General features: G+C 42.3%; 48 protein-coding genes, 3 rRNA genes and 1 riboswitch (2 of these 52 cut by a window edge). Of the genes, 43 read left to right on the top strand and 8 right to left on the bottom strand.

Annotation, left to right across the window (positions count from 1 at the left end; translation table 11 throughout):
* From RCG25_RS24575 to rrf, 6 genes are all read left to right on the top strand, one after another.
* Positions 1–1,307, top strand: the 3' portion of a protein-coding gene (locus RCG25_RS24575; RefSeq protein WP_308081425.1) for an NCS2 family permease. It extends 22 nt beyond the left edge of the window; the window shows 1,307 of its 1,329 coding nt (coding positions 23–1,329); its start codon lies off the left edge, out of view; the stop codon is at positions 1,305–1,307.
* Between the two features lie 304 nt (positions 1,308–1,611).
* Positions 1,612–2,454: a glucose PTS transporter transcription antiterminator GlcT gene (gene glcT, locus RCG25_RS24570; RefSeq protein ID WP_308081424.1), complete on the top strand. Its 843-nt coding sequence runs from the start codon at positions 1,612–1,614 to the stop codon at positions 2,452–2,454.
* 192 nt (positions 2,455–2,646) lie between these two features.
* A complete protein-coding gene (ptsG, locus tag RCG25_RS24565; RefSeq protein ID WP_308081423.1) occupies positions 2,647–4,695 on the top strand; it encodes a glucose-specific PTS transporter subunit IIBC in 2,049 nt (682 codons plus the stop codon).
* Positions 4,696–5,398: 703 nt separating this feature from the next.
* Positions 5,399–6,934: ribosomal RNA gene (locus RCG25_RS24560) — 16S ribosomal RNA — on the top strand.
* Positions 6,935–7,142: 208 nt separating this feature from the next.
* Positions 7,143–10,078, top strand: a 23S ribosomal RNA gene (locus tag RCG25_RS24555).
* An 80-nt stretch (positions 10,079–10,158) separates the two neighbouring features.
* Positions 10,159–10,275, top strand: a 5S ribosomal RNA gene (gene rrf / locus RCG25_RS24550).
* The 16S, 23S and 5S rRNA genes sit together here, the layout of an rRNA operon.
* A 204-nt stretch (positions 10,276–10,479) precedes the next feature.
* Here the strand turns inward: rrf and RCG25_RS24545 are convergent.
* Positions 10,480–11,715, bottom strand: a complete 1,236-nt coding sequence (locus RCG25_RS24545) for a TolB family protein (RefSeq protein ID WP_308081422.1) — start codon at positions 11,713–11,715, stop codon at positions 10,480–10,482.
* Positions 11,716–11,828: 113 nt separating this feature from the next.
* On the opposite strand from RCG25_RS24545, the gene RCG25_RS24540 reads away from it, so the two are divergent.
* The 15 genes from RCG25_RS24540 to purD all read left to right on the top strand — a co-directional run bounded on the left by RCG25_RS24540 (position 11,829) and on the right by purD (position 27,064).
* On the top strand, positions 11,829–12,722 hold the full coding sequence (locus RCG25_RS24540; protein ID WP_308081421.1) for a mechanosensitive ion channel family protein: 894 nt from the start codon (positions 11,829–11,831) through the stop codon (positions 12,720–12,722).
* A gap of 56 nt (positions 12,723–12,778) precedes the next feature.
* On the top strand, positions 12,779–13,321 hold the full coding sequence (locus RCG25_RS24535; protein WP_308081420.1) for a DUF2179 domain-containing protein: 543 nt from the start codon (positions 12,779–12,781) through the stop codon (positions 13,319–13,321).
* On the top strand, positions 13,318–13,512 hold the full coding sequence (locus tag RCG25_RS24530) for an NETI motif-containing protein (protein WP_308081419.1): 195 nt from the start codon (positions 13,318–13,320) through the stop codon (positions 13,510–13,512). Before RCG25_RS24535 ends, RCG25_RS24530 begins: the two co-directional genes overlap by 4 nt.
* Positions 13,513–13,602: 90 nt before the next feature.
* Positions 13,603–13,704, top strand: a riboswitch (purine riboswitch).
* Positions 13,705–13,871: 167 nt separating this feature from the next.
* The gene (gene purE / locus RCG25_RS24525) at positions 13,872–14,354 is read left to right on the top strand and encodes a 5-(carboxyamino)imidazole ribonucleotide mutase (RefSeq protein ID WP_308081418.1); all 483 of its coding nucleotides are present in this window, start codon (positions 13,872–13,874) and stop codon (positions 14,352–14,354) included.
* Positions 14,338–15,492, top strand: coding sequence for a 5-(carboxyamino)imidazole ribonucleotide synthase (gene purK / locus RCG25_RS24520; protein WP_308081417.1), 1,155 nt, complete (start codon positions 14,338–14,340; stop codon positions 15,490–15,492). Before purE ends, purK begins: the two co-directional genes overlap by 17 nt.
* Before the next feature lie 3 nt (positions 15,493–15,495).
* Positions 15,496–16,794 (top strand): adenylosuccinate lyase, encoded by a 1,299-nt coding sequence (gene purB / locus RCG25_RS24515; protein WP_308081416.1) that lies wholly within the window; start codon positions 15,496–15,498, stop codon positions 16,792–16,794.
* Positions 16,795–17,386: 592 nt separating this feature from the next.
* Entirely contained in the window at positions 17,387–18,100 is a 714-nt protein-coding gene (gene purC / locus RCG25_RS24510) for a phosphoribosylaminoimidazolesuccinocarboxamide synthase (protein WP_308081415.1), read from the top strand.
* The gene (gene purS / locus RCG25_RS24505; RefSeq protein ID WP_308081414.1) at positions 18,093–18,347 is read left to right on the top strand and encodes a phosphoribosylformylglycinamidine synthase subunit PurS; all 255 of its coding nucleotides are present in this window, start codon (positions 18,093–18,095) and stop codon (positions 18,345–18,347) included. Before purC ends, purS begins: the two co-directional genes overlap by 8 nt.
* Positions 18,344–19,027 (top strand): phosphoribosylformylglycinamidine synthase subunit PurQ, encoded by a 684-nt coding sequence (gene purQ, locus RCG25_RS24500; protein ID WP_308081413.1) that lies wholly within the window; start codon positions 18,344–18,346, stop codon positions 19,025–19,027. The genes purS and purQ overlap by 4 nt, the downstream gene beginning before the upstream one ends.
* A complete protein-coding gene (gene purL / locus RCG25_RS24495; protein WP_308081412.1) occupies positions 19,011–21,236 on the top strand; it encodes a phosphoribosylformylglycinamidine synthase subunit PurL in 2,226 nt (741 codons plus the stop codon). The genes purQ and purL overlap by 17 nt, the downstream gene beginning before the upstream one ends.
* Positions 21,212–22,615 carry an amidophosphoribosyltransferase gene (gene purF / locus RCG25_RS24490; protein ID WP_308081411.1) on the top strand — a complete coding sequence of 468 codons (1,404 nt, stop codon included), beginning with the start codon at positions 21,212–21,214 and terminating at the stop codon, positions 22,613–22,615. Before purL ends, purF begins: the two co-directional genes overlap by 25 nt.
* 15 nt (positions 22,616–22,630) lie before the next feature.
* A complete protein-coding gene (gene purM, locus RCG25_RS24485; RefSeq protein WP_308081410.1) occupies positions 22,631–23,665 on the top strand; it encodes a phosphoribosylformylglycinamidine cyclo-ligase in 1,035 nt (344 codons plus the stop codon).
* Positions 23,662–24,264 carry a phosphoribosylglycinamide formyltransferase gene (gene purN, locus RCG25_RS24480; protein ID WP_308081409.1) on the top strand — a complete coding sequence of 201 codons (603 nt, stop codon included), beginning with the start codon at positions 23,662–23,664 and terminating at the stop codon, positions 24,262–24,264. The genes purM and purN overlap by 4 nt, the downstream gene beginning before the upstream one ends.
* On the top strand, positions 24,239–25,777 hold the full coding sequence (gene purH, locus RCG25_RS24475; RefSeq protein ID WP_308081407.1) for a bifunctional phosphoribosylaminoimidazolecarboxamide formyltransferase/IMP cyclohydrolase: 1,539 nt from the start codon (positions 24,239–24,241) through the stop codon (positions 25,775–25,777). The genes purN and purH overlap by 26 nt, the downstream gene beginning before the upstream one ends.
* A 15-nt stretch (positions 25,778–25,792) precedes the next feature.
* The gene (gene purD / locus RCG25_RS24470; protein WP_308081406.1) at positions 25,793–27,064 is read left to right on the top strand and encodes a phosphoribosylamine--glycine ligase; all 1,272 of its coding nucleotides are present in this window, start codon (positions 25,793–25,795) and stop codon (positions 27,062–27,064) included.
* On the opposite strand, the gene RCG25_RS26130 is transcribed toward purD, so the two are convergent.
* Together RCG25_RS26130 and RCG25_RS24465 are read right to left on the bottom strand one after the other, a co-directional pair.
* Positions 27,061–27,174, bottom strand: a complete 114-nt coding sequence (locus RCG25_RS26130; RefSeq protein ID WP_374121015.1) for an EYxxD motif small membrane protein — start codon at positions 27,172–27,174, stop codon at positions 27,061–27,063. The genes purD and RCG25_RS26130 overlap by 4 nt on opposite strands.
* 425 nt (positions 27,175–27,599) lie before the next feature.
* On the bottom strand, positions 27,600–27,905 hold the full coding sequence (locus RCG25_RS24465; protein ID WP_308081405.1) for a YgaP family membrane protein: 306 nt from the start codon (positions 27,903–27,905) through the stop codon (positions 27,600–27,602).
* A 167-nt stretch (positions 27,906–28,072) separates the two neighbouring features.
* Between RCG25_RS24465 and RCG25_RS24460 the strand changes: the two genes are divergently transcribed.
* From RCG25_RS24460 to pruA, 8 genes are all read left to right on the top strand, one after another.
* Positions 28,073–29,821 carry an adenine deaminase C-terminal domain-containing protein gene (locus RCG25_RS24460; RefSeq protein ID WP_308081404.1) on the top strand — a complete coding sequence of 583 codons (1,749 nt, stop codon included), beginning with the start codon at positions 28,073–28,075 and terminating at the stop codon, positions 29,819–29,821.
* A gap of 54 nt (positions 29,822–29,875) precedes the next feature.
* On the top strand, positions 29,876–30,934 hold the full coding sequence (locus RCG25_RS24455) for a DUF3048 domain-containing protein (protein ID WP_308081402.1): 1,059 nt from the start codon (positions 29,876–29,878) through the stop codon (positions 30,932–30,934).
* A gap of 27 nt (positions 30,935–30,961) precedes the next feature.
* Positions 30,962–31,276 (top strand): YerC/YecD family TrpR-related protein, encoded by a 315-nt coding sequence (locus RCG25_RS24450; protein WP_308081401.1) that lies wholly within the window; start codon positions 30,962–30,964, stop codon positions 31,274–31,276.
* A gap of 135 nt (positions 31,277–31,411) precedes the next feature.
* A complete protein-coding gene (locus tag RCG25_RS24445) occupies positions 31,412–32,092 on the top strand; it encodes a heptaprenylglyceryl phosphate synthase (RefSeq protein WP_308081400.1) in 681 nt (226 codons plus the stop codon).
* Positions 32,093–32,167: 75 nt separating this feature from the next.
* Entirely contained in the window at positions 32,168–34,435 is a 2,268-nt protein-coding gene (pcrA, locus tag RCG25_RS24440) for a DNA helicase PcrA (RefSeq protein ID WP_308081399.1), read from the top strand.
* A 52-nt stretch (positions 34,436–34,487) separates the two neighbouring features.
* The gene (ligA, locus tag RCG25_RS24435) at positions 34,488–36,494 is read left to right on the top strand and encodes an NAD-dependent DNA ligase LigA (RefSeq protein ID WP_308081398.1); all 2,007 of its coding nucleotides are present in this window, start codon (positions 34,488–34,490) and stop codon (positions 36,492–36,494) included.
* A 14-nt stretch (positions 36,495–36,508) separates the two neighbouring features.
* Positions 36,509–37,669 carry a CamS family sex pheromone protein gene (locus RCG25_RS24430; protein ID WP_308081397.1) on the top strand — a complete coding sequence of 387 codons (1,161 nt, stop codon included), beginning with the start codon at positions 36,509–36,511 and terminating at the stop codon, positions 37,667–37,669.
* Between the two features lie 112 nt (positions 37,670–37,781).
* On the top strand, positions 37,782–39,329 hold the full coding sequence (gene pruA, locus RCG25_RS24425) for an L-glutamate gamma-semialdehyde dehydrogenase (RefSeq protein ID WP_308081396.1): 1,548 nt from the start codon (positions 37,782–37,784) through the stop codon (positions 39,327–39,329).
* Between the two features lie 46 nt (positions 39,330–39,375).
* On the opposite strand, the gene RCG25_RS24420 is transcribed toward pruA, so the two are convergent.
* Positions 39,376–40,188, bottom strand: a complete 813-nt coding sequence (locus tag RCG25_RS24420; RefSeq protein WP_308081395.1) for a DUF8832 domain-containing protein — start codon at positions 40,186–40,188, stop codon at positions 39,376–39,378.
* 500 nt (positions 40,189–40,688) lie between these two features.
* On the opposite strand from RCG25_RS24420, the gene RCG25_RS24415 reads away from it, so the two are divergent.
* The 3 genes from RCG25_RS24415 (at position 40,689) to RCG25_RS24405 (ending at position 42,405) form a co-directional block, all read left to right on the top strand.
* The gene (locus RCG25_RS24415) at positions 40,689–40,916 is read left to right on the top strand and encodes a hypothetical protein (RefSeq protein WP_308081394.1); all 228 of its coding nucleotides are present in this window, start codon (positions 40,689–40,691) and stop codon (positions 40,914–40,916) included.
* A gap of 22 nt (positions 40,917–40,938) precedes the next feature.
* Positions 40,939–41,925: a hypothetical protein gene (locus RCG25_RS24410; protein WP_308081393.1), complete on the top strand. Its 987-nt coding sequence runs from the start codon at positions 40,939–40,941 to the stop codon at positions 41,923–41,925.
* 198 nt (positions 41,926–42,123) lie between these two features.
* Entirely contained in the window at positions 42,124–42,405 is a 282-nt protein-coding gene (locus RCG25_RS24405) for a hypothetical protein (protein ID WP_308081392.1), read from the top strand.
* A 165-nt stretch (positions 42,406–42,570) separates the two neighbouring features.
* Here the strand turns inward: RCG25_RS24405 and RCG25_RS24400 are convergent, their stop codons facing one another.
* Entirely contained in the window at positions 42,571–43,449 is an 879-nt protein-coding gene (locus RCG25_RS24400) for an alpha/beta fold hydrolase (protein ID WP_308081391.1), read from the bottom strand.
* 208 nt (positions 43,450–43,657) lie between these two features.
* Between RCG25_RS24400 and nirB the strand changes: the two genes are divergently transcribed.
* The 6 genes from nirB (at position 43,658) to aceA (ending at position 51,694) form a co-directional block, all read left to right on the top strand.
* Positions 43,658–46,090 (top strand): nitrite reductase large subunit NirB, encoded by a 2,433-nt coding sequence (gene nirB / locus RCG25_RS24395; RefSeq protein ID WP_308081390.1) that lies wholly within the window; start codon positions 43,658–43,660, stop codon positions 46,088–46,090.
* Positions 46,087–46,407 carry a nitrite reductase small subunit NirD gene (nirD, locus tag RCG25_RS24390; protein ID WP_308081389.1) on the top strand — a complete coding sequence of 107 codons (321 nt, stop codon included), beginning with the start codon at positions 46,087–46,089 and terminating at the stop codon, positions 46,405–46,407. Before nirB ends, nirD begins: the two co-directional genes overlap by 4 nt.
* An 80-nt stretch (positions 46,408–46,487) precedes the next feature.
* Positions 46,488–47,942 (top strand): uroporphyrinogen-III C-methyltransferase, encoded by a 1,455-nt coding sequence (gene cobA, locus RCG25_RS24385; protein ID WP_308081388.1) that lies wholly within the window; start codon positions 46,488–46,490, stop codon positions 47,940–47,942.
* Positions 47,943–47,946: 4 nt separating this feature from the next.
* A complete protein-coding gene (locus tag RCG25_RS24380) occupies positions 47,947–48,552 on the top strand; it encodes an NAD(P)-binding protein (protein ID WP_308081387.1) in 606 nt (201 codons plus the stop codon).
* Between the two features lie 212 nt (positions 48,553–48,764).
* Positions 48,765–50,357, top strand: coding sequence for a malate synthase A (gene aceB / locus RCG25_RS24375; protein WP_308081386.1), 1,593 nt, complete (start codon positions 48,765–48,767; stop codon positions 50,355–50,357).
* A gap of 53 nt (positions 50,358–50,410) precedes the next feature.
* On the top strand, positions 50,411–51,694 hold the full coding sequence (gene aceA / locus RCG25_RS24370; RefSeq protein WP_308081385.1) for an isocitrate lyase: 1,284 nt from the start codon (positions 50,411–50,413) through the stop codon (positions 51,692–51,694).
* A gap of 811 nt (positions 51,695–52,505) precedes the next feature.
* Here the strand turns inward: aceA and RCG25_RS24365 are convergent.
* The gene (locus tag RCG25_RS24365) at positions 52,506–53,417 is read right to left on the bottom strand and encodes a nuclease-related domain-containing protein (protein WP_308081384.1); all 912 of its coding nucleotides are present in this window, start codon (positions 53,415–53,417) and stop codon (positions 52,506–52,508) included.
* A gap of 164 nt (positions 53,418–53,581) precedes the next feature.
* Here RCG25_RS24365 and RCG25_RS24360 point away from each other — a divergent pair, with 164 nt between their 5' ends.
* Both RCG25_RS24360 and fosM read left to right on the top strand, forming a co-directional pair.
* Positions 53,582–54,013, top strand: coding sequence for a YueI family protein (locus RCG25_RS24360; protein ID WP_308081383.1), 432 nt, complete (start codon positions 53,582–53,584; stop codon positions 54,011–54,013).
* Positions 54,014–54,095: 82 nt separating this feature from the next.
* Positions 54,096–54,533: a FosM family fosfomycin resistance protein gene (fosM, locus tag RCG25_RS24355; protein WP_308081382.1), complete on the top strand. Its 438-nt coding sequence runs from the start codon at positions 54,096–54,098 to the stop codon at positions 54,531–54,533.
* On the opposite strand, the gene RCG25_RS24350 is transcribed toward fosM, so the two are convergent.
* Positions 54,530–54,997, bottom strand: a complete 468-nt coding sequence (locus RCG25_RS24350) for an OsmC family protein (protein WP_308081381.1) — start codon at positions 54,995–54,997, stop codon at positions 54,530–54,532. The two genes, fosM and RCG25_RS24350, sit on opposite strands and share 4 nt — an antisense overlap.
* A gap of 98 nt (positions 54,998–55,095) precedes the next feature.
* On the opposite strand from RCG25_RS24350, the gene RCG25_RS24345 reads away from it, so the two are divergent.
* Positions 55,096–55,578, top strand: a complete 483-nt coding sequence (locus RCG25_RS24345; protein WP_308081380.1) for a VanZ family protein — start codon at positions 55,096–55,098, stop codon at positions 55,576–55,578.
* 5 nt (positions 55,579–55,583) lie between these two features.
* Here the strand turns inward: RCG25_RS24345 and RCG25_RS24340 are convergent, their stop codons facing one another.
* Entirely contained in the window at positions 55,584–56,246 is a 663-nt protein-coding gene (locus tag RCG25_RS24340; RefSeq protein WP_308081379.1) for a lysozyme family protein, read from the bottom strand.
* A gap of 220 nt (positions 56,247–56,466) precedes the next feature.
* Here RCG25_RS24340 and gatC point away from each other — a divergent pair, with 220 nt between their 5' ends.
* A complete protein-coding gene (gatC, locus tag RCG25_RS24335; RefSeq protein ID WP_308081378.1) occupies positions 56,467–56,760 on the top strand; it encodes an Asp-tRNA(Asn)/Glu-tRNA(Gln) amidotransferase subunit GatC in 294 nt (97 codons plus the stop codon).
* Positions 56,761–56,772: 12 nt separating this feature from the next.
* On the top strand, positions 56,773–57,671 hold the 5' portion of the coding sequence (gene gatA / locus RCG25_RS24330; RefSeq protein WP_308081377.1) for an Asp-tRNA(Asn)/Glu-tRNA(Gln) amidotransferase subunit GatA. Its footprint extends 559 nt past the window's final position; the window shows 899 of its 1,458 coding nt (coding positions 1–899); the start codon lies at positions 56,773–56,775; its stop codon lies off the right edge, out of view.

Genomic DNA, 57,671 nt, shown 5'->3' with positions numbered 1-57,671 from the left:
AAAAATACGGTACAAATTACCGCCGCGAATTTATTGGGGGAATTACGACCTTCTTGGCGATGGCTTATATTTTAGTCGTAAACCCGTTAACTTTATCGCTTGCTTCTATAAAAGACTTTCCAGATGCGTTAAGAATGGATTATGGTGCGGTATTTGTGGCAACAGCCTTAGCATCTGCATTAGGATCCATTATCATGGGGCTCCTTGGTAAGTATCCATTGGCTTTGGCACCTGGTATGGGATTAAATGCTTTCTTTGCTTACACAGTTGTATTAGGAAGCGGGATTCCATGGCAGCATGCACTTGGCGCAGTCCTTATTTCTGGGGTGTTTTTCTTCTTATTAACTCTGACTGGACTTCGTGAAAAAATTATTAATGCGATTCCGATTGATCTAAAGCACGCTGTTGGTGCAGGAATTGGTTTGTTCATCACATTTATCGGCTTACAAAATGCAGGAATTATTGTAAATAACGATGCGACACTTGTAGGGCTCGGCGATTTAACAGCGGGTAATACACTACTTTCAATCTTTGGAATTCTTATTACAGTTATTATGATGACTAGAGGAATTAATGGCGCCGTATTCTTTGGAATGGTGATCACCGTTATAGTTGGAATGATTTTTGATTTAATCAAGGTACCACATCAAGTAGTTGATACGGTGCCAAGCTTAGCGCCGACATTCGGTGCTGCATTCTCTTCCTTCGGTGACAGTTCTTTTTACACAACATCGATGCTTGGAATTATCTTAACTTTCTTGTTTGTAGATTTCTTTGATAACGCAGGAACCCTGGTAGCAGTTGCGAACCAAGCGGGTATTATGAAAGACAATAAGCTGCCTCGTGCAGGCCGTGCGTTGATTTCTGATTCGATTGCAACGAGTGTAGGTGCCGTTCTTGGTACATCAACAACGACTTCATATATCGAATCATCAGCTGGGGTTGCTTCTGGTGCTAGAACAGGGTTTGCTTCTTTAGTCACAGCAGGTATGTTCATCTTATCGCTATTTTTCTTTCCGTTATTATCTGTAGTAACTGCACCTGTAACGGCACCAGCCCTTATCATTGTTGGGGTGTTGATGGTTTCATCTTTAGGAAAAATTGACTGGCAACGTTTTGAGATTGCCGTGCCTGCGTTCTTAACGATGATCGCGATGCCGCTATCATACAGCATTGCAACGGGGATTGCGGTAGGCTTTATCTTTTATCCAATCACCATGATTGTTAAAGGAAGGGTAAAAGAAATCAATCCGATCATGTACTTCTTCTTTGTCATCTTTGTTCTGTATTTTATATTCTTAAAATAAATAAGTTGAAGAGCTGCCACGCTGCAGCTCTTTTTTTGTAGTATAAAAGTATAAACTTCGACTTCGAGAATGGTCCAGCTCCAGCGCCTAGCCCCTCGGGTCAAATAACCTTCGGCAATAAAAGTCAAAAGGCGGACTTTCTTGCCGAAGAACATTTGCCTGTCGGGGCTGACCAAGGCGCTTGCGCATTTCTTGATTACCAGTTATTTGTCACATGGTTGTCGAACTTTGTCGTTGACTTCCTGATTCACCTCTTATAACATGATAATACTAAGATAAACATGGTATGAGGGGAGGGAAGGGTTTGGCAAGTTTATTAATTGATAAAGTGTTAAATAACAATGTCATTATTGCTGAACACCCTTCCTACGAAGAAGTGGTTGTCATTGGAAAGGGCATTGGCTTCAATCGAAAACGCGGTGATTATATTGATACAGATGTAATCGAAAAGCTTTTTGTCCTTGAAAATGAAAAAGAACAGGAAAATTACATTAAACTACTTCCGTTTATCGATAATGAGTTTTTAGAAGTGATTATTTCCGCCATGGATTTAATCAAGCAAAGAACCCATTCGACGCTAAATGAACATATTCATGTGGCATTAACGGACCATCTTATGTTTGCCTTAACAAGGGCTTCTCAAGGAATGGAAATGAAAAACCCGTTCTTAGTGGAAACAAAGGCTCTTTATCGCCACGAGTTTGAAATAGCAAAAGAAGTAGTAGAGTTGATTAAAGAAAAGACCGGGATTGACCTACCAATTGGGGAAGTCGGATTTATCGCCCTCCATATTCATAGTGCTGTGACCAACAGAAACCTCTCCGACGTGAATCAATATTCACAGCTTGTCAGCCGGCTGGTCAAAATGGTCGAAGAGCAGTTTGAAATAGAGATTGATAAAGAAAGCATTGATTATATGAGGCTTGTTCGTCACTTGCGGTTTGCTATTGAGAGAGTAGTCAAAGGGGAAAAAGTAGAGGAACCAGAAAAAATAGCTTCCCTCTTGAAAGAAGAATATCCTGTGTGTTATAATCTCTCATGGAAGCTCATTAAAGTGATGCAGCAAACATTAAAAATGAAGGTTTTTGATGCAGAAGCAGTGTATCTAACGATGCATCTGCAGCGACTTCAACATAAATTTAAATAGCTATTATTTTTTACGTGTTACTGATTCGATCAGGCATGAGTGAAAAGTATTAATTGAATTGAAGGTTTAGGGGTAATCTATACCCATAGCCTGCATTCAATTGAACTTTTACTCATGCCTTTTTTTGTTGGTATTTTTACCAATAATGTAACCGCTTTATGAGCCTAGAAAAATATTTAGGAGGTAACATTTATGTTTAAAAATGCTTTCGGTGTATTGCAAAAAGTTGGTAAAGCTTTAATGTTGCCGGTTGCACTTTTACCGGCTGCTGGGATTTTACTTGCTTTAGGTGCTGCCCTTGTAAATCCAGCCCTATTAGATTTAGCACCATTCTTAGATAACAGTGCTGTAGCGATGGTGGCATCAGTTATGAAAAATGCTGGAGATATTGTCTTTGGTAATCTTCCGCTCCTTTTCGCGGTAGGTGTTGCTATAGGTTTAGCTGGTGGAGAAGGTACAGCCGGACTAGCAGCAATCATTGGTTATTTAATTATGAATGTAACAATGGGTACTGTTTTAGGAATTGACCCTAAAGAAATCAATGGCACAAACTACGTGAGTGTCCTAGGAATTCCAACTCTTCAAACGGGAGTGTTTGGAGGGATTATCGTTGGTATTATTGCCGCGACTTTGTATAATAAGTTCTTTGAAATTGAATTACCATCTTATTTAGGATTCTTTGCTGGTAAACGTTTTGTTCCAATCGTTACGGCAGGAACAGCGATCCTATTGGGATTACTAATGCTCGTTATTTGGCCACCAATCCAATCTGGATTGAATGCATTCTCAAATAACATGGTTAATGCAAACCTGACTCTTTCTGCCTTTGTTTTTGGAGTAATTGAACGTTCGTTAATTCCATTTGGTTTACACCATATTTTCTATTCTCCATTCTGGTTTGAATTTGGCAACTATACAACAAAAGCGGGTCAAGTGGTTCACGGTGACCAGCGTATATTCATGGCGCAGATTTCTGACCATGTGAAAAATCTAACTGCTGGTACATTCATGACAGGTAAATTCCCATTCATGATGTTTGGTTTACCTGCTGCCGCATTAGCGATTTATCATGAAGCAAGACCTGAGAAGAAAGTGTTCGTTGGGGGATTAATGGCATCTGCTGCTTTAACCTCTTTCTTAACTGGTATTACAGAACCAATTGAATTCTCATTCTTATTCGTAGCACCACTTCTATTCGGTATCCACGCGATCTTCGCTGGGTTATCATTTATGGTTATGCATTTATTAGATGTAAAAATCGGTATGACATTCTCCGGTGGTTTAATTGACTACATCCTATTCGGATTAATCAACCCACAAACACACGCTTGGATTGTTATCCCAGTTGGTTTAGTGTTTGCTGTGATTTACTACTTCGGTTTCCGTTTTGCAATTCGTAAGTTTAATTTAAAAACTCCTGGACGTGAATTAGAAGAAGAAGAAGACCAGGTACAAACAGGTAAAGCAGGTTCTGGTGATTTAGCGGCTAACATTTTAGCAGCAATGGGTGGTAAAGAAAACATCTCTCACCTTGATGCATGTATTACACGTCTTCGTGTTTCTGTTAATGATATTAAGGATGTAGATAAAAACCAATTGAAAAAATTAGGTGCGGCAGGAGTACTTGAAGTGGGTAACAATATTCAAGCGATCTTCGGACCACGTTCTGAAACTATTAAAGGTCAAATGAAAGATATTATGGCTGGAAAAAGACCAAGCGCAACTACAGTAAATGTAGAAAAGCAAGAAGTGGCTCCGGTTGCAGCTCCAACGCAAGCCAAAGCTAACGAAGTATTTGTTGCTCCTATTAAAGGGGAAATTAAAGAAATTACTGAAGTTCCTGACCAAGTTTTTGCAGGAAAAATGATGGGTGACGGGTTTGCAATTGTTCCTTCAGAAGGATTAGTGGTATCACCTGTTGATGGAAAGATTGTCAATCTATTCCCTACAAAGCATGCGATTGGAATCTTATCTGACGGCGGACGCGAAATCCTTATCCACGTGGGTATTGATACCGTTAACTTAAAGGGCCAAGGGTTTGAAACATTGGTTTCTGAGAATGACCGTGTTGTAAAGGGACAGCCGCTATTAAAAGTGGATCTAGATTATATTAAAGAACATGCAACATCCACGATTACTCCAATTGTCTTCACAAACCTTGCTGAAGGTGAAAAGATTGTAATCGAAAAACAAGGTCTTGTTGATGTAAAACAAGAAGGTATTATTAAGATCACAAAGTAATGGGAAGCCGGCCGTGAGCCGGCTTTCTTTTTTTTACCAAAGTCTTTGATAAAGGGTGTAGTTTATAAATTGGTGAGTAAAATGAGGGAATTGACGAGTAAAGTTTGAAGGTTGACGAGTAAAATAGAAAATAGACGAGTAAATCATATAATTTGACGAGTAAATCATCGAAAGTGACGAGTAAGAAAGAAAAACATATAAAAAAGGTACTTCAAGAGGTGTATCAATACATAATTTGAAAGGAAGATACTTGAGCCAGGATAAACGCCTGTCTTTTTAGTGTATATATTATAGAAGAAATAAAAAAATAGGCTGTTTTCGCAAAGGTTGTTGCACTTCAGTCGTAATTCCTAAAATTCCTCAACCCGGTATGAAGTCGCCGTTTAATGTGGATATAAATCATACAGAAAGCAATAAGTTTACGAGATGAGCCAAGGAATATAAATATGTTGTTGACGTGTTGGGCGTACGGTGGTATTATATTAAAGCAGTCGTTAATGACGCGTTAACAACATATCGATAATAAAAACTTCGATAAGTTGATTGACATGCGTGAAGCGATATGATATAGTAATAAAGTTGCTTCTGAAAAAGAAGTAACAGAGATTGTTCTTTGAAAACTAAACAAACAAAAACGTCAACAAACAAAAATTATTAGTTTCTTATGAAACTAAGCCAACGTAACAAAATGAGCTAATCAACTTTCTTGGAGAGTTTGATCCTGGCTCAGGACGAACGCTGGCGGCGTGCCTAATACATGCAAGTCGAGCGAACCACTTCGGTGGTTAGCGGCGGACGGGTGAGTAACACGTGGGCAACCTGCCTGTAAGACTGGGATAACACCGGGAAACCGGTGCTAATACCGGATAATCCTTTTCCTCTCATGAGGAAAAGCTGAAAGTCGGTTTCGGCTGACACTTACAGATGGGCCCGCGGCGCATTAGCTAGTTGGTGAGGTAACGGCTCACCAAGGCGACGATGCGTAGCCGACCTGAGAGGGTGATCGGCCACACTGGGACTGAGACACGGCCCAGACTCCTACGGGAGGCAGCAGTAGGGAATCTTCCACAATGGACGAAAGTCTGATGGAGCAACGCCGCGTGAGCGATGAAGGCCTTCGGGTCGTAAAGCTCTGTTGTTAGGGAAGAACAAGTACCGGAGTAACTGCCGGTACCTTGACGGTACCTAACCAGAAAGCCACGGCTAACTACGTGCCAGCAGCCGCGGTAATACGTAGGTGGCAAGCGTTGTCCGGAATTATTGGGCGTAAAGCGCGCGCAGGCGGTCCTTTAAGTCTGATGTGAAAGCACACGGCTCAACCGTGGAGGGTCATTGGAAACTGGGGACTTGAGTGCAGAAGAGGAAGCGGAATTCCACGTGTAGCGGTGAAATGCGTAGAGATGTGGAGGAACACCAGTGGCGAAGGCGGCTTTCTGGTCTGTAACTGACGCTGAGGCGCGAAAGCGTGGGGAGCAAACAGGATTAGATACCCTGGTAGTCCACGCCGTAAACGATGAGTGCTAAGTGTTAGGGGGTTTCCGCCCCTTAGTGCTGCAGCTAACGCATTAAGCACTCCGCCTGGGGAGTACGGCCGCAAGGCTGAAACTCAAAGGAATTGACGGGGGCCCGCACAAGCGGTGGAGCATGTGGTTTAATTCGAAGCAACGCGAAGAACCTTACCAGGTCTTGACATCCTCTGACACTCCTAGAGATAGGACGTTCCCCTTCGGGGGACAGAGTGACAGGTGGTGCATGGTTGTCGTCAGCTCGTGTCGTGAGATGTTGGGTTAAGTCCCGCAACGAGCGCAACCCTTGATCTTAGTTGCCAGCATTCAGTTGGGCACTCTAAGGTGACTGCCGGTGACAAACCGGAGGAAGGTGGGGATGACGTCAAATCATCATGCCCCTTATGACCTGGGCTACACACGTGCTACAATGGATGGTACAAAGGGCTGCAAGACCGCGAGGTTTAGCCAATCCCATAAAACCATTCTCAGTTCGGATTGTAGGCTGCAACTCGCCTACATGAAGCCGGAATCGCTAGTAATCACGGATCAGCATGCCGCGGTGAATACGTTCCCGGGCCTTGTACACACCGCCCGTCACACCACGAGAGTTTGTAACACCCGAAGTCGGTGGGGTAACCGTAAGGAGCCAGCCGCCTAAGGTGGGACAGATGATTGGGGTGAAGTCGTAACAAGGTAGCCGTATCGGAAGGTGCGGCTGGATCACCTCCTTTCTAAGGATATAAGCTGGACGTATGAGCCAGACAAAACATGTTTGTTTGATTGTTTCTTGTTTGTTTAGTTTTGAGAGTGCAATCTCTCAAAGCTTTTTTAATCGTTCTTTGAAAACTAGATAATCGTAATGAAGAAGTCAAGTAAATACATCGAGTAATCGCCATTTTAGTTTTCTCTCTTATTTAATTAAGAGAAACAAACCTTTCAGGTTAAGTTAGAAAGGGCGCACGGTGAATGCCTTGGCACTAGGAGCCGATGAAGGACGGGACTAACACCGATATGCTTCGGGGAGCTGTAAGTAAGCTTTGATCCGGAGATTTCCGAATGGGGGAACCCACTGTTCGTAATGGAACAGTATCTTTACCTGAATACATAGGGTATTGAAGGCATACCCGGGGAACTGAAACATCTAAGTACCCGGAGGAAGAGAAAGCAAACGCGATTCCCTGAGTAGCGGCGAGCGAAACGGGACATAGCCCAAACCAAGAGGCTTGCCTCTTGGGGTTGTAGGACACTCAACATGGAGTTACAAAGGAACGGGGTAGATGAAGCGGCCTGGAAAGGCCCGTCAGAGAAGGTAAAAACCCTGTAGTCGAAACTTCGTTCCCTCCTGAGTGGATCCTGAGTACGGCCGGACACGAGAAATCCGGTCGGAAGCAGGGAGGACCATCTCCCAAGGCTAAATACTCCCTAGTGACCGATAGTGAACCAGTACCGTGAGGGAAAGGTGAAAAGCACCCGGAAGGGGAGTGAAATAGTTCCTGAAACCGTGTGCCTACAAGTAGTTAGAGCCCGTTAATGGGTGATAGCGTGCCTTTTGTAGAATGAACCGGCGAGTTACGATCCCATGCAAGGTTAAGTTGAAGAGACGGAGCCGCAGCGAAAGCGAGTCTGAATAGGGCGATTGAGTATGTGGTCGTAGACCCGAAACCAGGTGATCTACCCATGTCCAGGGTGAAGTCCAGGTAACACTGGATGGAGGCCCGAACCCACGCACGTTGAAAAGTGCGGGGATGAGGTGTGGGTAGCGGAGAAATTCCAATCGAACTTGGAGATAGCTGGTTCTCTCCGAAATAGCTTTAGGGCTAGCCTCACGTAGTTAGAGTCTTGGAGGTAGAGCACTGTTTGGACTAGGGGCCCTCATCGGGTTACCGAATTCAGACAAACTCCGAATGCCAAAGACTTATCCGTGGGAGTCAGACTGCGAGTGATAAGATCCGTAGTCAAAAGGGAAACAGCCCAGACCACCAGCTAAGGTCCCAAAGTTTACGTTAAGTGGAAAAGGATGTGGAGTTGCTTAGACAACCAGGATGTTGGCTTAGAAGCAGCCACCATTTAAAGAGTGCGTAATAGCTCACTGGTCGAGTGACTCTGCGCCGAAAATGTACCGGGGCTAAACGTAACACCGAAGCTGTGGATTGACATCTTAGATGTCAGTGGTAGGAGAGCGTTCTAAGGGCGTTGAAGCTAGACCGTAAGGACTGGTGGAGCGCTTAGAAGTGAGAATGCCGGTATGAGTAGCGAAAGATGAGTGAGAATCTCATCCACCGTATGCCTAAGGTTTCCTGAGGAAGGCTCGTCCGCTCAGGGTTAGTCGGGACCTAAGCCGAGGCCGAAAGGCGTAGGCGATGGACAACAGGTTGATATTCCTGTACCACCTCTTTATCGTTTGAGTGATGGGGGACGCAGGAGGATAGGGTAAGCGCGCTGTTGGATATGCGCGTCTAAGCAGTTAGGCTGGAAAGTAGGAAAATCCGCTTTCCGTAAAGGCTGAGCTGTGATAGCGAGGGAAATTTAGTACCGAAGTTCCTGATTCCACACTGCCAAGAAAAGCCTCTAGCGAGATAAAAGGTGCCCGTACCGCAAACCGACACAGGTAGGCGAGGAGAGAATCCTAAGGTGAGCGAGAGAACTCTCGTTAAGGAACTCGGCAAAATGACCCCGTAACTTCGGGAGAAGGGGTGCTTTTTGAGGTGAATAGCCTCGAAGAGCCGCAGTGAATAGGCCCAGGCGACTGTTTAGCAAAAACACAGGTCTCTGCGAAGCCGCAAGGCGAAGTATAGGGGCTGACGCCTGCCCGGTGCTGGAAGGTTAAGAGGAGGGGTTAGCCTTAAAAGCGAAGCTCTGAATCGAAGCCCCAGTAAACGGCGGCCGTAACTATAACGGTCCTAAGGTAGCGAAATTCCTTGTCGGGTAAGTTCCGACCCGCACGAAAGGCGTAACGATCTGGGCACTGTCTCAACGAGAGACTCGGTGAAATTATAGTACCTGTGAAGATGCAGGTTACCCGCGACAGGACGGAAAGACCCCGTGGAGCTTTACTGTAGCCTGATATTGAATTTTGGTACAGCTTGTACAGGATAGGTAGGAGCCTGAGAAACCGGAGCGCTAGCTTCGGTGGAGGCGTCGGTGGGATACTACCCTGGCTGTATTGAAATTCTAACCCGCACCCCTTATCGGGGTGGGAGACAGTGTCAGGTGGGCAGTTTGACTGGGGCGGTCGCCTCCTAAAGAGTAACGGAGGCGCCCAAAGGTTCCCTCAGAATGGTTGGAAATCATTCGTAGAGTGTAAAGGCACAAGGGAGCTTGACTGCGAGACCTACAAGTCGAGCAGGGACGAAAGTCGGGCTTAGTGATCCGGTGGTTCCGCATGGAAGGGCCATCGCTCAACGGATAAAAGCTACCCCGGGGATAACAGGCTTATCTCCCCAAGAGTCCACATCGACGGGGAGGTTTGGCACCTCGATGTCGGCTCATCGCATCCTGGGGCTGTAGTCGGTCCCAAGGGTTGGGCTGTTCGCCCATTAAAGCGGTACGCGAGCTGGGTTCAGAACGTCGTGAGACAGTTCGGTCCCTATCCGTCGTGGGCGCAGGAAATTTGAGAGGAGCTGTCCTTAGTACGAGAGGACCGGGATGGACGCACCGCTGGTGTACCAGTTGTCTTGCCAAAGGCATCGCTGGGTAGCTATGTGCGGACGGGATAAGTGCTGAAAGCATCTAAGCATGAAGCCCCCCTCAAGATGAGATTTCCCATAGCGTCAAGCTAGTAAGAACCCTGAAAGATGATCAGGTTGATAGGTCAGAGGTGGAAGCGTGGTAACATGTGGAGCTGACTGATACTAATCGTTCGAGGACTTAACCAATTTTTAAAGCGAACTCGTAGTTTACAAACACTTCTTCTGCATTATCTAGTTTTGAGAGAATGATCTCTCTAACAAAATAGTCTGGTAGCTATGGCGAGAAGGTCACACCCGTTCCCATACCGAACACGGAAGTTAAGCTTCTCAGCGCCGATGGTAGTTGGGACGAAAGTCCCTGTGAGAGTAGGACGTTGCCAGGCAAATGAAAAAAGACAATCCTTGTGGGTTGTCTTTTTTCATTTTTGTTAAATTGACGAAAAAAATTACCACTATATGGGTAAAAATACAAAACGCATCAAAAATGGCACAAAAGTCTTTGAAAATGGCACAAAACCACCTAATATTTGCACAAAACCATGCAAAAACTGCACAAATCATGAATAAAACTGTCTTCAATACCGAATCTAGTCCCACCTATCGTATAAATCAAAAACCTCGTCCCAATGCCACTTCTCATAATACCAGCTTGCGACAGTAACATTATTAATCCAAACCTTTTCCTTCACTTTATCTGCCCGAGAAACTAATATTTTTGCTGTCTTCCTATTTGTCCTTACCCAAACCAGTTGATTATGAACGATTTGTGGTGCAAAATCCCCTTCGTTTTTTAAAGGAAAGGTAACCTGGGTCACCTGTGTATCGCTAACCTTATTTAAACTTGGTAATGGGCGCTTAGCAATGTCCACTAGTTCACTTTCCTTAGAGCGTGAGACAATGAGAGTGTGATTGTTTTTCCAAAAAAAATCACGATCCACATAACCATTAGGTGTAAGTATCTCTTTTCGTAATCCCGGAACGAAGACTGTCTTTAATTGTTTATCTTTCTGTGCCTCTCTACCAGATCCGCCTATATAACCGAGCTGATTTTTCCATGGTGACCATCGAAACCAGTTTTCATCATTTAACATTTCATCAACCTTCTTAAAAATCCGCCCATCAAAAGAAAACAAACACAAAGTATTACCATCAGCAGATAACGAAGCGGTTGGGATTAATAAAAAGCTAATCCACTTTTTGTCCGCAGACCATTGAAAGGCGCTCGTACTCACATAGTACTCATCTTCCCCGATAGGTATGGTGTAAATAGGTTTAATCTTCGGCTTGAGCTTATCGAAGGCCACTTCTGAAAGAATCATGTCTGAATGAAGCTCAGCCTTTTTCCTTGATGAAATCAATAATCTTCTACCATCAGGGAACCACGAAACATTCTCTACATTTGCTACAATAGGAGTAGCGAGATAAAGATTAGAAGGATCCGGATTGAAGAGAAATAAAGCATCGTTTACAAGAAAAGCGAGTTGATTGCCTTGTGGTGACCAAGCGAAATTTTTAGATACATTTGTTTTTACTTTAAAGTGCTTTTTCATTTTAATATTATAAAGCCACAAATCTCCATTGAAGAAAGTTTCATCATCCTCTTTTGTCCCATTTAAATAAGCAATCCAATAGCCATCCTGCGACCATTTTGGATATCTTATTAAGTCTCCATTTGTAATCTGCTCTTCCTTATCACCTACTTTAACCCACAAATCATTGTCCTTAATAAAAGCCGCCTGGAAGGCTGCAACAGAGGCACTCGCAAATACATTTGGATGAAAAGCTGTTAAAAAAAGTACGATTATAAGTGTTTTCTTAATCATAGGATCTCCTCAATCAATAGAAAGTGTCTACCTAATATTTAGAGTGCATAAGTTTCTAAAAATTATTTTGCATTCAATTGTAAACACTATGGGTGATAGAAGAAGAAGGTGAAATGATGGATTGGTTGGATTTGCTCCATAAATATAAATTGACGAGTATTATTTTGGCTGCTGTGATTGCATGGATTTGTGTGTATATTATCAATAAACTCGTCCATGATTTTTTTAAGCGTACTCATTTTATTGAGGAACGAAAAGAACAAACGATCGAGAGTATGATCCGATCATTAACAAAGTACACCGCCACTTTAAGCTTTATCTTTTTTGCCATCTCTCAATACGTCAACAATTTTGGCAGAGTTCTTGCAGGGGCTGGAGTAGTCGGGGTGATCGTCGGATTTGGCGCACAAAGCCTGATTAGAGATATCCTTTCTGGAATTTTTTTAATTTATGAGAAGCAACTGCATAAAGGTGATTTTATTACGATTAACAATACCTTCAATGGTACAGTTGAGGAGATAGGACTAAGATTTATTAAACTCCGGGAGTGGAGTGGCAAGCTATTAACCATAAGTAACGGCGAAATAAAGCAAATACATAATTACAATATCAATCAAATGCGTGTCATCGAGAGAGTCGTCATCAGCTATCGAGAAAACCCAGACAAGGTAATGGAGGTCCTGGAACTGGCTTGTGAAAAAATTAATGAAATAAACAAACCCTGCATGAAATTAGACGCGACAGAATGTATCGTTGAGCCATTTAAGGTGTACGGAATGACATCCTTAAATGCTTCCTTCAGAGGAATCGAATACACGATTACCGGTTTGGTGGATGACGCTTTTTACTGGGATGCCGCAAAACAAACTAGGAGAATAATTGCCCAAACACTATACAATCACGAGATACGACTAGCTGAGGACACGATGCTGCTCAAGCAGGCAGAAGACCTGCATACTTCACAAACTCTGGAAAATTCGGGGCTTATTACAACACTTAAGGACTGACCCATAGGAAATTATATGTTAAAGTGGTAGGAAGCAATCGTGGAGGAGGACATCTTGTGTTAGAAAACAGTTTTATCATGGTAGTAATTATTCTGCTCATCAATATTGTCTATGTTTCTTTTTTTACCATAAGGATGATACTAACTTTAAAGGGGCAGCGCTATCTCGCAGCATTTCTTAGTACGATTGAAGTGGTTATTTATGTGCTTGGACTGGGTCTGGTATTAAATAATCTCAATGAAATTCAAAACCTTATAGCCTACGCGGTTGGATATGGTGTCGGTGTCATTGTCGGTATGAAGATTGAAGAAAAGCTGGCTCTCGGCTATATTACTGTTAATGTAATAACAAAGGAATATGATAAAGACCTTCCTAAAATTCTAAGAGAAAAAGGGTATGGCGTCACCAATTGGGAAGCAAATGGACTTGAAGGCGACCGGATGGCGATGCAAATACTCACCCCAAGAAAATTTGAATTAAAACTATATGATGCGATAAAAAGTTTGGATCCGAAGGCATTCATTATTACCTATGAACCGAAATCCATCCATGGTGGTTTCTGGGTCAAATCAGTGAAAAGAGGGAAATTATTTTCATGAGTAAGAAGCAGAAATTTGAGGTCCAGGAAAATGAAAGTATTGAGGATTGCTTGAATAGAATGAAACAGCAAGGTTATGTTCCTGTCCGGCGTACAGAGAAACCCATTTTTCGAGAAGTGAAAAAGGGAAACGAAACTATTTACGAACCAGTCGGCCGTGAAATCGTGTTTGAAGCCCAGTTATCGGAGTAAAACACGAACATTATAGTATTATTTAAAAATAATGTTCGATATTATTGTTGACATACGATTGGGTTGGTTGGTAAGATAAAGCTATCAGATGTAACAATTAATCTTTACCCTCATATATCCATGGGAATATGGCCCATAAGTTTCTACCCAATAACCGTAAATTATTGGACTATGAGGGAAAGTCTATATGTTCGGCAATAAGGGGAAGTCCCCTTACGTTTATTAATGAATTCTTTCTAATGCCCGGGCAAATGGCTTTCTCTTATCGAGAGGCTATTTGTTTCGGGTATTTTCTATTTGTTTGTATTTTACCTTGATGTTCATTCGTGTGGCAAGTTAAGAGAAAAGGGTGAGTAGGAATGAAAGTTGGCATCATCATGGGGAGCAAGTCAGACTGGGAAACAATGAAGCATGCATGTGACATTCTTGATCAGCTTGAAATTGTCTATGAGAAAAAGGTGATTTCAGCGCACCGGACGCCTGATTTGATGTTTACCTATGCTGAAGAAGCAAGAAACAGAGGGCTAAAGGTAATCATAGCGGGAGCAGGTGGTGCAGCACATCTTCCAGGCATGGTAGCGGCAAAGACAACTCTTCCGGTTATCGGTGTTCCCATTCAATCACAAGCCTTAAAAGGATTAGATTCCCTGCTATCCATTGTGCAAATGCCAGGCGGTGTGCCAGTTGCAACGGTGGCCATTGGAAAAGCTGGGGCTATAAATGCAGGACTGTTAGCCGCACAAATTTTAGCAACAGAAGATCAGAAGCTTGCTAATCAATTAGAAGCGAGAAGAGAAGCTATTAAACTAGAAGTCTTAGAAAGTAGTGATCAGCTTGTCTAAAGTGATTTTACCAGGAGCAACTATTGGCATAATTGGTGGAGGTCAGTTGGGAAGAATGATGGCCCTAGCAGCAAAGGCACAGGGCTTTCGAATTGCCGTTTTAGAGCCGACACCAGACTCTCCCTGCGGCCAAGTAGCGGATGTGCAAGTGATTGGTGCATACAATAGCCGAGAGGCCATCAGTAAGTTAGCAGAGATGAGCGATGTCATTACATACGAATTTGAAAATATAGATGCAGATACGTTAGGCTGGTTATGTGAGCATGCCTATGTGCCGCAAGGTCCAACCCTACTTACAATTACACAGGATCGGATCAGGGAAAAACGAGTGATTCAGCAGGCGGGTATCGAGGTTGCCCCCTATGAGGTGATACGGAGCTTGCATGATTTATTGTTAAAAATAGATGCAGTTGGGTACCCGGCGGTCTTAAAAACAGCAAGAGGCGGGTATGATGGGAAGGGGCAGCTTGTCATTCACCATCCGGAAGACGTGTTAGAGGGCAAGGCTCTCTGTGAAAAAGGCCCATGTGTGTTGGAGAAATGGATTCCATTTGAAAAAGAACTATCTGTCATTGTGACACGCAAGCAAAATGGTGAAACAGCCATTTTCCCTGTAGCTGAAAATATTCATGTCGATAATATTTTACATCAAACGATTGTCCCAGCGAGGATTTCAGAGACTGTTGCAGCAGCTGCTGTTCAAAAGGCGGAGGAATTAGCAGATTCTCTTGAATTAGTAGGCACACTGGCAGTAGAAATGTTTTTAACGAATGATGGGACCATATATGTTAATGAGCTGGCACCAAGGCCGCATAATTCCGGGCATTTTTCGATAGAAGCTTGCGAGACCTCACAGTTTGAGCAGCATATACGTGCTATTTGTAACTGGCCGTTAGGAAGCACGGAGCTATTAAAACCAGCCGTTATGGTCAATCTATTAGGAGAACATCTTGAATCCTTGTATAGAGAGATTCCTACCCAAAAAGATTGGAAGGTTCATCTGTACGGAAAAGAAGATCCTAAATGGAAACGGAAGATGGGTCATGTTACACTTTTACGAGAAACAACTGCGGACGCTCTTAAGGAGCTCGAAATGAGCAGTATTTGGAACACAGCAAAAGAAAAGATCGGGGGATAAAACATGATTGATCGTTACACAAGACCTGAAATGGGTGCCATTTGGACAGAGGAGAACCGCTTTAATGCCTGGCTGGAGGTAGAAATTCTAGCCTGTGAGGCATGGGCGGAGCTAGGTGATATTCCTAAGTCGGATGTGGAAAAATTACGCCAAAACGCGTCTTTCGATATTGAGCGTATCAAGGAAATTGAAGAAGAAACACGGCACGATGTGGTGGCCTTTACCCGTGCGGTGTCCGAAACATTAGGGGAAGAGCGGAAATGGGTGCATTACGGATTAACGTCCACAGATGTGGTAGATACGGCGCTTTCTTATGTTTTAAAGCAGGCCAATGTGATTTTACTAAAAGATCTGGAAAACTTTGTTGAGATTCTAAAGAACAAGGCCATCGAACACAAAATGACCGTTATGATGGGCCGAACTCACGGTGTTCATGCAGAGCCAACGACATTCGGGCTGAAACTTGCGCTTTGGTACGAAGAAATGAAGCGGAATCTAGAGCGCTTTAAGCAGGCTGCAGAAGGAATTGAATTTGGCAAAATTTCTGGTGCGGTAGGCACATATGCAAATATCAACCCGTTTGTTGAACAGTATGTTTGTGAAAAATTAGGGCTACAACGGGCACCGATTTCAACGCAAACGTTGCAGCGTGACCGCCATGCTCACTATATGTCCACGATTGCTTTGATTGCGACGTCCATTGAGAAGTTTGCAGTGGAGGTTCGCGGATTGCAAAAGAGTGAGACGCGTGAGGTAGAAGAATTTTTTGCAAAAGGTCAAAAGGGTTCCTCAGCAATGCCGCATAAACGGAATCCAATTGGTTCCGAGAATATGACGGGAATTGCTCGTGTTTTACGCGGATATATGTTGACTGCATATGAAAATGTGCCACTGTGGCATGAACGTGATATCTCTCATTCGTCTGCTGAACGAATCATTTTGCCGGATGCGACGATTGGTTTGAATTATATGCTAAATCGATTTGGTAATATTATTAAAAATCTTACTGTGTATCCGGAAAATATGAAGCGCAATATGGACCGGACGCTTGGTTTGATTTACTCACAGCGTGTGTTGCTTGCGCTGATTGATAAAGGGTTATCACGTGAAGAGGCGTACGATACGGTACAGCCGAAGGCGATGGAAGCGTGGGAGAATCAGGTTCCATTCCGTGACTTGATTGAAGCAGATGGTAAAATTGCTTCGTTGCTGTCACCGGTTGAAATTGCCGATTGCTTTGACTATAACTACCATCTACAGCATGTAGATACGATCTTTGACCGATTAGGGTTGAATGGGTGAAGGTGTAGAAGCTAGGCTAGGGGTTCTATGAGCCCGAACTATCTTGAAAAAGGGGTTCGCGGTAACGTAGAGAGGATCTACGAGCCCGAAACAGAGAAAAAAGAGAGTAGCCGGTCGCGTAGGAGGGTTCTACGAGCCTCAAACAGAGGAAAAAAAGGGTTAACGGTCGCGTAGAAGGGTTCTACGAGCCCGAAACAGAGAAAAAAGAGAGTAGCCGGTCGCGTAGAAGGGTTCTACGAGCCCGAAGCAGAGGAAAAAAAGGATTAACGGTCGCGTAGAGAGGATCTACGAGCCCGAAACAGAGAAAAAAGAGAGTAGCCGGTCGCATAGGAGGGTTCTACGAGCCCCAAACAGAGAAAAAAGTGGGGTAAAGGTCGCGTAGAGAGGATCTACAAGCCCCAAACAGAGAAAAAAAGGGGTAACGGTCGCGTAGAAAGGATCTACGAGCCCCAAACAAAGAAAAAAAGGGTTGGCGGTCGCGTAAAACATCAAAACGTGACCCCCAACCAAAAATAAACCAAGGAACAGGGCACAACCAGCCTATTTACAGTCTGAAGATTCCCAATATTGCGAATGAGGAGTGAACCAACACATGAAAGAACTGCTATACGAAGGAAAAGCGAAACGCATTTACACAACAGACAACGATAACACTGTTTTGGTCGAGTACAAGGATTCCGCCACCGCATACAACGGGCAAAAAAAAGCAGACATTGCCGGCAAAGGCCGATTAAATAACGAGATTACTAGTTTGTTATTTTTAAAGCTTAAAGAACACGGGATCGATTCACACTTTATCGAGCGCGTATCAGAAACGGAGCAACTTGTGAAAAAAGTAAGCATTATCCCGCTTGAAGTAGTAGTTCGCAATGTCGCAGCAGGAAGTCTCTCCAAAAGATTGGGAATCGAAGAAGGTAAAAAGCTAACTACACCGATCGTGGAATTTTATCTAAAGGATGATGAATTAGGCGATCCAATCATCACAATTGACCATATTCTTGAGCTAAATATCGCTACAACAGAAGAAATCTATATTTTACGAGGCAAAACACTCGAGATAAATGCTATTTTATCCAGCTTCTTTTCAGAACTAGGTATCCGTCTCATCGATTTCAAGCTGGAGTTTGGTAAAGACGAAAAGGGAAGCATTCTCCTTGCCGATGAAATATCCCCTGACACGTGCCGACTATGGGATCAAGCAACCAACGAAAAACTCGATAAGGATGTTTTTCGTCGTGATTTAGGTAGTCTAACCAAAGCCTATGAAACTATTTTAGAGAGACTCGGAGGTCATCAGCATGTATAAAGTTAAGGTATATGTCACTCTTAGAGAAAGTGTATTAGATCCTCAAGGAAAAGCAGTCACACACTCACTGCATTCACTAAACTACAAGCAAGTGGCCGATGTGCGAATCGGAAAATATATGGAACTAACCGTAGAAAAATCAGAGCGGGATATTGATGAAATAGTAAATGAAATGTGCAAGAGCCTACTTGTCAATCCAGTGATCGAAGACTATCGATATGAGGTAGAGGAGTGTGTGGCTCAGTGAAGTTTGCGGTGATCGTTTTTCCAGGCTCGAACTGTGATATTGATATGTACCATGCGATAAAAGATGAACTGGGTGAGCAAGTGGAATATGTTTGGCACGATACTGAGAGCTTAGATGAGTTTGATGGAATTTTGCTGCCTGGTGGTTTCTCCTATGGAGATTACCTCCGCTCAGGTGCACTCGCTCGTTTTAGCAAGGTCATGAAAGAGGTCGTAAAAGCCGCCGAAGCAGGCAAGCCAGTCCTGGGTGTATGTAACGGATTCCAAATTCTTCTTGAGGCCGGGCTGTTGCCTGGAGCGATGCGCAGGAATGAGAGTCTTTCCTTTATCTGCAAGCCGGTCCAACTAAGAGTGGAAAACAACCAAACGATGTTTACTGCCGACTATCAACAAGGAGAAGCAATCACGATCCCTGTTGCGCACGGAGAAGGAAATTACCACTGTGATGAAGAAACGCTTGCGAAACTAAAAGCGAATAACCAAATCGTATTTACTTATCAGGAAAATCCGAACGGAAGTCTCGAAAACATCGCTGGAATCGTGAACGAAAAAGGAAATGTCCTTGGAATGATGCCGCACCCTGAACGAGCAGTGGATGAGCTGATAGGCGGGGCGGATGGACTAAAAATGTTTCAATCAATTGTAAAGGCTTGGAGGGAAGCACATGTTGTTAACGCTTGAACCAAATCCTACCCAAATTAAAACAGAAAAAATCTATCAGCAAATGGGTTTGTCCGATGAAGAATTTGCAATGATTGAATCGCTCTTAGGCCGTACGCCTAATTATACGGAAACAGGTCTTTTTTCAGTCATGTGGTCGGAGCATTGCAGCTATAAAAACTCAAAGCCGGTGCTGAAAAAATTTCCGATAACGGGTGATAGAGTACTTCAAGGTCCTGGTGAAGGAGCGGGGATCGTTGATATCGGCGACGGCCAGGCCGTAGTTTTCAAAATTGAAAGCCATAACCATCCATCGGCGATCGAACCGTATCAAGGGGCGGCAACTGGTGTCGGCGGGATTATCCGTGATGTTTTTTCCATGGGCGCACGTCCTATTGCTCTATTAAACTCGCTCCGCTTTGGTGAGCTCGATTCGGAACGTGTTCGTTATCTATTTAAAGAGGTTGTTGCTGGGATTGCCGGTTATGGCAACTGTATTGGCATTCCAACGGTTGGCGGCGAAATTCAGTTCGAGCCTTGCTATGAAGGCAATCCGCTGGTGAATGCGATGTGCGTCGGCCTTATTGACCATAAGGATATTAAAAAGGGTCTGGCTCATGGTGTCGGTAATACGGTGATGTATGTAGGAGCAAAAACAGGCCGCGACGGAATCCACGGCGCTACGTTTGCTTCCGAGGAATTGAACGAACAATCCGATGAAAAACGTCCTGCAGTTCAAGTAGGCGATCCATTTATGGAGAAGCTTCTTTTAGAAGCTTGCTTAGAGCTCATTCAATCCGATGCACTCGTAGGGATTCAGGATATGGGGGCAGCTGGCCTAACAAGTTCTTCTGCAGAAATGGCAAGCAAAGCGGGAATGGGCATTGAGATGAATTTAGACCTTGTCCCGCAGCGGGAAACAGGGATGACTGCCTATGAAATGATGCTGTCTGAGTCACAGGAACGCATGTTGATCGTCGTTAAAAAGGGAAGAGAGCAGGAAATTACATCTCTATTTGAAAAATATGCTTTAGAAGCAGTGGCGATTGGAACAGTAACATCCGATAAGAAACTGCGCTTAATCCATAGAGGGGAAACGGTGGCAGATGTTCCGGTGGATGCTCTAGCAGAAGATGCACCAGTTTACCATAAGCCATTTCAAGAGCCGGCCTATTTTAAGGAATTTCAAGCAATTGATGCGGAAATTCCTCAAGTGGATAATCTAAAGGACACGCTTGTAAAAATTCTGAGCCAGCCAACCGTTGCCAGCAAGGAATGGGTGTATGAGCAATACGACTATATGGTTCGCACCAACACGGTTGTTTCTCCTGGATCAGATGCATCGGTTCTTCGGATTCGCGGAACAAGGAAGGCTTTAGCCATGACCGTTGATTGCAACTCACGCTATGTCTATTTGGATCCGGAAACAGGCGGGAAAATTGCCGTGGCGGAAGCGGCGCGTAACATTATTTGTTCGGGTGCAGAGCCGTTAGCGATTACCGATAACCTGAACTTTGGAAATCCAGAAAAGCCAGAGGTATTCTGGCAAATTGAAAAAGCAGCGGATGGAATCAGCGAGGCATGTCGCGTCCTCCAAACTCCTGTCATCGGCGGGAACGTGTCATTATATAACGAAACAAGCGGTACGGCAGTCTATCCGACACCAGTTATTGGTATGGTGGGCTTAGTAACCGATATTGACCATATTACTACGCAACATTTTAAAAACAGTGGGGATCTCATTTACCTCGTTGGTGAGACGAACCCTGAGTTTGGCGGTAGTGAACTGCAAAAATTGCTACATGGTCAGATTTTTGGAAAAGCGCCTGAATTAAATGTAACTATTGAAAAAGAAAGACAAGAGACAATCCTAGCGGTGATTCGTGCAGGGTTGGTTCAATCTGCACATGACCTGTCTGAAGGCGGCTTGGGTGTGGCCCTTTCTGAATGTTTATTTGCTAACGAGCAGTTCGGTGCCGAAGTCATCATTATAGGAGACCCTGTCACTGCCTTATTTAGTGAAACGCAATCTCGCTTTCTATTAACGGTAAAAGAAGAGAATCAAATAGCGTTTGAACGTTTTGTAGAAGCCAAGCTAATCGGTCAGGTAAATGCTTCTGGAACATTACGCGTGTCCACTGAAAAGGAAACAGTTCTCGAAGCTTCAGTAAACGAACTGAAAGCTGCTTGGAAAGGAGCCATCGCATGCTTGCTGAAATCAAGGGATTAAATGAAGAATGCGGTATTTTTGGTGTCTGGGGACATCCGGATGCGGCCCAGTTAACCTATTACGGACTTCATAGCTTGCAGCATCGCGGCCAAGAAGGAACCGGCATCGTTGTCTCTGATGGGAAAACACTCAAAGGTGTAAAAGGCGAGGGATTGGTGTCAGAGATATTTACAACTGAAGCGATGACAAAATTAACCGGTTCGGCTGCCATCGGTCATGTTCGATATGCGACAGCAGGAGGGGGCGGTTATGAAAACGTCCAGCCCCTCTTGTTCCATTCGCAAAGCGGCAGTCTTGCCCTTGCCCATAATGGAAACCTAGTCAATGCCAATTCCTTGAAACACCAGCTTGAGACGCAGGGAAGTATTTTTCAAACAAGCTCTGATACGGAAGTATTAGCCCATCTCATTCGAAGAAGCGGCTATCCACATCTAAATGATCGCGTAAAAAATGCGCTTTCCATGCTAAAAGGGGCGTACGCCTATTTAATTATGACGGAAAATGAATTAATGGTGGCCCTTGATCCGCATGGACTGAGACCTCTTTCGCTTGGTTTGTTAGGGGATGCTTACGTTGTGGCTTCTGAGACATGTGCGTTTGATGTGGTCGGTGCGGAATATATCCGCGAAATTATGCCGGGAGAACTCCTGATTATTAATGAAAACGGATTAACCTCTGAGAGATTTGCTGTCAGTACCACGAAAGCCATTTGTATGATGGAATATGTGTATTTTTCTAGACCGGATAGCAATATTCATGGAATCAATGTGCATACAGCCCGAAAAAATCTAGGAAAGAGATTAGCACTTGAAGCCCCTATTGATGCGGATGTCGTGACAGGGGTCCCAGATTCGAGTATTTCTGCCGCTATTGGCTATGCGGAAGAAGCGGGAATCCCCTATGAAATGGGCTTAATTAAGAACCGCTATGTGGGGAGGACATTTATTCAGCCTTCTCAAACACTAAGGGAACAAGGGGTAAAAATGAAGCTGTCAGCGGTTCGCGGGGTAGTCGAAGGAAAGCGTGTCGTCATGGTTGATGATTCGATTGTCCGTGGAACCACGAGCAGAAGAATTGTCTCGCTTCTAAAGGAGGCAGGAGCAACAGAGGTACATGTGGTGATTAGCTCTCCTCCGATTAAAAATCCATGTTTTTATGGTATTGATACTTCAACGAAGGAAGAATTAATTGCCTCAGATAAATCGGTCGAGGACATTCGTCAGCTGATTGGGGCCGATTCCTTAACTTTTTTAACAGTAGATGGCATGATGCATGCGCTCGGTCAGGAAGGCACGAACGGCTATTGTCTTGGCTGCTTTACCGGAAATTATCCAACTGAAATTTATCCAGATACACTCCAATATTATTATCAAAAATAGGAAGGGAGCACTGGCATGACAAACGCGTATAAACAAGCAGGCGTAAATATCGAAGCAGGATACGAAGCGGTGGAACGTATGAAAAAACATGTCCAAAAAACAGCAAGAGCCGGTGTTATCGGCAGCTTAGGTGGATTCGGGGGAATATTTGATTTGTCCGCTCTCAACTTGAAAGAGCCAGTTCTGGTGTCAGGCACCGACGGGGTTGGGACAAAATTAAAGATAGCTTTTATGATGGACCAGCACGAAACCATTGGGATTGATGCGGTTGCCATGTGCGTGAATGATATCGTTGTGCAAGGAGCAGAACCTCTTTTCTTTTTAGATTATATTGCGTGTGGAAAGGCAGTTCCGGAAAAAATCGAAGCCATTGTAAAAGGCATTGCAGAGGGCTGTGAGCAGGCTGGATGTGCGTTGATTGGCGGCGAAACAGCAGAAATGCCGGGACTCTATCGTGAAGACGAGTATGATTTAGCCGGTTTCACTGTTGGGGCGTGTGAAAAACAAGCGCTAATTACGGGTGAGGACATCAAGGCAGGGGATGTTTTAATCGGATTAGCGTCAAGCGGCATCCATAGTAATGGCTACTCCCTTGTCAGAAAAGTATTTAACAACTGGTCATTGATTGAATACGTGAATGAACTAGAGTGTACATTAGGGGAAGAATTACTTAAACCGACTAAGATCTATGTAAAGCCTATTTTGTCTGCATTACAAAAATTCAAGTTAAAAGGAATGGCACATATCACAGGCGGAGGCTTTATTGAGAATATTCCGCGGATGCTCCCTGCTGGTCTTGGTGCAGAGTTGATTGAAAAAAGCTGGCATATTCCAGCCGTGTTTAAGCTGATATCTGAGGTTGGACAAATTGGATATAAAGAGATGTATAATGTGTTTAACATGGGTATCGGAATGGTGGTCGCTATTGATCGGGAACATGCCGCAGAATTAGTCCAGCATTTCCAAGAAGCTGGGGAAACGGCTTATGAAATTGGCGTAGTCACTGACAAAGAAGGCATTCACATTAAAGGACTTGGTGAGTGGGAATGAAACGATTTGCTGTGTTTGCATCAGGAAGCGGGAGTAATTTTCAGGCGATCGTAGATAAAGTTCAATCTGGGGATTTGAAGGCCGATCTATCATTGTTAATTTGCGATCAACCAGGAGCGTATGTGATTGAAAGGGCGAGAATGGCGCGCATCCCAACTTTTGTGTTTCGGGCAAAGGATTATCCGAGTAAGGCAGATTATGAGCGAGAAATTTCCTTTCTTCTAAAGGAAAGGAATATCGATTTTATCGTCCTCGCTGGATATATGCGTTTGATTGGTCCTACCTTGCTAAAAGAGTTCGAGGGTCAAATCGTCAATATTCATCCTTCTTTGCTTCCGGATTTTCCTGGCAAAGATGCCATTGGTCAGGCCTTGGCTGCTAAAGCTAAATGGAGTGGGGTTACCATTCATTATGTGGATGAAGGCATGGATACGGGACCCATTATTGTGCAGGAACGAATTCGCTTAGAGGATCAGGAGACACGTGAAAGTCTGCAAGAGAAGATTCAAGCGATTGAACATAAGCTCTACCCATCTATTCTACAAATGCTATTAACCAGAGGAGAGGTCATTCATGAAGAAAAAACGCGCACTTATTAGTGTTTCTGATAAAACCGGTGTAGGAGAATTTGCCAAGGAACTAGCTTCGCTTGGCTTTGAAATCATTTCAACCGGCGGGACGAAAAAGATGCTTCACGAACAGGGGATTCCTGTATTGGGCGTGAGTGATGTCACTGGATTCCCGGAAATTTTAGAAGGACGCGTTAAGACGTTAAATCCGTTTATTCATGGTGGTCTGCTTGCCAAACAAGATGATGTGGAACATCAAAAACAGCTGGATGAACATGGAATTGAGGCAATTCAGCTTGTTTGCGTTAATCTGTATCCATTTCAGCAAACCATTGAAAAACCAGATGTAACAGTGGAGGACGCGATTGAAAATATCGATATTGGCGGTCCAACGATGCTTCGTGCCTCAGCGAAAAACCATCAATATGTCACGGTTGTAGTGGATCCCACTGACTACCCGACAGTGATTGCGGAGTTGCAGGCGAATGAAGAAACAACAATCGAAACAAGAAGAAAGCTAGCGGCGAAAGTGTTCCGTCACACGGCAGCCTACGATGCACTCATTGCAGGTTACATGACAGATTTAGCTCAGGAAGAGACACCAGAAAAATTAACCGTTACATATGAATTAAAGCAAACCTTACGATATGGAGAGAACCCCCATCAACAAGCTGCTTTTTATAAAAAGCCTCTTGGTTCTGTGTTTTCGATTGCCTACGCAGAGCAGCTTCATGGTAAAGAGCTTTCCTACAACAATATCAATGACGCCGATGCAGCACTGCAAATTGTAAAAGAATTCACTGAGCCAGCGGCTGTTGCTGTGAAGCATATGAATCCATGCGGAGTCGGTACAGGGGCAACAAGCTTGGACGCGTTTAATAAAGCATTTGCAGCAGATCCTGTATCGATTTTTGGCGGAATTATTGCTTTCAACCGGGAAGTAGACGCCGAAACAGCTAGAAAACTTCACGAAATCTTTTTAGAAATTATCATTGCACCGTCCTTTTCGGAGGAAGCATTATCCATCCTAACAAGTAAAAAGAACCTTCGCTTGTTAACAATTTCATTTGATGGTGTGAAGAAGCAGGAACAGAAAATGACAACGATCGAAGGCGGATTACTCGTTCAAGACCAGGACCGCTTTACCCTAGATGATGCTGTTGTTAAAGTAGCGACGAAAAGACAGCCGACAGATGCGGAATGGGAAGCATTAGAGCTTGGCTGGAAGGTTGTGAAGCATGTAAAGTCCAATGCCATTGTTGTGGCGAACGAGGAAATGACGATCGGAATTGGTGCTGGCCAAATGAACCGTGTGGGAGCAGCAGAAATTGCTTTGAAACAGGCGGGAGAAAAAGCACAAGGTGCAGCCCTTGCTTCAGATGCCTTTTTCCCAATGGATGATACTGTTGAAGTAGCAGCTAAGGCAGGTATTACAGCGATTATTCAGCCAGGTGGTTCAATCCGTGACGAGGATTCCATTAAGAAAGCGGATGAATATGGAATTGCCATGGTGTTCACCGGAGTAAGACATTTTAAACACTAAGTGGGGGTGTGTAGGATGAAGGTCTTAATCATTGGACGCGGTGGGAGAGAACATGCTTTATGCCGGAAAGTAAGTGAAAGCACGTTGGTCGAAAAAGTCTTTGCCGCACCTGGAAATGACGGAATGGTGGATGTGGCTGAGTTGGTTCCTATTGGTGAGTCACAGCACGAACAACTCATTCAGTTTGCCGTGGAGCAGGGTGTGGGCTTAACCATTATCGGACCGGAAGTACCTCTCTTAGAAGGACTGGCTGACAAGTTTGAGGCGGCGGGCTTACTTGTTTTCGGTCCTCGTCAAGTGGCGGCAGAAATTGAAGGAAGTAAATCCTTTGCGAAAGAACTGATGAAAAAGTATCAGATTCCGACGGCGAATTATGCTGTATTTACTTCCTTTGAAGAAGCGCGTGACTATATCGAAGAAAAAGGGGCGCCTATTGTTATAAAAGCCGATGGTTTAGCAGCGGGAAAAGGTGTAACAGTTGCGTTCACCAAAGAGGAAGCCTTGGCGAGTTTAGAGGAAATGCTTGTTGGGGCAAGGTTTGGTGCGGCCTCTTCCCGAGTAGTCATCGAGGAATTTTTAAGCGGTGAGGAATTTTCGCTTATGGCATTGGTGAAAGGTGATGTGGTCGTTCCACTGGAAATCGCTCAAGACCATAAGCGAGCGTTTGATGGGGATCAGGGGCCAAATACAGGTGGAATGGGCGCTTATTCACCTGTTCACCAAATTAGCAGGGACACGGTAGAAACGGCAATTGAGACCGTCTTAATCCCGGCTGCCAAGGCTATGGTGCAGGAAGCCAGAAGCTTTTGCGGTGTATTATATGCCGGGTTAATTGCAACAGCAGAGGGTCCAAAGGTCATCGAGTTTAATGCTCGCTTCGGAGACCCGGAAACCCAGATTGTTTTACCAAGATTACAATCAGATTTGGTTCAAGTGATTGTAGAACTATTGCAGGGTGGCTGTCCTCAGCTCGAATGGTCGGAAGAGGCAATGGTTGGTGTCGTTGTGGCAGCAAAGGGATATCCTGATCATTATGAAAAAGGTGCAGTGCTTACAGGATTGAATGATATTACTGATGAAGTGGTTACTTTTCATGCGGGTTCTTTGAAAAATGCATCCGGTGAATTTGTTACAAATGGCGGAAGGGTCCTGCTTGTTGGTGCGAAGGCAGAAACGCTGCAGGCAGCGCAAGAAAAGGTTTATCAAGAGATGGAAAAGCTTCAATGTGATGGGATTTTTTATCGAAAAGATATTGGGGGAAAAGCAATTCAACCCGTTATTGGCTAACGGGCTCGTCTTTTACTGGAGCGGCGCATATAGGTATAGAGTAAGGCTACAATGCTGCCGATAATCACAATCAACACAAACGACATATGACTTACGTATTCCCAAAACATTATCATAGACTCCTATCAGGGAGGCTGACTCAAGTCAGGGGCTTATGCCAGCCCCTTTGCATTGAGTTAGCCTCTGTTTTTTTTAGCTTTTTTGTTTGGCTCATTCCAAATTAAGTTCTTTGTTTCGTAGAGAGGTTCTATGAACCCAAATTCCCTCTCGAACGACGAGAAAGGTCGCGTAGAGAGGTTCTATGAGCCCAATTTCTTCTCGGAATGACGAGAAAGGTCGCGTAGAGAGGCTCTATGCCCCCGAATTCCCTTTCAAACGCCGAGAAAGGTCGCGTAGAAAGATTCTATGAACCCGAATTCTCTTTCGAACGACGAAAAAGGTCGCATTGAGAGTTCAATGAACCCATTTTCCCTTTCGATACGACGAGAATCATAACGTAAAAGAATTGTTGAAGCCCTTAAACCTGATCCAACATCTAAGACGGATTATAAGGCAGTACCTCTTCTCCATCAAAATCTTCTAAGCCTTCCATGCTATTCCTTGACTCGTTGGCAGGATCATCAACCTGCATTTTACACTGATATTGTTCATATAATGCGGTTAATGGGCAAAAGCGAACAATGCCTTCTGCTACTTTCATTGCACCCAAAAAGGCAGCCAATAAATAAGAATCTCTCCAAGGACGCTTTACTAGCTTCGAGGTGCTCCAAGCAAGAATAGTTAACCCAAATGTAATCCGAATTAGCGCATTTAAAATCCCGATATTTGGACGGATATTCAAGTTGTTCACTCCTTCACAATATTTTTACAATATTTATCAATTCTTTAATGCGTTAAATGATAAAATATGATAATATAGTATCTAAAGAAATTTTGTAAGGGCTTTCTTTGTGATTAAATCAAGTTTTTAACATAGATATAGTTTGTTTGAAAAGGGAGGGATATGGTATGCTAGAACAACGCTACCGCTGGAAAAACAAAAACTTACGCATGCATGTATCCGTTTTAGATGGGAAAACTTCTCCAACAATCCTATTGAAAAACGCCTTATTTTTAAATCAGACGTTCCGTCAATGGATGAGAGCGAATATATGGATTTACGACGATCGAATTGTCTATGTCGGCGAAAACCTGCCTGCACATTTGGACGAAAAATGTGAAATCATTGATTGCACAAATGAGATTTTAGTTCCAGGCTATATTGAACCACATGCGCATCCGTTTCAATTATATAATCCCCTAACATTTGCGGCCTATGCATCGCAGTTTGGGACGACAACATTAATTAACGATAATATGGCACTTATTTTAAATTTGAAAAAAAGGGAAGCGTTTTCATTGTTGCGTGATCTCCGCACAATTCCCTCAACCATGTTTTGGTGGTGCCGCTTTGATTCACAAACAGAAATCCTGAATGAAGAGGAAAAATTTTCGCATAGTAATATTAAATCGTGGCTCGAGCATGATGCTGTACTCCAAGGTGGAGAACTGACCGGATGGCCAAAATTGCTTGATGGCGACGATATGATGCTTCATTGGATTCAGGAAACGAAAAGAATGCGCAAAAAGATCGAAGGTCATTTTCCAGGTGCGTCTGAAAAAACGTTAGCGAAAATGATGCTGCTAGGTGCAGATTGTGATCATGAAGCCATGACGGGAGAAGAGGTTTATAGTCGCTTAATGCAAGGCTATATGGTTTCCTTAAGGTATTCCTCTATTCGCCCAGATCTTCCGCAACTATTGGACGATATGAAGCGTTTAGGCATTGAGGCGTATGATAGATTACTATTTAATACAGATGGCTCATCTTCTGCCTTTTATGAACAAGGAATCACGGATCACATGATTCGAATGGCGATTGAAAAAGGCGTGCCCATTATTGATGCGTATAATATGGCAACTGTTAATATAGCAAGATATTATAATATCGATCATTTATATGGGAATATTGCCACAGGCCGAGTGGCTAATATTAACTTCCTATCAAGTATTGAAAATCCAACGCCTGTATCTGTTTTAGCAAAAGGAAAATGGGTAAAACGTGATGGTGTGAAGGTGGAAGAGGCGTATCCTGGAGTGGATTGGAAGGATTACGGCTTGAAGCCAATGGAGCTAGATTGGGAGTTATCCATGGATGATTTACAGTATTCGATGCCGTTCGGAATTAAAATGGAAAACTCCGTGATTACAAAACCATACTCCATCTCCATTGATGTCTCAGGAGATGAACTTCCACCAGATCACGACGAGTGCTTTTTTACTTTAATTGACCGTAAAGGAAAATGGAGAATTAACACCCTATTAAAAGGCTTTGCAACGAAGTTGTCCGCTTTAGCAAGCTCGTTTTCTAATACGGGGGACATTATTTTAATAGGAAAAAATAAACAAGATATGCTTCATGCTTTTAATAGAATGAAAGAATTAGGCGGAGGCATAGTGGTGGTAGAGGAAGATAACGTGGTTTGTGAGCTGCCGCTTTATCTAAGCGGAGTTATGTCAGACCTTCCGATGGAAGAGTTAATGCAGCAGGAAAAGGGATTATTCTCAGTTTTAAAGGATAGAGGCTACTCTTTCTCCGACCCGATTTATAGTCTGCTGTTCTTTTCTTCCACCCATTTGCCGTATATTCGCATTACTCAGCAAGGAATGTATGATGTGATGAACAAAACAGTACTCTTTCCTTCGATAATGCGTTAAACTGTAAATAAGTAAAGAGTTAAAGTGTGAAAGTAAAATAGGGGTGTTCTATACATGAAAAAATGGGCTGTTGCCATGGCAGCTATCCTGTTACTGTTCTCAGGCTGCAGTAATAAGGAAAAAGAAAAAGTACAAGAACCAGTTAAGAAAGAAAAAGTGGTTGAAAAAGTAGAAAACAAAGAGCAAGAGAAGCAGGAATACCCTTATTATTATCCATTAACAGGCGTTGGGTCTACAACCGAAACGGATGGAAGAGCGGTTGCTGTTATGGTAAATAATCATCCGAAAGCCAGACCACAATCAGGTTTAAATAAGGCGGATGTGGTGTATGAGGTGCTTGCAGAGGGTGATATTACTCGCTTCCTTGCCGTTTTTCAAAGTGAAAAGCCGGAAAATATCGGACCTGTCCGCAGTGCGCGGGATTATTATGTTAATCTTGCCAAAGGACTGAATGCTCTTTATGTAGCTCATGGCTGGAGTGAAGAGGCAAAGAAGATGCTGGAAGGAAATGTTGTGGATAATTTAAACGGAATGGTTTATGATGGTACCCTGTTTAAGCGATCCAAAACCCGAAAAGCACCTCACAACTCCTATATTACGTATGATAATATTCTAAAAGGCGCTGAGCAGAAAAAATATTCGATGGAAAAAAGTCCCCCGAGTTTTACATTTATATCTGAAGATGAGAGAAAAAATGTAACTGGGAATGAAGCCACATCGGTGAAGATTACGTATTCAAAGGGTGGGATTTCGGACTCTGTATTGGAATTCGACAGTACTGTTGGCAAATATAAGCGCTTCTCAGGTGGGGAGCAAACCGTTGATTTAGACACCAATGAACCAGTTTTACTAGATAATGTACTTATTATTGAAGCCGTTCATAAAATCATTGATTCCTATGGCCGAAGGGATATTGACCTGCAGTCAGGAGGAAGAGCCTATCTCATCCAAATGGGGAAGGTGAACGAAGTAGAAGAATGGGCTAATCGGAATGGACTAATTGTTCCCATGAAAAATGGGAAAGAGGTTCCTTTGGTTCAAGGAAAGACTTGGGTCAATGTGGTCCCAACAACTCCTGGAATGGAAACTAGTGTTTCTTTTAACGTCAAATAAACATTTTATCTTAAAGGGGTAAACAATATGCAAATTAATAAATTACGTGGAAAAGAGCTTGACCAGTTGTTCCAATCAGTTCTTTCATTAAAGGATTTGGAAGAATGCTATCGCTTTTTTGATGACTTGTGCACAATCAATGAGATTCAATCGTTAGCACAACGTTTGGATGTAGCGAGAATGCTGCGTGAAGGAAATACGTATCACAAGATTGAAACAGAAACAGGTGCAAGCACAGCAACGATTTCACGTGTGAAGCGCTGCTTAAACTTTGGAAACGATACGTACGAAATGGTCCTTGAACGCATTAAAGATGAAAATAGTAAAACAATAAAGGAATAAACAAACCGGAGAGAATAATCTTCGGTTTTTCTTTTTGGATATCATTTCTATAATTACTATCACTGTTTTCTTTTTTTATCGAAAGGGCAAATGCTATAATGGTGTAATGGATTACTGAATGGGAGGATCTTTGGGATGTATGATTTTCGCGAGTGGCGGCATGTCTTTAAACTCGATCCGAATAAAGAAATAACAGACGAGCAATTGGAAAAAATTTGTGAGTCTGGTACTGATGCAGTGATTGTAGGAGGAACGGATGGAGTAACACTCGAGAACGTTCTTGATCTAATGGCAAGAATTCGCCGTTATACGGTTCCATGTGTCCTTGAAGTTTCAAGTATCAATACGGTTACACCAGGTTTTGACCTTTATTTTGTACCGACCATTTTAAATAGCAATGATCCAAACTGGATTACCGGGTTGCATCATCAAGCAGTTAAAGAATATGGTGAAATCATGGATTGGGAAGAATTCGCTATGGAAGGGTACTGTATTTTAAACGAAGAATGTAAAGCGGCTAAACTGACATCAGCCAACGCTCAATTAACAACCGAGGATGTTAAGGCCTATGCAATGATGGCAGAAAAAATGTTTCAGCTACCAATCTTCTATTTAGAATATAGCGGCAAATATGGGGATCCTGCTGTAGTAGCGGAAGTTAAAAAGGTTCTTGAACAAACTACGTTATTTTATGGTGGGGGAATCACTACCGCCGAACAGGCAGTTGAAATGGCCAAGCATGCCGATGTCATTGTAGTCGGAAATGTCATTTATGACAATTTTGATCAAGCTTTGGAAACCGTAAAAAGTGTCTAATAGATATTTGCTTCAGAGCAAAATTAACGATATGATAAAAATAAGAACAAATGTTTGTAGATGGTGGTGGATAGAATGCAATTTTTAACAGACAAGCTATTAAACGGGCTGAACCCGGAACAACAGAATGCCGTGAAAGCAACAGACGGACCACTTCTTTTAATGGCAGGTGCCGGAAGTGGTAAAACAAGAGTACTAACGCATCGAATCGGTTACTTAATAGTAGAAAAGCGCGTCAATCCTTATAATATTTTAGCAATTACCTTCACGAATAAAGCGGCAAGAGAGATGAAAGAACGTATCGGAAAAATGATGGGTGGTGCCGCTGAAGAAATATGGATTTCTACCTTTCACTCCATGTGCGTAAGAATTCTGCGCAGAGATATTGACCGCATGGGCTTTAACCGCAATTTTACTATTCTTGATACAACAGACCAACAATCCGTAGTAAAAGGGATCTTGAAAGAAAAAAACATTGACCCGAAAAAATTTGACCCTCGTGCGATTCTGGGCTCAATTAGCTCGGCTAAAAATGAACTCATTGACCCAGAAGAGTTTAAAAAGACGGCAGGCGGGTATTTTGAACAAGTGGTCAGTGATGTATATGAAGAATACCAAAAACGGTTACGTAAAAATCAAGCACTTGATTTTGATGATTTAATTATGATGACGATTCAATTGTTTACTCGTGTACCGGAAGTGCTTGAATTTTATCAGCGGAAATTCCAATATATACACGTGGATGAGTACCAGGATACGAATAGGGCCCAGTATATGCTTGTTAAACTATTGGCTAATCGTTTTAAAAACCTGTGTGTCGTAGGGGATTCAGACCAGTCCATCTATAAGTGGAGGGGAGCGGATATTGCCAATATCCTTTCCTTTGAAAAGGACTATCCGAATGCAACGGTTATTTTACTAGAGCAAAACTATCGTTCAACCAAGAGAATTCTTCTTGCAGCCAACAAGGTAATAGAAAACAATATGAACCGCAGAGCGAAAAACCTGTGGACAGAAAACCCGGAAGGAAACAAGCTAGTTTATTTCCGTGCAGATAGTGAACAGGGAGAAGCGCAGTTTGTTGCGGGGAAAATTAAAGAACTAACAAGAGATCAGAATGTGAAGCTGTCAGATATTGCGATTCTCTATCGTACCAACGCACAATCCCGTGTAATGGAGGAAGTGCTGCTGAAATCCAATATTGAATATAGCATTGTCGGCGGCATTAAGTTCTATGACAGAAAAGAAATTAAGGACATGCTCGCTTATTTACGTCTGATTTCAAACCCAGACGATGACATCAGCTTACAGCGTGTCATTAACGTGCCGAAACGTGGAATCGGCTCCACTTCGCTTGATAAAATTGCCGATTTTGCAGCGATGCATGACCTTTCCTTATACCAAGCGTTAGACTCGATTGAATTAATTGGCTTAAGTCCGAAAATCACCAAGGCAGCAAGAGAGTTCCGTGATTTAATTAAAAATTACACGAATATGCAGGAATTCCTTTCTGTAACAGAATTAGTGGAAGAAATCCTGGATAAGACTGGATATCGAGAAATGCTGAAGGCGGAAAAGTCACTTGAAGCACAAAGCCGTCTTGAAAACCTTGAGGAATTATTATCCGTTACGAAAAACTTCGAGGATTCTAGTGAGGATAGAAGCTTGGTTGCATTCTTAACGGATTTGGCACTTGTTGCTGATATTGATTCACTAGATGAGGATGGTGAAAAGGCTGATACCATCACACTTATGACCTTGCACTCTGCAAAAGGCTTGGAATTCCCAGTGGTTTTCCTCATTGGCCTTGAAGAAGGTGTATTCCCGCATAGCCGCTCTCTTATGGAAGAAGCGGAGATGGAAGAAGAGCGCCGTCTTGCCTACGTCGGAATCACAAGAGCAGAGAAGAGCCTATTTATAACCAACGCTCAAATGAGAACATTATTCGGTAGAACAAATATGAACCCTGCATCAAGGTTTATCGCTGAAATTCCGGAGGATCTAATTGAAGGAGTAGAGCCGGAGAAACGTATGAATACGCCATTTAATTCTGGCGGAGGTAGAAGTTTTGGAGGCTCAGGGTCTTCCTTTGGACAAGCAAAAAGTACATTTAGTACACCAACTACCCCAAGAAAACCAGTGATGCGTCCAGTTTCAGCTGCTTCTGGCGGAGAGGATGTCGGCTGGAAGGTTGGCGATAAAGCAGAACATGGTAAGTGGGGAATTGGAACGGTTGTAAGTGTTAAAGGGCAGGGAGAGGGAACAGAACTTGATATTGCGTTTCCAAGCCCAGTAGGTATCAAACGCCTATTAGCTAAATTTGCACCAATTAAAAAAGCATAATCCTTCATGCTATAATCCATGAGTGGAATACCTTTATGAAAGGGCTGGATATATGGACCTTCTAATGGCTGAACAGAAAATCACGGAAGTAAGAAACTTATTAAATCAATATGGCTATGAATACTATGTGCTAGATCAACCATCTGTGCCAGATGCTGAATATGACAGGCTAATGCAGGAGCTTTTAGAGCTAGAGGAAAAGTTCCCAGAGTTAAAGACTCCAGACTCTCCTTCGGTGCGTGTAGGTGGTGTGGTTCTTGACGTATTTGAGAAGGTGGAGCACCGTACACCGATGCTAAGCTTAGGTAATGCCTTTAATGATCAAGACTTAAAGGATTTTGACCGCAGGATTCGTCAGGCTGTAGGAGACGACTTTTCCTACGTCTGTGAATTGAAAATTGACGGCCTTGCTGTTTCGTTACGCTATGAAAATGGTTTGTTCATTCAAGGGGCAACCCGTGGGGATGGAACCATTGGTGAGGATATCACTGCTAATTTAAAGACGATTCAATCGATTCCGCTTCGTCTACGGGAAAATGTTTCACTCGAGGTGCGCGGGGAAGCCTATATGCCGAAGCGTTCGTTTGAAGCTTTGAATGAGAAGAGGGCGGAGCGCGGCGAGGAATTGTTCGCTAATCCCAGAAATGCTGCAGCAGGCTCCTTAAGACAGCTCGATCCCAAAATTGCTGCCTCAAGAAAGCTGGATGTGTTTTTATACGGAATTGGCAATGTCGGTGAAACCGGGGTTGTTTCCCATAGTGAAGGCCTTGATTTTTTAGACCAGCTTGGCTTTAAAACAAATAAAGAACGAAGAAAATGTGCCACCATTGATGGAGTAATAGAGTATGTAAACAGCTGGGTAGAGAAACGGCCTCATCTTCCTTATGAAATCGATGGGATTGTCATAAAAGTGGATTTTCTCGAGCAGCAGGCGGAGCTTGGAACAACAGCAAAAAGTCCGCGCTGGGCGATTGCTTACAAGTTTCCTGCTGAGGAAGTAGTCACCACTCTGCTAGATATTGAGTTAAGCATCGGTAGAACAGGGGTAGTGACACCAACGGCTATCCTTGCACCTGTTAAAGTAGCGGGCACAACAGTACAGCGTGCTTCACTCCATAATGAAGATTTGATTCGTGAAAAGGATATTAAAATCGGCGATCAAGTGGTAGTGAAAAAAGCAGGTGACATCATTCCTGAAGTGGTCAACGTGTTAGCTGATCAAAGAACAGGAAATGAAGTGGATTTCCATATGCCAACACATTGTCCGGAATGTGAAAGTGACTTGGTCCGTCTCGAAGGTGAAGTAGCCTTACGCTGTATCAACCCGAAATGTCCGGCACAAATTCGTGAAGGGCTAATCCACTTTGTCTCTCGTAATGCGATGAATATCGATGGCCTTGGAGAAAAAGTAATAAGTCAGCTTTTTGCGGAGAAATTAATTAGTGATGTAGCTGATATTTATAAACTTACCCAGGAACAGCTGTTAGCTCTAGAACGTATGGGTGAAAAATCTGTTTCTAATCTGTTAAAGGCAATCGAAACTTCTAAAGGCAATTCTCTTGAAAAACTTTTATTTGGTCTTGGTATTCGTCATGTTGGGGCGAAAGCAGCCAAAACGCTTGCCCAGGTTTTTGGTTCGATGAATAAGTTAGCCGATGCTTCAAAAGAGGAGTTAATTGCGATTAACGAAATTGGAGATAAAATGGCTGACTCGATTGTTGCCTATTTTGACCAAGAAGAAGCGAAGGAGTTAATGGAAGAATTAGCTGCCGTAGGTGTCAATTTGGAATACAAAGGGACAAAGCCAGTCTCTGCTGAGGAATCCGATAGTATTTTCGCTGGAAAAACCGTCGTTCTTACAGGAAAGCTTGAACAGTTATCACGCAATGAAGCGAAGGAGAAAATCGAAGCGCTTGGTGGAAATGTGGCAGGCAGTGTAAGCAAAAAGACACATCTCGTGATAGCAGGTGAGGATGCCGGCTCCAAACTAACCAAGGCACAAGAACTAGGAATTGAAGTATGGGATGAGGAGAAGCTTGTAGAAGAATTAAATAAGTAAGAGGTGTGTCGACAATGAGAAAACTCTCAATAGTCGCTCTTTCCCTTGTCTTTTTGCTGAGTGCTTGTGCACCCAATTTTCAGAAGCAAAATGAAGTGGTCCAAACAAAGGAGAAAGACAAAGGGAAGGCGATTATACCAAAGTATAATATTTCTAATAAATATTATCGGACTATCCTACCATTTGTCCCTGGGGAAGCGCGCGGATTGGTAGTTAATAATATAAATACAAGATACGACTTAAACGAATTTGAAATGGGCTTGATGAGAATAGCTCAGAACAGCTTTGATACAGAGAAGTATTACTTTCGTGAAGGTCAGGAAATTAAAGGGAAGACCATCAGAGGATGGTTAAACCGACAATATACAGATGCACAGCTAAAAGAAAACAAAATGAAGCCGGCAGATAATATTGGCTTAAATCCTGTCAATTCGGCTGCTCCTGGTGCTGAGCCTTCATCCCCTATCTATTTGGCTCATATTTTAGAACATGATTACTTAACCAAAGATGATAAGGGGAATGTAACTCTTGCTGGTGTTACGATTGGTCTTGCGTTAAACTCCATCTACTATTACAAATTAACAGAAGGTGGAGATACGTTAGAGAAGAAGATTCCTTTTGCTGAAATGGAAAAGGAAGGAAAGAAGTTGGCAGAGGAAGTGGTGAAGCGGACTCGTACTATTAAGAGTCTAAAAGATGTTCCTATTACCATCGCTTTATTTGAACAAAATAGTAAATCTGCGGTGGTTCCAGGTACGTTTTTCACCTATACAACAGTTGATAAAGGAAGCGCGAATGTAAATGATTGGGAAAAGGTAAATGAAAAATATTACTTATTTCCTTCAAACGATGCCCAAGAGGATCATCGGGATGATTCCATCGCCTTCCTTAACTTCAAGCAGGACGTAGAAAATTATTTTCCAAACTTTAATGGGGTCATTGGAAGAGCCTATTATAATGGTGACCAGCTCCAGGATTTAGATATTACCATTCCTATTCAGTTTTACGGTAAAACAGAAGGGATCGGCTTTACGCAATATGTAACAGGTTTGGTAATGGAGCATTTTCCAAAGTACCTATCTGTATCTGTTAGTGTAACCTCAGTTGATGGTCCGGAAGCACTCATAGTCAAAAAGGCGGATGACACTGAACCGTTCGTTTATATTTACCAATAAGAGGCGTTTAATCGCCTCTTTTTTCTAGTTCTCAAATCATTGAGCCCTGAAATGAAACATGTTAGAATGAACAGTGGATGTAAACGTTTTAATACATAGGAGGGTTTAAGTAATGGTACAACCTTATAAGCACGAGCCATTTACAGATTTTACGATTGATGAAAACCGTCAAGCATATCTTCAAGGTCTTAAGACCGTTGAAGGTTATTTAGGCCAAGATTATGCTCTTGTAATCGGTGGTGAAAGAATCACAACGGAAGATAAAATCGTTTCCTATAATCCTGCAAATAAAGAAGAAGTGATCGGCCGCGTGTCTAAAGCTAGCCAAGAGCTTGCTGAACAAGCAATGCAGGCAGCGGTAGAAGCTTTTAAAACATGGAAAAAAGTAAAGCCAGAAGTACGTGCAGACGTTTTATTTAAAGCAGCGACTATTATTCGCCGCCGCAAGCATGAGTTTTCTGCTCTTTTAACAAAAGAAGCAGGTAAACCGTGGAGAGAAGCAGATGCAGATACAGCAGAAGCAATCGATTTCCTTGAATATTATGGACGCCAAATGCTGGCACTTAAAAATGGTGTACCAGTTAATAGCCGTCCAAATGAATTTAACCGTTATGACTATATTCCACTAGGCGTGGGAATTATCATTTCCCCATGGAATTTCCCATTAGCGATTATGGCAGGTACAACTGTTGCTGCAATTGTTTCCGGTAATACTGTACTATTAAAACCTGCATCAACAACTCCAGTGGTTGCAGCAAAGTTTGTAGAAGTAATGGAGGAAGCAGGTCTTCCTAAAGGCGTCTTGAACTTTGTACCAGGTAATGGTTCTGAAGTAGGCGACTATTTAGTTGACCATAAAGATACTCGTTTCATCAGCTTTACAGGTTCACGTGATGTCGGTCTTCGTATTTTCGACCGTTCTTCTAAGGTGAACCCAGGTCAAGTATGGATGAAGCGTTTGATTGCAGAAATGGGCGGAAAAGATACGATTGTGGTTGACTCAGAAGCAGATCTTGAGCTTGCCGCACAATCCATAGTTGCAGGTGCGTTCGGATTCTCTGGTCAAAAATGTTCTGCATGTTCACGTGCTGTCATCGTTGAAGATGTATACGATCAAGTATTGAACCGTGTGGTTGAATTAACAAAAGAATTAACTGTGGGTGACCCTACAGATCAAGGCACTTTTATGGGTCCTGTGAACGATAATAATGCATTCAAGAAAATCATGGAATATATTGAAATTGGAAAGAGCGAAGGTAAGTTAATGGCTGGCGGCGAAGGAGATAACTCTAAAGGTTACTTTATCCAACCGACTATTTTTGCAGACCTTACGCCAACTTCCCGCATTATGCAGGAAGAAATCTTTGGACCAGTTGTTGGTTTAACAAAAGCGAAAGATTTCACTGAAGCAATTGAAATTGCTAACAACACTGAGTATGGCTTAACAGGAGCTGTTATCACTAAAAACCGTGCTCACTTAGAGCAGGCTCGTGAAGATTTCCACGTAGGTAACCTGTACTTCAACCGTTCTTGTACAGGAGCGATTGTTGGCTACCAACCATTCGGTGGATTCAACATGTCTGGAACGGACTCAAAAGCAGGCGGACCTGACTACTTATTACTTCACATGCAAGCAAAAACAACATCTGAAATGTACTAATTTACAACAAGTTAAAACCCCTTCTCCATTACGAGAAGGGGTTTTTCTATTTTGGTACGTTTATTACAAATGGAACGGTGAAAACTTTTCCTTTGTGCTTAAATTGCCCCCAAATTTTATAGAGGCCTTTTTCAGGGAATATGGTCATAAAGGTTACGGCGGGTCCACTTCCTTCTGTCGTCATGGGGTGGATATGCAAATACTTTTCCGCATCGGCGCTTATCGCGACTGTATGACCTAGTGCCCCTAAATAAGGCTGTAAATTTTTCAGCGGTTTATTCGTTTTTGCATCTTTTATCGTAAATATAAGGTGCACCGTCTTTCCTGCCATTAGATGGTCAAAGGAGAGCGCTACTTTTTTCCCCTCTACAACATGTGACAGTTCCTTATCAGGAACTAAAGGAACAGCCGTTCCTTCCTCCCCTTCAATTTGAAGCCAATGAGTTTCTACACTGCTGTCTCCTCCACCCTTAGGGGTAAACTCGGAAATGAGCTTATAGTCTCCTCTGGTAGGAAAGCTAGCAGTGAAATCAAACAAACCATTCTCTTTGTAGGTCGGATGAATATGTGAAAAATAAGCCAAATCCTTGCTCACTATAAATAAATGCATTTTTTTCTCATGAATCGTTTCAAACGATTTGATCGGCTGATTGGAAGAATCTTTGATTAATAGGGAGATGGGTATCTTTACTTTTGCCTGCGGGGGATCAGCACCCAAAATCCACTCGGATTTTGTTGGTACCACATCCGTTGGTGTCGCGCTCATTTTATGATTCATCGTAGATTTCGGGACTTTTAGCGGATTACATGCAGTTAGAAATACGGATAATAGAAGAAAAGCACTAATATAATATTTCAAAGGAACTCCTCCTTTCAAGCCATTCTTCATTTACTGTACATTACCTATTTGAACCATTGCAAGAATTTTCTGTATGAAGACTCCATTAGCACTAACATCAATGCCATCTACGTAGGCGAATACTTCCGAAGGTAGAAAGGGTCAGCTCTTAAGCAATTACTTAAGGGACAGCCCCTTTCTAAGTCTTAAGACCGAGTTGAAAATCAAGCTCAAGCGCTATTATGGAAACAAAACAAAGAAGGTAAGATGAAATCAAGATAAGAAAGGCGTAAAAACAAAAGAAAAAGTTTCGCCTACTATAGCTGGAGGGATTGCAGCAAATGTCTTGCTTTCAACCATTGGCCAATGGTGGGTTACTTTTAAGTTTGGTTCTTTATTTACTATTAATTACCTATTTGAACCATTGCAAGAATTTTATGTAAATTGAGTAGTCAAAAAGGTCTAATATAATGGTAAGATAGAGTGGACCATGTCAAAATCCGTGATGGAGGTATGAGCATTTGATACCGTTATATTTATTTCATGTGACAACCGTAGAGCATAGTGAAAGCACCCTGTGGACTTTTATCATCTGCAACCTCTTTGTTGTTTCATCAGGTATTGTATTTATGTACAGATTGTTTACTCAGAAAAATGTCCGAGTAGCAGGATTAGCATTTGGCGTAGCTTTGCTAATTAATTATATCCTTATTGCCATCTTCGGGGATATATTTGATTTGCTTGGATAGGGTGAGGAAGGAGATGATGTAGTTGAAATATTACCGTTTATGGGTGATTGCTTTTTTACTAAAATTTATTGGCTCTGCTTGGGATGCCTCCTATCATTTTAAGTATTTATTTGAGGAATATTCCATTCCCCATATTGTGAACACAATTGGTTTTGCCTTAGGGGCGTTTTTGTTAATAAAAGAGTGGCGACGCTCACACTACATGGACCACTTTTCAAGGAACCTAATTACCATTGGCTATGTGTTATTCCTAATTGGAATCCCATTAGATTTTACGTATCATATCGCATATGGGATTGACTTAACAACTTGGAGTCCCACGCATTTTGTTTACTATATTGCAACTGACATTATGATATTTGGCGTTTGGCGTGGATATTATAAGTTTACTCGGGATATTGCACCAACCTGGAAATCGATGCATACATGGTTTGCGATGTTTCTCCTCGAATGCTTTATGTTTCCGAACATGCAGCAGGAAAATGGAGCGATTTCCTATGACCAGTACATTCAAGGGAAATCCATTGCTTCACAGGAAATATTAGATTTGATCTCCGACCCTGCCTCACAAATATTTGGGGGCATTCCGGAATGGGTGTACCCCATCTATTCTGTGTTAATGGTTGCATTGCTAACTGTTTTAATCATTCGATTTTGTCGGGATTTTACGATTCCTTTCATGGCAGCAGCTCTGTATATTGGATTGCGATTCTTAGGTAAAGGCATTTTTGCGGCGATGGAGTATCCGACATCCTATGTTCCAATCACGCTATTATTTATTCCCCTTGTGTTTTTATTGTTTAAAAATATCAGTTGGTGGTCGGGCCTTATAGGTTGTGCCGCCTATTTTCTTGCCCTATTTGCCATTCATAAGTTAGGAATTCTGATAACACCGCCATTAGCACTTTGGGAACTAGCTCCCGTTGCCATCATTGGTGCACTTGTTCCTATTTTGAATTCAATGGTTAAGGACTCATCTAATCTTAAAAAAGAAAAGCAAGTAATCTAAAAAAGGCGATTGGTTAGGCACTTACTAATTATGGTAAGTGTCTTTTTTTGCATATAGGCTATGGATGTTAGATGTAATTGTTGATTCACACATACAATTTTTAAAAGCTGTGATTCTTGTCCAATTTCAAGTTAGTAATAGTGAATAAAATATGGGGAGCAAAATAATGCTCGCGTACACAAAGGAGGGGAGATGAAAATGAAAAATTCAAAACCAAAGTCTAAAACACCATCAAAGACATTAACAAATCAAACATATTCAAACCGTGTTTTAAGGGCAGAGTTTGATAATAACTGGAAGACAACTATCACTTCAACAGGCTATGTCAAATATACCGCTTTGAAAGATAACTCCGAAGTGGAAATTTTACTTTCTGATAGTTCAACTAGACTTGTAGTGTTCCCGAAAAATGGTTACGTACTAGTTGGTAGCGGGGGAACGAGTCACTTCAGCAAGCCTCATGTGACCATAACTCTTTAACTATGCATATTGTGAGTCATTAGTTGACGAAGGTTCGTAATAAATACAGGAAATAGCGCAGTTCATTTCATTTCCAACTGTGCTATTTGATTTGCATTTTTAGGTGTAAATTCCCTTTTTACGATAGGATACGGAATCTGTTAGCATTATTAATATTTGAAAATATTAATAATGTAAATGTAAAAAGTCTTCGATTTCTTTGTTGATTTTTGCTAAATATTCTTTAGAGGGGAAATGTCCCATATCGTATGCGTGGTAGTTTATTAGATTTGGGAGGATGTCCTTCGCCTTTTTTTGTATCCTGTCATCAGGAAAGAACACGTCTTTCCTGCCAGTAATAATCATGGTGGGAGAGTGATAGTTGACTAGTTCACTTTTTTCTGTGAGCTTAGGCATCTCGGATTCTAGCTTCACATGTTTAAAAATACTGGCGATGATGTCTTTATCTATTTCCCTCATGCTATTATCAGACATCGAATCTGCTATTTTGTTCATCTGCTTTCGGGATCCGTTCGTTTTAAAAATGAGTAACGGAACAAGGATTTTTTTAATCATCTCTACCTTTGAACCGAGCTGGATCCCTGCTGGTGCTATTAAAATCGAACATGCTATTTTTTCAGGCATAAACGCAGCAACTCTAAGAATGATTCCAGCTCCATAGGAGGGCCCTAAAAAGGCTGATTTTTCGATATGAAAATGGTTCATTAATTCCGCAGTCCACAGGGCAAAGCTATCATCACTTGCAGATATCCGATTTTCTTCACTAAAGCCAGGGTGACCAATGGTGTCCGGCGCATAAATTCTGTAGTTTTTAAATAGAGGCTGAAACCATGATAATGTCATGGGATTGATACAGTTTCCTCCCTGAAAAATAAACAAAGGTTTTCCTTCTGTAGGACCCGACACTAACACATGGGTTTTTCCAAATGTCGTATCTACATATACTCGTTCGAAAGTAATCTTAAATTCTCTTAGATAATTTTCATAGAATCTATGTATATCCGCTTTCCCTTCCTCACTTTTATAAATCGTATGTTTTCCCATGTAACACCCCAACATGTCATATTATTCCAATCTTATAATTATTATCTAGCGAAAAGAGGTTTATGACAATAATGTGAAATCATTCACATGTATTGTTTTAAAAGTGACGAACGTCACAATTTTTTTATGGGCAGAGATTTACAATTTAACTATAAAGAAAACCTTACTAACTAACATTAAGAATTCAATATATAGGGAGCGACCCACGATGAAAAAATTAGTGATGATCGGAAACGGAATGGCTGGTGTAAGAACGATCGAAGAAATACTCAAAGTATCACCTGAGCAATTTGAGATAACTATTTTTGGACAAGAACCATACCCAAACTACAATCGGATAAAGCTATCCAATATCCTTCAGGGAGATACCAACTTTGAAGATATTATTATCAATCCGCTAGATTGGTATAAAGAGAACAATATTGAGCTATTTACAGGTGATGCGGTAACAAAAATCGATGTAGAACAAAAACGTGTGATTTCTGAGCAAGGCAGGATTGTAGAATATGATGAGTTAATTATTGCAACAGGATCGAATTCTTTCATTCTACCGATTCCAGGTGCAGACAAAATCGGTGTCACCGGATTTCGTGATATCAAAGATTGTGAAACGATGATCAAGTCGGCAAAGCAATACAAAAAGGCAGTCGTCATTGGAGGTGGGCTGCTCGGACTGGAAGCTGCAAGAGGACTACTTAACTTAGGCATGCAGGTGGATGTGGTTCATCTTATGCCGAACTTAATGGAGCGCCAGTTGGATCCGATTGCCTCCTCCCTACTGAAAACGGAGCTGGAGTCACAGGGCATGAACTTCTTGATGGAAAAAGAAACAGTCGAAATCCTTGGGGATGAACAGGTCAAAGGCCTTCGTTTTAAAGATGGCTCCGAGGTAGAAGCAGACCTTGTCGTTATGGCCATTGGGATTAAATCGAATACACAGGTAGCGAGGGACAGCGGCATTTACGTGAATCGCGGAATTGTCGTGAATGATTTCATGGAAACTAGCGTGCCAAATGTGTACGCAGTTGGTGAGTGTGCCGAGCATAGAGAAATTGTTTATGGATTGGTTGCTCCACTCTATGAACAAGGAAAAGTACTGGCAAGCCGGATTTGTGGAAATGTAGGTGAACCGTATCAAGGGTCTGTTACAGGAACACAATTAAAGGTTGCTGGTGTGGATCTATTCTCTGCCGGAGAGATTTTTGAAGATGGATCGACCAAATCCATTATGGTTTACAACGAATATGACGGCGTCTATAAAAAGATTTTAACAAGAAACAACGTCATTGTTGGTGTGGTATTATATGGAGATACGAAGGATAGCACGAAGTTATACCGAATGTTAACGAAAAAAGAAGATATTAGTGGAATGACGAGCATTTCGGTGTTGCAATCGGAATGTACCGGTGAAGGAGGAAGCGATGATGTTGCTTCCATGCCAAATGATGAATTGGTTTGCGGCTGTAATGGTGTCACAAAAGGTGCGATTGTGGAAGCCATCAAAACCCAAGGATTAACCACACTGGATCAAGTGAGTCATTGTACAAATGCCGGCCGCTCTTGCGGACGCTGTAAACCAATGGTCAGCAACATCCTTGCCTATACACTCGGTGACCAATTCGATGCGGCGGCTGCCCAAAAGACAAGCATTTGCAGCTGTACAACCATAAGCCGTGAGGAATTGGTGGAAGAGATTAAGGTTAAAGGCTTAACTAGCGTGAAAGAAGTTATGAACGTGCTGGAATGGAACAATGAAGAAGGCTGTACAAAATGTCGCCCGGCCATTAACTATTACCTTGGCATGATTCATATGGATGAATATAAAGATGACCGTGATTCCCGATTGGTGAATGAGAAAATGCATGCGAACATACAGAAGGATGGGACATATTCCGTTGTACCAAGAATGTACGGTGGGGTCACAACAGCGGCTGATTTGAAAAAAATTGCGGAAGTAGCTGAAAAATACGATGTACCATTAGTAAAATTAACGGGTGGACAGCGGATTGGATTGTTCGGTGTGAAAAAAGAAGACCTGCCACAGATGTGGGAAGAGCTTGATATGCCGTCAGGATATGCATACGGAAAAACATTGCGAACTGTTAAAACCTGTGTTGGTGCTCAGTTCTGCAGGTATGGTACCCAAGATTCCATGGCTCTTGGCATCGAATTGGAGAAGAAATTCGAACGCCTTGATACACCTCATAAAGTAAAAATGGGGGTGTCAGCCTGCCCAAGAAACTGTTCCGAAGCAGGAATCAAGGACATTGGTTTCGTAGGAATCGACGGCGGTTGGGAGATTTATGTGGCTGGAAACGGTGGGGTAGACCTTCGCCCTGGTGACCTGCTGTGTACGATGAAAACGCAGGAAGAGGTTATGGAAATGACAGGTGCTTACCTGCAATACTACCGTGAAACAGCCAACTACCTGGAGCGGACGTCTAAATGGGTAGAACGAATGAGCTTAGAGCATGTAAAGGAAGTATTGGCTGATGAAGCGACACGAAAAGCCTTAAATGAGCGAATGGATCAGACATTGAGAAAGTATATTGAGCCTTGGAACGAAGCGATTCAAAGTGAAGAAATCCAAGATAAATATTATGCAAAACGTATGATCACAGTTGGGAGTGAATTCAAATGATTGAAACACTAACTCGCATTCCAGTCGTACACTACTCCAATCTGAAGGGTAGAACAGGGTATTCCATAAAAATCGATAATCAAGAAATTGCTCTATTTAAAGTATCAAACGGCGGTGTCTATGCACTTGAAAATCGCAGTCCCCATCCGAAGGGTGGAGTCCTTTCCGAAGGGATGGTCAGCGGGGACTATGTATATTGCCCAGTTTACGATTGGAAAATTTCATTAGTGGATGGAAGGGTTCAGGCACCAGACGAAGGTCAAGTAAAAACCTTTAAAGTAGAAATAAAAGAAGATATTGTGTTCATCATAGTATAAAAAGGTGGGGACAGTCCCCCGCTGCTTTAAAGCAGCAGGGGACTGTCCCCAACAAAGCATAGCGGAAGGATGGCTGCAGGATGAAGAAGGGGAAAGTGTTTTTAGTAGGAGCAGGGCCAGGGGATGTTGGCTTAATAACGGTTAAAGGGTTGGAAGCAATCAAGCAAGCCGAAGTTATTCTATATGACCGGCTTGCAAATCCTAAACTGTTAGAGTTTGCTCCGGGAGATTGCGAACTCATTTATTGTGGGAAATTACCTGACCGCCATATTTTGCGCCAAGAGAACATCAATGATCTTTTAGTGGAAAAGGCGCTGGAAGGTAAAATGGTAGTCCGCTTAAAAGGCGGCGACCCTGGTGTGTTTGGCAGAGTCGGAGAAGAAGCGGCAGCCCTGGCCCAATATCAAATACCCTTTGAAATCGTCCCTGGCATTTCATCAGGGATAGCAGCCCCCCTGTATGCTGGAATTCCAGTAACACACCGTGAACATGCAGAGTCCTTTGCTGTTGTGACTGCCCACGATAAGTCTCAAAACGGCAAGCCTAAGCTCGACTGGGAAGGTCTTGCTCGTGGTGTGGATACGATTGCTTTTTACATGGGAGTTGGAAATTTACCATTTATCTGTGAGAATCTCATGACCCATGGAAAGCCAGCAACGACACCTGTTATATTGATCCAATGGGGAACATTTGGCCGTCAAAAGACACTAAAAGGAACACTAGCGGACATTTCGGAAAAGGTCTTGGAAGCCAAATTCAGTAACCCAGCAATTATTTTAGTGGGGGAAGTCATTTCTCTTCGTGAAAAAATAAGTTGGTTCGAGAAAAAGCCGTTATACGGACGGCAAATCCTGCTTGCAAGAACGAGTGCCAGCCCTAGTGAATTAGCTAGTGAATTAATGACTCATGGAGCAGATGTCATTGAGTTTCCGAAATGGAAAAAGACGCCCATGCCGCTAGACCTAACAACTATTACTGCATATGAAAAAATTGTATTTGCTTCACCTGAAAGTGTAGCGGAATTTTTTAAGGCTGTGGTAGAGCAGGAAATCGATATTCGGAGCATTAGAGCAGACTTTTTCGGTGCTTCCATTAAATCGTTGAAGGCATTAAAGGACCGCGGATTTTTAGCTAAATTCACAGAAGAGATGGTCGATTCAGAAGATATGCTTATTGTCGGTGATGCGAGTATCTTGAAGAAAGGCTTTGTGAAGGCTGAAATGATGGTTACAAGCCAAAAAGAACTAGACTTACAATTCCTGCCTATTTTTAAACGTATGCACGAAGAAGCGGATGTAAATACAGTGGTGTTCCCTAGCAGTTCATCGGTTGCACCATTTGTCGATGCTTTAAGTGAATGCGGGCTCGATAGTATATCTCTTTTAAAAGAAATGCAGGTTGTCAGCATGGGCCTACAAACTCAGGCGGCAGTCAAAAAGGCGGGTCTTGCAACAACTGGGATGCCGGATCAAGCGACAAAAGAAGGCCTGGTTGCCTATCTGGAATTGCCGGTTGATAAAGGGTGTGAAGCGTAAGGAGATGAGTACTAATTATCCGATTATGCTGCGCTTAAATGGGAAAAAAACAGTGGTTGTTGGCGGAGGAAAAGTAGCGGAGCGCAAAGTGAAGGGGCTTCTCGGCACTGGTGCTCTTGTTTCCGTGGTGAGTCCTGAATTAACTGATGAGCTTTTAAGGCTTGCAAGGGATGGTGACATCGTCTGGCTTGACAAAACTTTTTCGAAGGATGATATTCAGGATGCGTTTCTGGTCTTTGCTGCTACAAATGATGAGGGTGTAAATCAGTTTGTGAGAAGTGTAGCGAAAGACCATCAACTCGTCATGGTTGTAGATGATCCTGAAGATTCCGATTTTCATGTCCCGGCGCAGGTACAAAGAGGTCGATTAAGTATAACTGTGTCAACAGGCGGAGCAAGCCCTATCCTTGCAGGGAAGATTCGGGAACAGCTGGAACAGCAATTTGATGAGCAATACAGTGACTATCTCGAATTTCTTTTTTCAAAAAGGCAATGGATTTTAAAAGAGGTGAAAGACTCCTCGTTAAAAAAGAAACTGTTAACAGCCATTGTAAGTGAGGAATTTTTAAAAAGTGAAGATAGGGAAGAGGATTTTCAGCGTTTATTTTAGATTGTTTGTAGGTACATATACCTAAATATTATTTTTAAAAAACAAGTCTGGATTGTCATTCAGGCTTTTTTTGTGTTTAAAAAATAGAATGTAAGGGATTATTTACCTATTTTTATAAAATTTTCAGAAAAGTGGTTCCATTTTTGAAAAACGTGTTATATAATACAAAACGAGGATAGATACTGTATTATAACAAAGAGGTGATCAAGTTCATGTCAACGCAAACGACTGGTATTGAAGTGGTTGGGGCCCTAAAAGCCCAGTATGATGAGATTTTAACACCTGGGGCATTGAATTTTATTGAAGAGTTAGAGAGAAAGTTTGGCGGAAGAAGAGTAGAACTGTTGCAGTACAGGACAAAGCGTCAAGAGGAAATTGACAATGGTAAATTGCCAGGCTTCCTCCCTGAGACAAAACACATCCGTAACGGAGAATGGACAATCGCTCCGCTGCCAAAAGACCTTCAAGATCGCAGGGTGGAAATAACAGGACCGACTGACCGGAAAATGGTTATCAATGCTTTGAACTCTGGTGCAAAACTATTTATGGCAGATTTCGAGGATGCCACTTCACCCACTTGGGAAAATGCCGTCGAAGGACAAATCAACCTTAGAGATGCAGTAAAACGGACAATTTCATTTGAAAACCCGAATGGGAAGAGATACGAACTGAAGAAGGAAACAGCAGTTCTCATTGTAAGACCTCGAGGACTCCACCTAGAGGAGAAGCACGTGTTATTAGATGGCAAGCCTATCTCCGGAAGCTTTTTAGATTTTGGTTTGTACTTTTACCACAATGTGAAGGAATTACTTGCAAGAGGTTCTGGACCATATTTTTACCTACCGAAGCTTGAAAGCCATTTAGAAGCAAGGCTTTGGAACGATGTATTTGTGTTTGCTCAAGAAAACCTGGGCATCGATCAAGGAACTATCAAAGCCACTGTATTAATTGAAACGATTATGGCTGCCTTTGAGATGGATGAAATCCTTTATGAATTAAAAGAACACTCAGCCGGCTTAAACTGCGGAAGATGGGATTATATTTTCAGCTTCATTAAAAAGCTTCGTCATCAGAAGGATGTTATTCTTCCTGATCGTTCACAAGTGACGATGACCGCACCGTTTATGCGTTCGTACTCCTTACTTACCATTCAAACTTGTCATCGTCGGAAAGCGCCGGCAATGGGAGGAATGGCAGCACAAATACCGGTTAAGAATAACCCGCAGGCCAACGAAGAGGCCTTTGCCAAGGTAAGAGCGGATAAAGAACGCGAAGCACGTGACGGGCACGATGGTACATGGGTTGCCCACCCAGGACTTGTTCCGGTGGCAATGGAAGTGTTCAATCGTGAAATGCCGACACCAAATCAAATCCATACATCGAAGCAGCAAAAAATCACCATCAATGCCCAAGATTTATTAGAGGTACCAGGTGGAACCATTACAGAAGAAGGGGTACGCACGAACATCAATGTGGGCATTCAATATGTGGCTTCCTGGTTATCAGGCAGAGGTGCAGCTCCAATTTACAACTTAATGGAGGATGCGGCAACAGCAGAGATATCACGGGCGCAGCTTTGGCAATGGATTCGCCATCCGAAAGGCATATTAAAAGATGGCAGAAAAGTAACCTTTGAAATGTATGAGGAATTGAAGGTCGAAGAATTAGAAAAAATCAAACAAGAAATTGGGACTGTAGCTTTCGAAAACGGACGATTTGATGAAGCAGTGAAATTGTTTGATGGGTTGATTTTCAATGAGGAATTTGCAGAATTTTTAACACTCCCTGGATATGAACTGTTATAGATTGTTGTGTTTATTTTTATCAAAAAATAATAGATTACTAGGAGGAAATGAAAATGACAGATCAAAGAGTTGCTGGGTTACAAGAAAGCTGGGAAATGGATAGCCGTTGGAAAGGGATTACAAGACCGTACACAGCTGAGGATGTTATCAAGCTGCGCGGTTCAGTTGATATCGAACATACTTTGGCTCGCAAAGGGTCTGAGAAGCTATGGAAGCTTTTACATGAAGAGGACTATGTGAATGCACTAGGTGCCCTAACAGGAAATCAGGCAGTACAGCAAGTAAAAGCAGGGCTAAAAGCCATCTACTTAAGCGGCTGGCAAGTAGCAGCCGATGCAAACCTTTCCGGTCATATGTATCCGGACCAAAGCTTATACCCAGCGAACAGTGTTCCAAGTGTGGTTAAGCGAATCAACCAGGCGTTACAGCGCGCCGATCAAATCACTCATTCGGAAGGAGACAACTCCATCGATTGGTTTGCTCCAATTGTGGCCGATGCCGAAGCAGGCTTTGGCGGACAGTTAAACTGTTTTGAGTTAATGAAGGGTATGATTGAAGCGGGTGCTTCCGGCGTCCATTTTGAAGATCAGCTTTCCTCCGAGAAAAAATGTGGACACTTAGGTGGTAAAGTATTGCTTCCAACTCAAACGGCGGTTCGCAACTTAATTGCTGCTCGTTTGGCGGCAGATGTTATGGGCGTTCCAACCGTATTAGTTGCCCGTACGGATGCGAATGCAGCGGATTTAATTACAAGTGATATTGATATGAATGATGCACCGTTTATTACGGGAGACCGTACACCAGAAGGATTTTTCCGAGTGAAAGCCGGGATTGATCAAGCGATTGCTCGCGGTTTAGCTTATGCGCCATATGCAGACTTGATCTGGTGCGAGACTTCTGAACCGAACATTGAGGAAGCAAGACAGTTTGCGGAAGCGATTCATGAGCAATTCCCTGGCAAACTTCTCGCTTACAACTGTTCACCATCGTTTAACTGGAAAAAGAAATTGGATCAAGAGACGATTGCTAAGTTCCAAGTGGAGCTTGGAAAAATGGGCTACAAGTTCCAGTTCGTAACGCTTGCTGGTTTCCATGCTTTGAACCACAGCATGTTCGAGCTTGCCCGTGGCTACAAGGAGCGCGGCATGGCGGCTTACTCTGAATTGCAGCAATCCGAGTTCGACAGCGAGCAATACGGCTACACGGCAACTCGTCACCAACGTGAGGTTGGTACAGGGTACTTTGATCAGGTATCTATGGTGATTACAGGTGGAACATCTTCGACAACGGCATTGAAGGGCTCTACTGAGGAAGAGCAGTTTACTGGGAAGAAATAATTTTGTGGCCATGGCCATGTGGCTTGTGGTATGGCTTGGGCGTGACCCTTCTCTCCTTTTTAGGGGGGAGGGTTTTTGTTGTTTTATATAAAGATAGACTGGTGTTTTCATGTTAATTTAGAAGATGAAAGACAAAATGAAGTAGATTAAGATGAAAACTGTCCTTCATCTGGTGGATGAAGGACAAAATGTAGTAGATTAAGCTGGAAACTGTCCTTCATGAGGTGGATGAAGGACAAAATGAAATAGATTCAGATGAAAACTGTCCTTCATCGGGTGGATGAAGGACAAAATGAAGTAGATTCAGATGAAAACTGTCCTTCATCGGGTGGATGAAGGACAAAATGAAATAGATTCAGATGAAAACTGTCCTTCATGAGGTGGATGAAAGACAAAATGTAGTAGAGTCTAATGAAAACTGTCCTTCATGAGGTGGATGAAGGACAAAATGAGATAGATTAAGATGGAAACTGTCCTTCATGAGGTGGATGAAGGACAAAATGAGGTGGATTAAGATGAAAACTGTCCTTCATAAGGTGGATGAAGGACAAAATGAGATAGATTAAGATGGAAACTGTCCTTCATGAGGTGGATGAAGGACAAAATGAGATAGATTGAGATGGAAACTGTCCTTCATTGAGGTGATGAAGGACAAAATGTAATAGATTAAGGTGAAAAATGTCCTTCATCGGGTGGATGAAGGACAAAATGAGATAGATTAAGATGGAAACTGTCCTTCATCGGGTTGATGAAAGACAAAATGTAGTGGATAAAGTTGAAAACTGTCCTTCATCCCTGAACACACTATTAATCACTCATAAAAAGCCCATTGATGAACACCGGTCACACTAAAATGTCGACTTAGAACCCTGCTGGTTCCTTTTTTCGATCCCGCACCCTCACACCAATCATAAACTAAATTCGTAGTGATTTTCATATCCGGAAACAGCAGCCGCAATTCTCCGACACCCCGCAAAATAGCGGATTCCACCAACTCTTCACACCCGCAAACATCACACACTAACTTCTTTCCACAAACGGAGAGCGAAGAAGAGTGGCACGTTCTACATGTTGGTCCCTTTTTTAGCTCCTCATACTGATAGGGACGAATTCGAGTATATGGGGATTCTATTTGGTGCAACGCCACAAGCTTGTCAGCAAGTGCTTGATCCTGTTTAGTTAATTGGCACGGGAGTTCGTTTAGTTTTTTCATAAAACGTGGCAATTGGGATAAATAGATAATGGGTTCATCTTTAGGGGATTGGTAAAGGGGAAACTCGGGGTTAATAAAAATAACATATCCCTCAACGTTATAGCGATACCCTAGGTTTTGAAGTAATTGTCGGAATAAGAATTTGATTCGCTTTAGCTGGTCTAGAGGATTTTTAATTTCCTTTCCCTTTCCGGGAAAAGTGTAGAAATTGCCATTTTCGTAAATATAGTCACCTTCAAAATTTTTTACTTCAAAAAGGTAAATGGTCTTTGGAAACATCAAGGTGGAATCAATCTGAAGATTAGAATTGTTACTTTCAAGGAGCAAATCATTTAATATCAAGGGCTTACTTTGCAGCTTCTCCGTGTATAAATCAAATTGAACTTCACCGGCAAATCCTTTTTCAAGATAATAAAATTTCTTCTGCTCATCATCCGTAAGAGTCATACGGGCGTTTAATATCCTCCAAATCTTTATCACATCTGATTCAATTCTAGCTTTATAAGGCATACTCCACATCCTTTCTTATTCTCTATGTCAATCTTATATAAAATAGAGAGCGAAAGGGATGAACATTTTGTTAATTTTACGGACAACCCCCATATTTTTGGTAAGTAACGTTTTATAGGGTATTATCATACATAGTAATAGCCTTTTAAATGGAGTTGATTTATTTGAAAAAGCCTACGGTTGATGAAGTGTTGCAGCAGGGGATTTATGGAGCGATGGAGACAAAACCGGATGAGCGGCGCAAATACTTAGGGACTTTACGAGAAAGGATTATTGTTGCCCTAAAAAAGAACCAAGTGGCCGAAACAGAAATTTATCCGCAGATAGAAATATTAATGAAAGAAAATCCACAGGCGCACTTATTTTTAAATGGGAATATGAGCTATGAGGAACTTTCTAAGTATGTTAAAGTGGCAAATAAGCAAAAAATGGAGCATACAATTGTTACCAATAAAGAACACGATTCAGAAATAGGGTTAGTGTTAGCGATGGACCATGCCATCGACAAGGAAGAAATCTATATAACAAAGAAAATAGCGGTACAAGAAGAGGCTAAAAAAAGTAAGGGTTTTTTCGCAAAACTCTTTAATAGGTAGCAAAAACTAAAGGCTCGTAGTCACTCCACGATACTAAGGGCTTTTTTGTTGTATAATAATGGAAAAAAGAAGTGGTGATCGTATGTCGTTAAAAGGAATCAACCATTTGCTATTTTCAGTTTCAAACTTAGAGAGATCAATTGAATTCTACCAGAATGTTCTTGAAGCAACACTGCTTGTGAAGGGAAGAAGTACGGCTTATTTTGATTTGAATGGTCTCTGGCTCGCTCTTAATCTCGAAAAAGATATTCCACGCAACGAAATCCATGAGTCGTACACCCATATCGCGTTCTCAATCAAAGAAGAGGACTATACAAAAATGTACCAGAAGCTACAAAAATTAAAGGTCAACATTCTACCTAGTCGGCCAAGGAATGAAAAGGATAAAAAGTCAATTTACTTCACCGATCCCGATGGTCACAAATTAGAATTCCACACAGGTACACTGCAGGACCGGCTTGATTATTATAAAAGTGAAAAACCACATATGGAGTTTGGGGACAGTCCCCCTGCGCTTTAGCGCAGTGGGGGACTGTCCCCACCTCTGATTACAGATGTATGAAGCTCCATCTCCACATTTCCTTGGATGGCGCGGCTGATCATACAAGACGATTCTGCTTTTTTGGCAAGTGTATGAGCCAATTCGATGTCTTTTTCAGTAGCATCGTGGTTCAGTACGATCAGCGGTCGGTGAATAATCTTTTTATAGGTAATGACGCCTCTTGTTACATCGACAATTCCCTCAGATTCCATTGTGAGGTTTTCTTTTTGCAATTTACTGCGTTCCATCATCGCTGCAAGGGTAATGATATAACAGGTGGCAGCGGCGCCCAGGAGCATTTCATCAGGGTTTGTGCCCACTCCCGGTCCATCCATTTCTGGTGGAATCGACACTTTGGTTTTTAAATTACCTGCTTCAATTTCTCCAACGTCATTGCGTAAGCCTGGCCAGTTTGCGTGCAAATGGAAATGATGTTCAGCCATGAAAGATTCCTCCTATTTAATTAAAATAACGGTACACTCTATTAAAAAAATATGGTACCGTTGAGTGGTGTTGTAAATTTTTAGGGAGTATTAAATGAATGAAAATTATCTTTAAGCTATTATTAATAATCATACTATGCCTATATTTAGCCGTCCTAACGAAATTAATATTATTTAAATATATCCCTTTAACAGAAATCATCCATCATTTCAATTTCACTTATGATGAATATCATTGGCGTTCGAATAATTTTGTCCCGTTTAAAACAATCTTTTTTTATCTCTACATAGCGGATGTTAACTTGAATATTCGTATTGAGAACTTAGCAGGGAATGTGATTGGTTTTATCCCGTTCGGTTTTATCTTACCATTGCTCATGAAAAAGTTTCAAAGACTTAGCGCTGTGATGCTAGCTTCCTTTTGCTTGAGTTTGACCTTCGAGATTCTACAATTATTATTTGAGTTTGGCAGCTTCGATGTCGATGACCTGATTTTAAATACATTGGGCGGAATGCTGGGGTACATACCAGCTAAACTTCTCTTGCGTATTATTAATTTTAGAAAAAAAACCAACCGATGAATCGATTAAAAAGATCCACTGGTTGGTTTTTCGTTGTCTGAGCCGGTGACTGGAATACTATCAGCCAATAATTGAATATTTTTTGTAACCTTTGTGCTATAGGTAAAATCGCCATAGCAGTAAGGGTAACGGAAATTATTCTTATTCCCACCGCATGTATAAAGAGTTGGCTTCTTTTTTACTTGAAGAAGAGAAAAATGTTTTGCTAACTCTTCACTATGTTTGCCGCCGTGCGCCGCCACGTAATCCACATACCCAATACCCATATTGTAGGCCTGTATTATAGTAGGGAAATCTACTTTTTTCTGATTACCATAAGTGAATACCCGTTGAAAATGCTTCACTCCGACTTGAATACTTTGCTTTGGGTCGGTAATCGAGTTTCTGGCTAATCCGGCTGATTCAGAGGCTTGCATCGGATCCCCGCCCTTCCCATGGCTTTCTTGCTGCATGAGAGCAATAAGAACGTGGGTCTGGCTTTCAAGATGATATTTTGCTAGTTCTTGTTGGATTAAGGGACTATATTTTTTTACATCAGCAAATGAATCGTTTTTATCTATAGGTGTTGAAATTGGTTTTTGAAAATAATTTTGAAACATCGCTAAGGCGCAAAAAACTATAAATAGTACGAAAAAGGTTTTGAACTTCTTCCGTCTTCGCTTCTTCATTCCATAACTCTCCCAGTTCTTTCTTCTTAGAACATTATAATTGATGGCGGTATTACCTGTCAGTGTCGTAAGTATGAAAAAAGAAAGATTATTTGTAGAACCAATCTAAAACTCTATTCTTTTGTTAATAATGATGAAGGAATCATTGCGGTAAAGCGGAAAAGTTTGGTATCATCAATATTAAAATAATAACGATAATTGGGATTGGAGGTAATCTGAGATGTCACGAATTTCAAATGAGCAGGTGAAACATGTGGCGAACCTGGCACGGTTAGCGATCACAGAGGAAGAAGCGGAAAAGTTTACAAAACAGTTGGATGCTATTATTTCTTTTGCGGAACAGCTGAATGAATTAGATACAACAAATGTGGAGCCAACCTACCATGTGCTTGATATGAAAAATGTATTGCGTGAGGATGTTCCACAACCAGGACTGCCGCGTGAAGAGGTGCTCAAAAATGCACCGGAACATCAAGATGGGCAGATTAAGGTTCCATCGATTTTGGGAGAGTAAGGAGGGAAAAAAGTGAGTTTATTTGATTATAAAGTTTCAGATTTGCATGAGCTTTTACATAAAAAAGAACTAAAAGTTTCCGACCTCGTCAATGAATCGTTCACACGAATTGGCCAGGTGGAGGAAAAGGTACAAGCCTTTTTAACATTGGACGAAGAGCGGGCAAGAGCAACCGCCAAAATGCTGGATGATAAACTAAACGCCGGAGCCGAAAAAGGGCTGCTTTTTGGCATGCCGATCGGTTTAAAAGATAACATGGTGACAAAAGGACTCCGTACCACTTGTGCGAGTAAAATACTAGAAAACTTTGATCCTATCTATGATGCGACTGCTGTTCAAAAGCTACAGCAAGTAGAAACTGTTACGATTGGTAAATTAAACATGGACGAGTTTGCCATGGGTTCCTCGAACGAAAACTCTTACTACAAAAAAACACGAAATCCATGGAATCTTGATACGGTTCCAGGAGGATCATCAGGTGGTTCCGCGGCATCGGTCGCTTCCGGAGAGGTTCTCTTTTCTCTAGGATCGGATACAGGAGGTTCCATCCGCCAGCCTGCTTCTTTTTGTGGTGTAGTTGGAATGAAGCCAACCTATGGACGTGTGTCCCGCTTCGGTCTTGTGGCATTTGCCTCCTCACTTGACCAAATTGGACCAATTACAAGAACGGTGGAAGACAATGCCTATCTTCTGCAAGCAATTTCTGGGTTAGACCCAATGGATTCTACGTCAGCAAATGTGGACGTACCAAACTTTGCGGCTTCCCTAACAGGTGATGTAAAGGGACTGAAAATTGCTGTTCCAAAAGAATATTTAGGTGAAGGTGTCAGCGAATCTGTCCGTCAATCGGTGCTGGATGCGTTAAAGGTGCTAGAAGGTCTTGGGGCTGTTTGGGAAGAGGTTTCACTTCC

Source organism: Neobacillus sp. PS2-9 (assembly GCF_030915525.1).
In the GTDB taxonomy this organism is placed as follows: Bacteria; Bacillota; Bacilli; order Bacillales; family Cytobacillaceae; genus Neobacillus.
The sequence above is the reverse complement of the archived record's forward strand: the minus strand, read 5'-3'. Positions and strand labels throughout refer to the sequence as shown.

Coding starts and splice junctions, on each gene's coding strand:
- RCG25_RS24530 (WP_308081419.1), top strand. CDS start 13,318: ATGAGTAAGAAGCAGAAATTTGAGGTCCAGGAAAATGAAAGTATTGAG.
- aceA (WP_308081385.1), top strand. CDS start 50,411: ATGACAGATCAAAGAGTTGCTGGGTTACAAGAAAGCTGGGAAATGGAT.
- RCG25_RS24345 (WP_308081380.1), top strand. CDS start 55,096: ATGAAAATTATCTTTAAGCTATTATTAATAATCATACTATGCCTATAT.
- RCG25_RS24340 (WP_308081379.1), bottom strand. CDS start 56,246: ATGAAGAAGCGAAGACGGAAGAAGTTCAAAACCTTTTTCGTACTATTT.
- RCG25_RS24430 (WP_308081397.1), top strand. CDS start 36,509: ATGAGAAAACTCTCAATAGTCGCTCTTTCCCTTGTCTTTTTGCTGAGT.
- fosM (WP_308081382.1), top strand. CDS start 54,096: ATGTCGTTAAAAGGAATCAACCATTTGCTATTTTCAGTTTCAAACTTA.
- RCG25_RS24380 (WP_308081387.1), top strand. CDS start 47,947: ATGAGTACTAATTATCCGATTATGCTGCGCTTAAATGGGAAAAAAACA.
- ligA (WP_308081398.1), top strand. CDS start 34,488: ATGGACCTTCTAATGGCTGAACAGAAAATCACGGAAGTAAGAAACTTA.
- RCG25_RS24365 (WP_308081384.1), bottom strand. CDS start 53,417: ATGCCTTATAAAGCTAGAATTGAATCAGATGTGATAAAGATTTGGAGG.
- purE (WP_308081418.1), top strand. CDS start 13,872: ATGAAAGTTGGCATCATCATGGGGAGCAAGTCAGACTGGGAAACAATG.
- RCG25_RS24350 (WP_308081381.1), bottom strand. CDS start 54,997: ATGGCTGAACATCATTTCCATTTGCACGCAAACTGGCCAGGCTTACGC.
- RCG25_RS24540 (WP_308081421.1), top strand. CDS start 11,829: ATGATGGATTGGTTGGATTTGCTCCATAAATATAAATTGACGAGTATT.
- aceB (WP_308081386.1), top strand. CDS start 48,765: ATGTCAACGCAAACGACTGGTATTGAAGTGGTTGGGGCCCTAAAAGCC.
- RCG25_RS24400 (WP_308081391.1), bottom strand. CDS start 43,449: ATGGGAAAACATACGATTTATAAAAGTGAGGAAGGGAAAGCGGATATA.
- gatC (WP_308081378.1), top strand. CDS start 56,467: ATGTCACGAATTTCAAATGAGCAGGTGAAACATGTGGCGAACCTGGCA.
- RCG25_RS24455 (WP_308081402.1), top strand. CDS start 29,876: ATGAAAAAATGGGCTGTTGCCATGGCAGCTATCCTGTTACTGTTCTCA.
- RCG25_RS24450 (WP_308081401.1), top strand. CDS start 30,962: ATGCAAATTAATAAATTACGTGGAAAAGAGCTTGACCAGTTGTTCCAA.
- purM (WP_308081410.1), top strand. CDS start 22,631: ATGACAAACGCGTATAAACAAGCAGGCGTAAATATCGAAGCAGGATAC.
- purC (WP_308081415.1), top strand. CDS start 17,387: ATGAAAGAACTGCTATACGAAGGAAAAGCGAAACGCATTTACACAACA.
- pruA (WP_308081396.1), top strand. CDS start 37,782: ATGGTACAACCTTATAAGCACGAGCCATTTACAGATTTTACGATTGAT.
- nirB (WP_308081390.1), top strand. CDS start 43,658: ATGAAAAAATTAGTGATGATCGGAAACGGAATGGCTGGTGTAAGAACG.
- purB (WP_308081416.1), top strand. CDS start 15,496: ATGATTGATCGTTACACAAGACCTGAAATGGGTGCCATTTGGACAGAG.
- purD (WP_308081406.1), top strand. CDS start 25,793: ATGAAGGTCTTAATCATTGGACGCGGTGGGAGAGAACATGCTTTATGC.
- nirD (WP_308081389.1), top strand. CDS start 46,087: ATGATTGAAACACTAACTCGCATTCCAGTCGTACACTACTCCAATCTG.
- cobA (WP_308081388.1), top strand. CDS start 46,488: ATGAAGAAGGGGAAAGTGTTTTTAGTAGGAGCAGGGCCAGGGGATGTT.
- RCG25_RS24405 (WP_308081392.1), top strand. CDS start 42,124: ATGAAAAATTCAAAACCAAAGTCTAAAACACCATCAAAGACATTAACA.
- purN (WP_308081409.1), top strand. CDS start 23,662: ATGAAACGATTTGCTGTGTTTGCATCAGGAAGCGGGAGTAATTTTCAG.
- RCG25_RS24460 (WP_308081404.1), top strand. CDS start 28,073: ATGCTAGAACAACGCTACCGCTGGAAAAACAAAAACTTACGCATGCAT.
- purF (WP_308081411.1), top strand. CDS start 21,212: ATGCTTGCTGAAATCAAGGGATTAAATGAAGAATGCGGTATTTTTGGT.
- purS (WP_308081414.1), top strand. CDS start 18,093: ATGTATAAAGTTAAGGTATATGTCACTCTTAGAGAAAGTGTATTAGAT.
- RCG25_RS24445 (WP_308081400.1), top strand. CDS start 31,412: ATGTATGATTTTCGCGAGTGGCGGCATGTCTTTAAACTCGATCCGAAT.
- RCG25_RS24545 (WP_308081422.1), bottom strand. CDS start 11,715: ATGATTAAGAAAACACTTATAATCGTACTTTTTTTAACAGCTTTTCAT.
- pcrA (WP_308081399.1), top strand. CDS start 32,168: ATGCAATTTTTAACAGACAAGCTATTAAACGGGCTGAACCCGGAACAA.
- purH (WP_308081407.1), top strand. CDS start 24,239: ATGAAGAAAAAACGCGCACTTATTAGTGTTTCTGATAAAACCGGTGTA.
- purL (WP_308081412.1), top strand. CDS start 19,011: ATGTTGTTAACGCTTGAACCAAATCCTACCCAAATTAAAACAGAAAAA.
- RCG25_RS26130 (WP_374121015.1), bottom strand. CDS start 27,174: ATGTTTTGGGAATACGTAAGTCATATGTCGTTTGTGTTGATTGTGATT.
- ptsG (WP_308081423.1), top strand. CDS start 2,647: ATGTTTAAAAATGCTTTCGGTGTATTGCAAAAAGTTGGTAAAGCTTTA.